Genomic DNA, 57671 nt, shown 5'->3' on the forward strand with positions numbered 1-57671 from the left:
AAAGTGGTAGTTGCCACTGCGGCGGCGTAACCGGCACGCCCAAATATTGAGTGAAGGCGAAAAAGCTATCTAACACATGGCAAGATTGGGTATCGGGGATCCGTTTATTGGTAAACAGCCACTGTCCCTCTTTCGCTCGGTGGCGATGAAACCCCACACGATGGCGCGCAGCGATCCCCATAGTCAATAAACTGGCACGCAAAGCAAGCTGCATATGTACTAACGCATCAAACCGGCGTCCTTTCAGCTGCCGCCAGACGTGACGCATGCCTGCCAAGCCTGCTTTTTTATCAAACACCACCAGCTCCACCCCTTCCAGCCCGGCCAAAAGCTGGGCTTCGACTTTACCAACCACCCAAGTGATCTGTGTCTGCGGCCAATGGCGCTGCACAGCTTGAATCGCCGCGACCGCATGACAAACATCGCCAATTGCAGATAGGCGTAAAAAACACAGGGAGCGTGGGGCGTGGGTAAACAGAGGCATAACAAATTCCAATTAAGTTATCGCGCCGATTATGCAGTTGGCTCGGTTAAATGTAAAATGCCACCCTATCGATCAAATTGTTACGAGAATGTATTTATGGGCGCTAATACATCCCCCTCAGAAAAGCCGCGAGGGCTGATACGTATCATTAAAGCCACTGGCTATTCTTGGGCTGGATTAAAAGCGGCATATCACCATGAAGCCGCGATCCGTCAAGAAGTTGTATTATTGGCAACGGCGCTAGCCGTATTACTCTGGCTACAATTGCCTGTGATGGAATCTTTGATGATGTTCGGCGTCATTGTGTTAGTCATCATCGTCGAGCTGCTTAACTCCGCCATTGAAGCCGTGGTCGACAGAGTGGGTGAAGAGCGCCATGAGCTCAGCGGCAGAGCAAAGGACATCGGCTCTGCGGCGGTGTTTGTCAGTTTGCTTTTAGCGGGTGTGGTCTGGATTACCATCTTATGGCATCACTTTGGTGTCCAATTGATTCAATGACACATGTCGTCATACAACCCGGCAACGCGTCCATTATGTTGCCGATTGATTAACTTAACTGTGATGAGAAATCATGTCTTTTAAATCGCGACTTCAAACACACAACTGGTTCATCGCCATTAACGCCCTGGTGTTGATGGCAATAGCCAGCCGCTACTTTGCGTTTCTACCTAGCTTTCCCACTGAGCCACTTGGCATCACCTTTATCGTGGTCAGTACCTTTAGCCAAATGGCCTTACTTGCCGCCATTGTTGGCTTAGTAACACTGCCACTGCTATTGCTGCCAACCAAGGTGCGCCAACCGTTGCTCGCCTTGATTGCCTCGGTGGGTGTGATCACGCTTTTCATCGATACCATCGTATTTGCCCAGTACCGATTCCATATTAATGCCATGGTGCTAGATTTGATCCTCGCCGGGCAGATTGTCAGCTTCCCGCTCATTACTTGGCTGATGGTCATCGGTGGCGTGATGGCCTGCCTCGCCGCGCAATGGGGGCTACTGGCTGCGTTGTCGCGGACACGGTTTTCTTCCCAGCACAAAGTCGGCAAAAAGTTTGCGCTGCTCACGTTTCTTACCTTGCTTGCCACCCACGGGATTCATATTTGGGCCGCTGCCTACGCATACCAGCCCGTGACAACGGTGAAACGTTATTTGCCACTTTTCTATCCAGCCACCGCCAACAGTATGATGCGCAAAAACGGCTGGATTGATGAACAAGCTCTAGCGCGCCAAAAGGCGATGGATGTAGATCGCGAAGCCGACCTTAACTACCCGCTTTCACCATTAGAAACCATCCAGGTTGAACAACCGGTAAATATCATGTTTCTGGTGGTTGATTCATGGCGTGCGGATACCTTCAACGCCGACAACACCCCTAACCTTTGGGCGTTGGCACAAAATGGCCGTACCTATTCACATCATCTTGCGACGGGGAACGCCACCCGTACCGGCATTTTTGGCCTGTTTTATGGCATGCCTGGCACCTATTGGCACAGCTTTCTTGCCAATCAGCAATCACCGGTACTGATAGACCGCCTGCAGGCGCTCGATTATCAATTGGGTATATTTACCGCCGCGCAATTGGAAAAGCCGGAATTCAACCAAACCGTGTTTGCCAAGGTGTCCGATTTACGTAACGGCTCTGAGGGGGACTCTCCCGCCGAGCTCGACGCAGATCTCACTCAAGATTGGATCCGCTGGCACCAAAAGCGTGACCCCAATCGTCCCACTTTCTCGTTTTTGTTTTACGATGCGCCCCATGGCTATGATTTTCCTGCGGACTTTACCCCCAAGTATCAGCCGATGCTGGACGAAATTAACTATCTCAAGCTAAATAACGAGACAGACCCGACACCGTTTTTCAATCGCTACAAGACCAGCGTGCGTTACGTTGATAGTTTGGTTGCCCAAGTGGTTGAAGAGCTGAAACAAAGCGGAGAGTTCGACAATACTCTGCTGGTTATCACTGGCGATCACGGCCAAGAAATGAATGACAACCAACTGAATTTTTGGGGGCATAACAGTAACTTTACTGACCCACAAATTCACGTACCTTTCGCAATGATAGGCCCCGGCATCGAGGCAAAACAGGTCGATACCGGCAAACAACTCACCAGCCACCAAGATGTTGCGCCTACGCTGATGAAGCATTATTTAGGTGTAACGTCCGATCCAGCCAGTTACGCGATTGGTCATGACTTGCTTGCACCAAATCCCGGTCAAGATTGGGTGTTATCGTCAAACTACAGCGGCTATGCGTTAGTGACCGACGACACTATTTTAGAAGTGGGTGCGGGGGGGCAATATCAATACATGGATAACACCAACCGACCCATAGAAAACGCGTCACCTGACTTTGCACAAATGGAAAAAGCCCTCGAGCAAATCAGCCGTTTCCGCTAGTCCGTCGCTTGCGCGTTAAAGCCTATCCGTTTATGAGCCTCTGTCTTCCAGAGGCTCATCTATCCATTTTCTACAGGCTAGATCCAGTCAAAAAACTGCACAAACTCCTGCCATTGCGCCGATGCATCCGCCAGCCGCGCTGGATAAATACGCACGGCCTGACCGGGTGGCGTTTGCGCCAACATGCTCAAGCTGGCACGGGTTAAACAGCCAAGCTTAGGATAACCACCGAGTGTTTGCCGATCGTTGAGCAACACAATTGGCTGACCATCCGGGGGCACTTGCACGGCCCCGAGCGCAATGCCTTCGGAAACAATGCCCGGTTGCTTGCTCACGACGCTCGGTCCATTGAGCCGCACGCCCATACGATCACTGTGCTGATCGACCGTGTATTCACCCTCAAAAAATGCCGTAAGCGCCTCGGAGCTGAAGCTATCAAACTGATACCCCGGCAAAAGGGCTAGCGGCGTCAGGGCATTGTAGTCAGGAATAAAACGGGTCGGCACACCGCGCACCCTCGGCAACAGCGCATGCGGTCGACAAGGCAACACCTCTCCTTTGGTGAGCGCCATGCCTCCCGCCTGTTCACCTAATCCGGAATGCAGGCCGCCGAGTTGATTGCGCATCACCGTCGCGGCACTGCCAAATGCGCCATCTACCGCCAACCCGCCACGCACCGCGAGATAGGCGCGCAAGCCACGGCGCGCGTAGCGTAAACTCAGTTCATCACCCGTATTTAGCGTTAACGTCTGCCACATACCCACACGTTGACCATTGATACAAGGTTGCATGTCTGCACCGGTGATAGCGATCGAAAGGGCGTGATCAGCACGAAAACGTGCCTGACCCATGGTTATCTCGACAAGCGGTGTATTGGCGGGGTTATCGAGTAAATAATTCGCCCAAGCAAAAGCGTGGCAATCGACCGGCCCGCCTTGACTTAAGCCAAGCTGGCCCACCCCGTAGCGACCTGTGTCTTGCACCAAGCTCAATACGCCGGGGTCAAGCACCGTTAATCCTGCCACCATTGACCTCCTGCCGCGCGGTAATCAGACTCTGACATTGGCTCAAAACGGACGGTATCACCTACATCAAACGGCATCATGGGCGATTGACGGGGATTGAATAGCACCTTGGGACAGTTACCAATAATTTGCCAGCCTGCGGGCGACGCCGCCGGATACACCGCGGTTTGCTGTTGTGCAATGCCCACACTGCCGGCGGGGATCTGATGGCGAGGCGTGGTATGCCGCGGCATGGCTATCGTCTCATCCACCGACGCAAGAAAGGCAAAGCCGGGCGCGAAACCAATCGCACAGACGGTGTAAGTTCGTTGGCTGTGTCGCGCAATCACCTCTTGCTCACTCACGCCTGCAAACTCGGCGACCGCAGCCAGATCGGGCCCAACCGAAGGGTGATAATACACCGGCAATATCACGTGTTTTCCGCCCACGGCGTCGTCGGTGACTCGCAGTGATTCGCCTTGGTTCATCACCCACGTTTTCAACCTGTCTGGTGACAGTAAGCGAACATTCACTTCTACCAGAACGCTGGTGTAGGCAGGAATTAATTCAACCACACCACGGCCAAAGTGTTGGCGGATTCGCTCACACAGCGCAGATAACTGTGGAACTAAGGCAAGATCGATCTTATTGCCCAACCGGATCATTACCGTGGTTTCACTGACCTGCTCAACCTTGAGTGTCATGGTGTTAAGGCCTTTCTGAGTTGTTTTATCGCCTCGACCGATTGTGGATTATCTCCATGCACACACACCGTATCCGGCGATAGGGTGAGCGTTTGCCCCTCAAGGGTTGTCACCGTGCCATGTTGAGATAGCTGCAACACCTGCGCAATCATCGCGTTAGTGTCATCTAACACCGCGCCCAGTTGACCGCGTGGCGCTAATTGCCCTGACGCCAGATAGGCTCTATCAGCAAAGGCCTCAAAAATCAGCGGCACACCGGCTTGTTGAGCAAGCTGGCGATGCTGACGGTTATCAGGCAGTGCCAGCACCATTAATGGTGTATTGGGCAGCGTATCAGCCACCGCAGCCAACACCGCTTCAAAGCAATCATTGTCCACCATCATGGTGTTATACAGCGCACCATGGGGCTTCACATAATCAAGGCTCGCATTAAATCGCGCACAGATCCCTTGTAGCGCACCGATTTGATAGCGAACGAGGTGACTAATTTGTGCTGGGGTATGATCAATATGACGACGGCCAAAGCCCTGCTTATCGGCGTAACCGGGATGAGCACCAATACTCACATTGTGCTTTACTGCGAGTGCCACCGTGGCCGCCATCACATCAGGGTCAGAGGCATGAAAACCACACGCGATATTAGCCATATCAATCCACGGCATTAGCGCGCTATCCACCCCCATCGTCCACGCACCAAAGCTTTCACCCATGTCTGCGTTTAGTTTCATCACTCCCTCGATTTCACTGACTTTGCTTTACCTTACGGCTTTTTAACCCGCGGATAAACCAACAAAATAGTTAGGATGTGAGTCTTGTGTCGTACTCATAAGACTGATAGTTTTAACCACTATGAAAACGGTATTTGATACACACACTCTATTGATTTTTCGCACCCAGTGGTGGCGCGCGCTTTAGCGTGCCATTGAGTCTGGGTATTTATTGGCCGCCGGTAGGCAGTCAATGAGTCGTTTTCAACTTCCCTGTCTCCGTCGGCTTTTATCCTCAAGGAGACACCAATGCACACCCCCTACTCTATCGACAAAAACGCTATCGACAAAAACGACGTTATTCTGACCGGCGATCGCGCCACTGGCCGCTTACATCTTGGTCATTACAGTGGCTCACTTAGCCAACGACTTGCTTTACAAGGACAATGTGCTCAAACCATTCTGGTCGCAGATATGCAGGGATTAACCGACAATGGTCATCAACCAGGTCACGTCGCCACGCATATTTTAGGCTTGGTCGCGGACTATCTCGCGGTTGGGCTTGACCCTGATAAGGTCACAATTTGTCAGCAATCCCAACTTCCCGCGCTCGCAGAACTCACCATGTTTTATAGTAATTTAGTGAGTTACGCACGACTGGTCCGCAACCCCACGGTAAAACACGAAATCAACGACAAACAGTTTGGACAGCAAGTCCCCGTCGGTTTTTTAACCTACCCAATCAGTCAAGCTGCCGACATCACCGCATTTGGCGCTAACCTCGTGCCAGTAGGCGATGATCAACTTCCTATGATCGAGCAAACCAACGACATTGTGCGCAAATTTAATCACGTTGTCGGCGAGCCTGTATTACGCGAATGTCGTGCACTCACCAGCAAAGCATCGCGCTTGCCGGGTGTTGATGGTAAAAGCAAGATGTCAAAATCTTTGGGTAACGCCATCTATCTTAGCGATGACAATGACACAATACGTGACGCGGTACGATCCATGTACACAGACCCTCAACACCTGCGCGTCTCAGATCCCGGCCGAGTTGAAGGCAATGTCGTTTTTACCTATTTGGACACTTTCCATCCTGACGCTCAACACATCGCCGAACTCAAAGCACATTATCAGCGTGGAGGTCTGGGGGATATGACAGTGAAAAACGTGCTGACCGATAGCTTAATCTCCCTGATATCGCCCATTCGAGAACGGCGAAAAGCACTAATGAACGCCCCTGATTACTTGTCTAATGTCCTAAAAGATGGGCAAAAAAAGGCGCGTATACAGACAGACCAAACATGCCAGAGCATTAAGCGTGCGTTGGGCCTGCTTGTGGGATAAAGAGGTAAGAGGAGTGAGTGATAAATGGCTTATACTTACTTACCAGTGATGAATCAGATAGTTATCGCAATCTCTTTTGCATAACGAGTTAGACAGATGTGAAAGATTGCAAGATGTTTCCCAATCCATATCAAATAAAAGGGCTTTTTGCGCGGCAAACGGAAAAAATGTCTTCCATACTTTAGCGAAATCGAAACCACAATTAACACAAGGTATCCGGTATGTTGAAGTTAATGCTACGCGGAAAGCTCTTAGTGCTTGCCATCGTACCCTTGGTATTATCCATTCTCGTTACGTTGTTTATCACTACCTATTACGAGCGCGAGCTGGTCGAGGAGAACATTGCCACTTTTCGAACCAAATTGATTGATGAGCGAAAAATGCAGCTTCGCGAAGCCACAGAAATTGCCGCGACCGTTGTAAAAAATGCACAGCAAGCGGGCGGCGATGCTACGCAAAATGTCAAAGACGCACTTCGCGAAGTGACCTTTGGTAAGGCTGGCTACTTTTATATCTACGATAAACAAGGCAACAACGTATTCCATGCCTTAAAGCCAGAGCTAGAAGGCCGGTCCTTGATCAATCTTACTGATCCCAAGGGCAACAAAATTATCGTGGGTCTGCTCGAAGCAGCGCAAAGCGGTGATGGCACCTTCACCTACCTCTATCAAAAGCCGGGTACCGATGAACTGATCGAAAAGATTGGCTATGCCGATATGGTCAATAACGGCCAATGGATGTTAGGGACAGGGGCGTACATTGACGATATTGAGGCGCGGGTTGCCGATTTCCGTGAAAATGCAGAGGAAGCATTGGCGGCACAAACTGCGCGCATGGTCATTGCGGGTATTCTTATTCTGATCATCACTTTCGTTGCTGTCGCGCTTGTTGCCCAACGAATGTCGACGCCGGTAAAAGATATGCTGGACAACCTCAATGATATTGCCGACGGGGATGGCGACCTTACCCAGCGCCTGAAAATTAAAGGCGGTGACGAAATTGCCCTGCTGGGGGATGCATTTAACCGCTTTATTGACAAGCTTCAAACCACCATCCGCAGCGTGGTCGAGGTCACTGAAAAAGTAAGCCAATCTGCCAATGATATAGATAGCCAAGCCGCACAGTTTGCTAGCCAATTACAAACGCATGATAACGAGACCGAGCAAGTAGTGACTGCGGTGACCGAAATGAGCTCTGCCGCACAAGAAGTCTCTCAAAGTGCCACACAAGTTGCAGATGCCACCAGTGCCGCCACCGGTGATGCTCGTCAGGCACAAGACAAAGTCGAGTTTTCAATCAACTCAATGAAAACACTTGTGGAGCAAATGAATACATCGAGTAATAACGTTGATTCGCTCAACGAGCAGTCTCATAAAATCACCGGTGTGCTCTCTGTGATTGGTGACATTGCCGAACAAACCAATCTATTGGCATTGAATGCGGCGATTGAGGCTGCACGGGCCGGAGAACAAGGCCGAGGCTTTGCGGTGGTCGCTGACGAGGTGAGAACACTCGCGAGCCGTACGCAAAAGAGCACTCACGAAATTCGAGAGATGTTGGATGAGCTGCAGTCTTATGTGAATCAGGCCGTAGAAGGTATGAAGCAAAGTAACGACACCTGTCAGCAAACCTCAGAGGCCTCAAACGAAATTGGTAGTGGGATCGATTCGGTGAGTAATGCGATCACCCAAATCAATGACATGACCACCCATATTGCTTCTGCTGCCGCAGAACAAACCACGGTTACCGAGGATATCCACCGTAATTTGATTTCTATCCGAGATATTGTTAGCCAATTACTTAGTGCCAGTAATGACTCCGCACACACTGCGTCAGACTTAAATAATTCAGGCGATGAGCTAAAACGCTTAGTCGGCCAGTTTAAGGTCTAGCAGTGCATGTTCACAATCAAGGCGCTGTGTTTACACACGCCTTGATTATTTAAAGGAGAAGCACTAAATAGTCATTTAGCGTTCGACTTCTGGGAGCATACGCGCCATATATGCCCCTAATAAGCCTAACACGGACAACACCGAAATCACGGCCATAACCCCCCATTGGCTCAACCACGCAGTCACCGCGCCCATTAAGAGCAAGACCAAACCAATTAACGTATTACTCACCGACACATAGTCGGTACGCTGATTGCCCTCTGCCATATTCACGATGTAAGTTTTGCGCCCCAACCTCACCCCTTCGTGGGCAATAGTGAGCACAAAATACACGCAAGGTAAGACAATAGCTGATGAGAACAAAGCGGGATACCATTGACTGATACTGACCACCACCAGCCCCAATAACGCCGTCACCACGGCAGCCATTATCATCACTTGGCGGCTGGAGCGATCGGCAAACAGTCCCCAAAAAGGTGCCGACAACAAACTTGCAATACCGCTAATCGCAACAAAGCTTGCGGTGGTGATCGCCAGCGCTTGACTATGCTGACTGGCTAACAGCACATAATAGGGCGCGGATAGGGCCGAACAGAGTAACAGTGAACGGGTGATCACAAAGTGGCGTAGCCGCCTATCATCCACCAATAAACGCAGTTTAGAAAGCGCATGCGTGAGCGCATTGGCTCCGCCTTCTGTGGCCCCTTCGTATTCATCAACTTGGCTGTAAAACGCTGCGGCAATCCACCAAAGCACCGCACCGAACGCCAACAGCGCGCAATAGACCCACACATGTTGCTGATCCGAGACACTGAATAATCCGATACCGGCTGCAATCGTCACAGCCCCCGCCAAGCTTGACGACCATCCATTCAAACGTCCTCGTTGCGGCTTAGGAATGGTTTTCCCTAACACATCTTTCGAAGCGACCGAGCACAAGCCTCGCGCCAGACTAAATACCACCAGCAAGCCAACAATGCTCCAGCCGGCTACTTGACCGGTTAACAGCAACGCTGCGATGGCCATTGCTAGGATACACGCCCCTTGAATGACAGAGCCCGCCACCCATGCCCACTTACGTACCGCAAATTGGCGGACATAACCGGCGATACCCAACTGAGGCACTAACGAGCCCGCCTCTCGTATTGGCACCAATAAACCAATTAACGCCAAGGGGGCGCCAACCGCGGTGAGCAGCGCTGGCAAGACAATTTTCGGGTTAGATACCGCGTCGCCAATTTTGGTGAGTCCTTGGCTAACGATGATGCGGAAAAAATTGCCCGGAACCTCACGACACGCACTGCCATCAATGTCTTTACAGGCACGCGCATCTTCTTCATTAAAAAGCTTTTGGTGTAAGTCATCCGCTAGTTTGTGCACACTTTCTCCCAGTCTTTTCTTTTTGTTTTTATTCTGCCCTTATTGGCAAGGCACGGCAAAATCAACGTGATAATGTTCATCATGGCGAACCCAAGACCGCCGCGTTAAAAACTGAATATGTTGCTTTAAATACTGCCCATACGGGGTATCGTACAGTGCCGGCTGAAGAGTTGGATCAAAGATAACACGCCAAAGATCATAGCCACGACGCGTCGCTTCTCGGTGTAACGCCACTATGTGTGCGGCCATGGCGGTGTAATCAATGTGCTTGTCTTGGTATTGACCATTCCCATCAAACTCAATGCTGTAGCCAAATTTATTGAGTAGATGAGTCGGCAGATGAACCGATCGCCCCTCGGCATCGACGACCGGTGTCATAAAATCAACCGATAAGCCATTTCTATGGGTTTTATGCGGTTTGAACTGACCACCTGACTCAAAGCCCGTTTCAGCATATTGATATACTTTGTCTGGCTGCTCCGCCTCCAAAGACTGATACGATGCCACGATGATGTCACGCACTGCGGAGTGAACATAGGTTCGCCCGGCCCAACGCGCAATCAAGCTGTAGCCTATGAAATTCGCCCCGTCACTGGGCAACTGTACCCCATTGGCTAAATGACCATTCGACGTAGTGCCATGACAGGTACTTTGCTGCGCAGTGCCCGCCAATGGAAACAACAAACAAAAAACGGAAAGAATGAACGATAGGTACCGGCGATTAATTAGCATGGTCTGCCTGCCAGCTGGGCTTCGATATCGCGTATAAGACATGCGTTGCGAGCGGATGATCTGCCGCCAAATGAGGATGCGAAAAGGTAAAGGGGGCCGTTGGTGCCATCCCGAGTTTTTTCATCACTGCTTGTGAGGGCAGGTTACTCTCGGTGGTAAACGCATAAATCGCCGGAAGCTCAACGTCCTCAAAGCCGATGGCGAGTGCTTTTTGTGCCGCTTCAGTGGCATAGCCTTTTCCCCAATGTGGCGACGCTAAACGCCAGCCAATTTCAACAAACGGCTGATGGCCGAGATCGAAGGTGGGACGGTTTAACCCCACAAAGCCAATGAATTCCCGTGTTTCCGTCAGTTCTACCGCCCAAAATCCGAACCCATTATCCGCCAGTTTGGATTGAATATGCGCCGCCATTGCATCGCTTTGGGCGGGTGAGAGCACACTGGGAAAATAGCGCATGACATCGGGGTCTTGATTGAGTGCCGCAAAAAGGGGCAAATCGGACGCTTGCCATGCGCGTAACGTCAGTCGCTTCGTTGAGTACATCACCAATACCATTCCTCATTAACGATCATACTGCACACCATCGGGCCTGTTATTGTAAGTCTTTATGGCGCAAGCGCGTGAGCCAATATTCACGATAGCGAAAATAGCAATAGGTCGAGGCAAACAGGAAAAACAGATAGGAAAGCGAAAATACCAAGGGAGAGGAGATCAACGCATGTTTTAACCCGAGCAGTACACCCGCCACCGTCACTGCAATCTTAGCGACCACCCCGAGCAACAACAAAAACAACGCAAACTGCGGGTAATGACTGCTACGAAACGTGATCCAATAACAAGCGCCGACTGCCGTGCTGGCAACACCCAGTCCAAGGAGATAAGAATGAAAGTGCTCACCCGCCAACACACCGCCGACGATGCTTAGCACGAGAAGAAGAATAAATGCCATATTTCCTGCCTTTTTCTCTATTATGCCACTGGTGGACTAAGGGTGAGAGTGAAGGCTTAAGAGAGTGCGATCTTGCTTGCAGGCTCTATGCATTCGGCTGAAACAGATGGTTGACGCTTTGCCATCGGGGCGCCATAACGTTGATTGAGGGCATCAACAGTGACAACTTGGCCTTGGCGTCGTATACGTGCTCTGGTGCCTAAGTCGACATCGATCAGGCTTATCTGGTTATCATTACCATCCATATAGTGAAAGCTTTCAATCGCCAAATCGACGATTCGAAACTCTCGGCGTCGTACACATAGGCAAGACACCCAAATCTTGGCAGCTAGTACCTGCATTGGTGACTCCGCACGCACAGCAAAACGCCATCCCTCCCCGTCACCATAAAAGTCCATGGGGAAGTACCGTTTAAATTTCTTTTTATCGTTATAAGATTTCATCACATTGTCGTCGTTAAGTTGGCCACTATGAATGACATCATGTCCACCATTGCAATGATGCCGCATCAGTCTTTCCTTGCCTAATAAAATTTACGTGACGCTAGGCCAACACTCAAACGGATAAGACAATATGATAAAGCCACCACAATCAAACGTATACAAATGCGCTATCCTAAATAGGTTCAATGAATAACATAGGCACAGTATCAAGAAATGCGAAGAAGATTGTTTATTTGGCTTATGGTGTCGATGTGCATGATGATTAATATGATAGCCAATGCGGATCAAAGCCCAACGCGAGTGCTGTTTATCAACCCTGGTTATGCCACTGAAAGCTTCTGGTACGACGTGGATGAATACACCAATGCTGCTGCCACCGCATTAGATATTGACTTGACGATCCGCCATGCAGACCGCAATCACTTCGTCGTGCGCCAAATCCTGGCTGCAACCTTGAGTAAGCCAAACCATCCTGATTACATCATCCTTGTCAATGAGAAGCTGGCTGCTAAAAAGCTGTTACCAATACTGAAAAGATACCCGATTTATATCCAGTTTATTCTGAATGATGTGGATGAGCAGACTAAAACAGCGCTTTACCAAGACCCACATTGGCAACAGTACTTATTGCCAAGCATTATTCCTAACAACCACGCGATAGGCTACGCAATCGCCCAAGCCATGGTGCAAGCAAGCGATAATGCGCCCGGCGAAGCTATCATGATTTCAGGTGATCTCACCACACCCGCATCGGTACAACGCGAAGCGGGTGGCAAGCGCTTTTTCATTGACCACTCAGACATTACCTTGCACCAAGTCGTTCATGGTCAGTGGGATGAATCCATCAGTTACGAGCAAATGGGTACATTGTTACAGCGCTACCCTGATGTTCGCTATGTATGGACCGCCAATGACCATATGGCATTTGGCGCAATAAAAGCAGCCAAAGAAGCGGGGAAAACACCCGGTGATGACATTTTTTTTGCGACGGTGAATACGTCCAAGAAAGTACTCTCTCTACGTGAGCAAGGCGATATTTCAGCGCTTGGTGGCGGGCATTTTACGGCTGCAGGCCTTGCATTAAGCCATATCTATGCGCACGATAATGGCTGGGATATTCCGAAAAGATGCAAAGAGCAGCTATTTCGTTTAATCAAACCCAACTCTCTCTTTTTTTCACAATTGCGCAAACAGGCATGGCATGAGATCCCATTTCTAAAAATGGCCCAACAGACCGAAAATTATTGTGCATTCACATCAACCCCAATGGATAACTAAGTGACAAAACGCGATATAAACTTACATGGTCTTCAAACTCGCGTTGCCTGTATCGTGCTCGCGATCAGTTTATTGTTTGCGGTCGGGACCACCCTGACACAAATGTATATTAACTATCAGCGCGCACTCACCACCACGACGCAATTGGTAGAAAACCGAAGCCAAAACGCCACTCGCGTCATTAGCCATGCCCTCTGGGTCGTTGATTTAGAACTCGTGCGCCAGAGTGTAAAAGGGTTATCGATGATCCCCACCGTTTGCCGCGTCGCGGTGAAAGGGTTTGATGGGACTCATATCACCGAGGTCAATCATAACGGTGAAGGCTGTGATGGCAACCAGCAGTCTTTATTGACGGTTCAAGACAATAATATCGGCACTCTGAATATTGTCATCGACCGCAGTGAAGTCAAGCGTGAAGCCTTGAGCAGTGCGTTACCGGTGGCTACTGTACATTTTGTCGAAACACTCACTATTACCTTGCTTATCCTCTGGATTCTAAATCGCCTGTGCTCTCGGCCTCTTAAACAGCTTTCAAGCGCACTGGACTACTATCAAGCAGACAAAGCCAACCAAACCAGTGTTCCCATTCAATTGATCCAACGGAATGATGAAATTGGTAACGTATCGCGCTCGATCAATGCGATGCAATCACGCATCAGGGATGATCTATTACAAAAACGCAGTACGGAACGTGAACTTCGCCAACATCAAACGTTACTCGAAGAGCAGGTTGAGCAACGGACGAAAGCGCTGAATTGGCAATCTAACGCCAGCTCATTACTGGCTGATATCTCAATTCAATTTTTGCGCGCAGACTCTCAACATATCACCGAGGACGTGGAGCTTATTTTCCCCAAAATGGCCTCCCTACTGGGTGTTGAGGCAATCGGCTGGTATGCCTTTGATGCCTATCGCGCCAAACGTCGTTGCTATTGGCCTACAGACGTCGAATTTGCACCAGAGACGGTCGATTTAAGCGACATGCATATGATTAAACGATGGCTCGCGGATATAGACACGCTAGTGGTTCCCCATGTGGGACAACTGGGTGATGATGCCATCAACGAGCGCTCATGGTTACGCCAACGACACATCCTTTCGTTTGCCGCATTCCCCCTGACAGATGGACGGAAAAGTTTTGGGATGATCACTGTTGCGAATCGTCAATTACCGTTTATTTGGGACAACAGCAAAACGCTGCTCCTCAAGCGTTTCGCGACCGCAATCAGTGAAGTCATGATCCGCGAGCGTAATCATTTTGCGATGGAAGAACTACAGGAAGAACTGATCATCGCCAACGAAAAACTAAAAGTACAAGCAGAAACCGATGATCTGACTCGCTTGAGCACCCGCCGACCCTTTAAACGCGAGCTGAAAAACCATATTTATGATGGCATTGAGAGTGGGTTACCCGTTGCAGTCATGATGATCGATATCGACCATTTTAAAGCGTACAACGATGAGTATGGACACCTGCAAGGCGATGAAGTACTTACGAAGATTGCGCGTGTCTTGCTCACACAAACCGAAGCCTATCAAGGCTCGGTAGCTCGATTTGGTGGTGAAGAGTTTGCTATCACGCTCCCGACACAGTATGCATCCCAGCTAAACACACTGGCCGACGGCATTCGCGATGACATCGCCGAACTTGCCCTGACTCATGTAAAAAATCCAGATGGTGATGTCATCACGGTCAGTATTGGCGGCATCGTGACATACCCCTCCAATGAGACCAGTGACTCTTATTTATTAGAAATGGCAGACCAACGGCTTTATCAAGCCAAAGAAGAAGGGCGTGACCGAATTAATATTCTTGATCAAAGAGAAGAAAAATAGCGAGCTTGCTCACGTCATACTCCCCGTGGCTCTGGAGAATCATGACAGCACGATGACGGTATGCTACAACCCCAATACTGTGGCATGCAGGTAAGCATTGCCCTTCGCACACCGATCTCGCTGAATGAACATAATAAAAATCGCCTCGAATCTAGAAAAGGAAGCCCGATGAAAGTCGTCTTTGTCCGCCATGGGAAAACCGATTACTCTTTGGCTGACGCCCGCCAAATGAGCCAGTTAGAAAAAGACTACGCACCGCTGCAACGCGCTTGTATTCCAGAGATCCAAGCGTTGGCAAACCACCCAAGTTTGCAACAAGCAGATATCATTCTTTCCTCTCCTTATACACGTGCCCTCCAGACGGCGGAAATCCTCAATCGACAACTGCAAAAAGATCTTTTTGTCGAACACGATTTGCGCGAATGGCAAGCAGACATAAAGGGTAGCTATATTCCTCTTTCGGAACGTGATCGACGCTGGGTCGAGTATAGAGAGTTGTTTGCCAACGGAAATGAAGTGACCAATGCAGGTTATGAGTCCGCCACCGCGTTGTATCGCCGAGTGACATCCGTGCTCGACACCTACCAAGACTACAATACAATTGCGGTTGTTGCCCATTTTAACGTCATTGAGAGCTTGGTCGGTTATCGTGAGCAGGGGATAGAGTATGGAGAAGTGATCGAAGTGGACTATCAGCCTAGCTTAGGCTAACAAAAATGGGACGGCAACACCGTCCCATAACATCAACCGCTAATCGGGCAGCAGCCCATTATTCTGAATCACGTGTTGATACCAGTAAAAGCTCTTTTTGCGATGGCGAGAAAAGTCGCCACTACCGTCATCATGGCGGTCAACATAGATGAAACCATAGCGTTTACGGTATTCACCCGTCGTGAACGAAACACAATCGATGCAGCCCCATGGGGTGTAGCCAATCACATCAACACCATCGTGCCAGATAGCTTCACCAAGAGCCTCGATATGCTGTGATAAATAGCTGATGCGGTAATCATCATTGATTTCCCCCGAGGTTTCACGCTTATCTGTCGCGCCAAGCCCATTTTCCACCACAAAAATCGGTTTTTCGTAACGCTCATACAGCTCAGAAAGCGCAAAGCGTAGACCTTTGGGATCAATTTGCCAGCCCCAGTCCGAAGCGGGTAGATGCGGATTCAATCGGCTTGCAGTGAATAAAGCATTTTCATCTTCTTCTGGCGGATTGGCATCTACGATATTCGTCATGTAGTAGCTGATCGCCAAAAAGTCCGCACAGCCGTTTTTAAGAATCGTTGCATCCTCTTGATGCATGTTGACCTCGATCCCTTTGCTGGCCCATTGCGGCCAAACATAGTGTGGGTAGTGGCCTCGCAACTGCACATCGCTGCATAAATATTTGTCACGCATCGCTTGCTGTGACGCCAACATATCATCAGGGTGACAACTCGCCGGATACAACGGCATCATGTGGATCATGCTACCTATTTTAAAATCCGGATTAATCACATGCCCTAGAGCCACCACTTTGGCACTGGCCACGAATTGATGATGAAGCACCTGGTAGAGCATCTGCTCGGGGTGATCGTGCTCGGTAAAAACCACACCTGAATTACAATAGCCAAATAGCGGATAGTCCCAGTTGAGCTGATTATTGATCTCGTTAAAGGTAATCCAATAGGTGACTTTATCGCGATACCGCGTCAGTACCGTTTCACAAAACCGCACGAAGAACTCAACCACATCTCGATGAGCCCAGCCCCCGTATTGGGTGACAAGGTGCTGAGGCATCTCAAAATGAGAAAGCGTAATGACAGGTTCAATCCCTTTCTCTAATAGGTAGTCAATAAGGTCATCATAAAAGGCAAGGCCTGCTTCATTCGGCGTGAGCTCATCACCAAGAGGAAATATTCTCGACCACGCGATAGACGTACGAAAACACTTAAAACCCATTTCTGCAAATAAATCAATATCTTCACGGTAGCGATGATAAAAATTCACGGCATCATGGTTTGGATAGGCTTCATGTTCTTCAACACGCTGGGTAATTTTGCGCGGGGTACCATGGGCACCTTTAGTCAACACATCCACAATGCTGACGCCTTTACCGCCGCAAACCCATCCCCCCTCAACTTGGTGAGCCGCCACCGCGCCACCCCATAAAAAATGTTCAGGAAATACCGTTTTCATTGTTCACCTCTTTGTATCGTCTCCCGCTAGGCTAACGATTTCCACTCAGCTGAAGTGTGAACTGACTCGAAAAAGCATAGGGGCTACACTATCAAACCAATACTGATTTGAATAAAAGAACATTAAAAACGAAAATTTATGCTGTTAACCTATCGAGTGGTTAGTGCTAAGCTGTCTGAATAGACAAGTCCATGCGATTATTCTTCACCTATCAGGAGCTTTCATGAGTCGGTTTAGTAACGTTGCCATTGTTGGTGGCACCCACGGTAACGAGTTTAGCGGTATTTACGCACTGAAACAGTGGCAATCCAATCCAACAATCACAGCCCGCGATAGTTTTTCCACCGAACATGTGTTTGCTAACCCCTCTGCTTATAGCGCCAACAAACGCTATGTAGACTGCGACCTTAACCGCCAATTCGACCCTCAACTGCTGGCTGATTACAGCTTGGCAAACTACGAGCAAAGTCGCGCTAAAGCCCTAAACCAACAATTAGGCCCTAAAGGGGATCCGCGCGTCGATTTTATTATCGACCTGCATAACACCACCAGCAACATGGGACCCACACTGATACTCTTGACACTTGATACGTTCAATAAGCAGCTCGCCGCTTACATTAGTGAGCGTATGCCCGATGCAGTTATTTTAGTCGAAGATCATATAGAGCCTATTCAGCATGCATTTTTATGCTCGATCGGTAAACAAGGGGTGATCGTTGAGGTGGGTCCACAGCCCCAATCGGTGCTGCGTCATGATGTAATGGAATCGATGCAAGAAATGACGACACACATTTTGGACTTCGTGCATCTATTTAATATTGATAAGGTGCCAGCACTGCCTAAAAATGTCACCGCGTACCGTTACAAAGAGACACTACATTTACCACAAAATGAGCATGGAGAGCGGATTGGTATGGTTCACCAACACGTTCAAGACAAAGACTTTCAGCCGATAAAGCCCGGTGACCCACTGTTTATGTGTTTTGATGGCAACGAATTAACATGGCAAGGCGACTACACGGCCTATCCGCACTTCATTAATGAAGCCGCCTATTACGACAATAATATTGCGATGTCGATGGCTGAAGTATTTACTTTCTCAGTATAATCCACGTCACAGCATGGCCGACTCAGCCACGGGGGGCACACTTGCTGGGATTTGTACTACGCTTACTCTAGCTAAGTAGACGTATAGAGCCCAGCAGTGAACGAGTCCACCGACCAATATCAGCATATTGCCACCATCCTGCCCTCACTTTTTCGCCATCTCGATACGGCGGTGGTTATCGCTGACACAGAGCGCCGTATCCAGTTTTTTAACCCACAAGCAGAAGCCCTGTTCGGTTGCGGCCTAGCGGATGTCAAAGGCGCTAGCACGCGTATTCTTTATGCTGAACAAGAGGACTTTATCGCAACAGGTAAAGACCGCTTTAACACAGAGGCCGTGCATACCTACTACGACACTTATGTGGTGAGGTATAAAACCGCTAATGGCCATGTATTTTTGGGTGAAACACATGGTGGCCCAGTATGCGATGAGCAGCAAGTCATCACCATGTATGTGGCTTTTATTCAAGACATTAGCACCCGCGTAGAAGTAGAGTCCACGCTCAACCAACTCCACTCAATCACTTCAGCACGCAATTTAGATTTTTGCCGGCGCGTCGAGCGCATTCTCTCTCTCGGTTGTAAACACTTTAACTTACCTATTGGCATACTCAGCCAAATTCATGGTCAGCGCTACACCGTGCAATATGCACAGCACCCTGATAATGCATTACATCCTGGCCAGGTGTTCGATTTAAAGAAAACATACTGTTGCCACGTTTACGAGGCCAATGAGGCGCAAGGGTTCCATCATGTTGCGCAGAGCAACATCAAAACGCACCCCTGCTACGAGCAGTTCGGCCTTGAGGCCTATATCGGCGCCCCAATCTTTATTGATGGCGAGCGCTATGGCACGTTAAATTTTTCAAGCCCTGAACCGAGTCGCCCCTTTGTCTCCCAAGACTATGAACTGGTGAGGCTCTTTGCCGAATGGGTCGGCCACGAGTTGGCTCGCTTAAGAGACTGGGAAGCGCTCGAACAAGCTCAGCAACTTTTGGAAATTCAGGCAAATACAGATTCGTTAACACAGCTCTACAACCGGCATTATCTTACCAACATACTGATTAAAGAGCTGGCACGTTGCGAACGTTATAAAAACGCACTGACTCTTGCTATTGTTGATTTTGACAATTTCAAGCATTTGAACGATAGCTATGGCCACCGAGCAGGCGATATCGCGCTGCAGCGATTTGGGAACATCGTCAGAGAGGAATCACGGACCAATGACATTTATGGTCGCTGGGGAGGGGAAGAGTTTTTGTGTTTACTTCCAGAAACTAACCTTGGCGGCGCTGAAGTAGTATTACAGCGTCTCGTGAGCCGAGTACATGCCGAAGTTATCCATGTAGAAGGTCAAACAATCCGTTTCACTATTAGTATCGGTTACACACGCTTTATATCCGGCGATACTCAAGATACGATTATTCATCGCGCCGATACGGCACTCTATCTGGCCAAAGAAAACGGCCGAAATCGGATCGAGAAACAATGAGTCGTCGATTTAGCCGTTTATTGATGAAATAAAAACGTTAATGATTAATTAACTGCCTTAGAGGCGGTATTACTCTTCACCGTCGTCTTTTGCCAATAGCGATCGTAGTAGAAAAACACATGCGCTTTGCGTAATGCAGCCGCTCTATGTTCGACCTCTTCAATAGTCTCGTTTGACACCCGAGAGGAAGCCAGCTCAAACTGTTCCATTGCCTGCTCCCTCAAGGTCACGAACCGTCCTTGACCGACCACATCTAAGTACGCAGAGAGATAAACGAGTCCATCAGTGTATTCAACGTCTTCAGGCGTGTAGTTTGTAGTATAAAGGCGCCCTAGTGCAGCAAGTGACATGAGGTCACCTTGCTCAATGGCTTTTTTTCTCCACTCAACGGCTTTAGGGCTTTCCCCTCGGCGGATGAAATCGCGATATAAGCTTTTCGTACCTGGAATCCCACCGGCGTTAGCAATCTGCTTTTTCACCTCAGCAGCCGCATCAAGGCGAGAGCTTGGGAAAATATAAAAGCCGCGCTCAGCCAGTTCTATTTGCGATGCTTTATGTAACAAGGCATCAACATCATTCGCCGCAATCGCTTCTTCTAAATACCGCTCGGCTTTCTCTTTGTCCGTTGAATAAGTGTACTGATACAGACTGAAGGCAGCATCTTCAGGCGCATCCTCATACCAAGCTGCTAGCGCCTCTTCATACTTATAACGCCAAATAGTACGATGATTGACTGACAACCACTCTCCTTTTTCGACTAAGAGTTTCATGGCCGGAATATAGTCCGCTTTGGCTGCCCGAGTGAGATATTGCTGCGCATCCGGCGAATAATCCAGCTTTTTACCATCATCACTGATAAGCACAGCGTATAAGTAGGCCGCTGGAACAATACCCTCATCGGCAGCGGCTCTTAAATATTTTTCAGCACGCTGGTAATGAAATTGCGCCCGAGATAAACGTCCGTGCTCAAACAAGGCTTGAGGGGCCATCGCCTGGATATCATAGTCATCAACGATTTTCTCAACCGGTTCTAGTGACACAAAGGGGTTGGCTTCTACCTCAACCTGTTCAGCGAAAGACTGCCCACTCGCAACAAGCAAAAAGATATATAAACTGACTTTTAATCGTGACGGCTTAACCAATGTTGACACTCGAACCTCCTGAAATTACGCCGCCACAGCTTATGGCATCACCAATTCGTGCGGCAGGCTTGCCATCAATATTGACACTGCCAGAACCTGCATTCACCGCTCGCCCATGCGGCGGGTGCTTAGGTTTACTATGCTGTGCAAGTGGATCTCCCTTGCGAACCGCTGGTATACCATCAACTTTTACCGTTGAAGATCCCGCGATAATGGGCGTAGGTGGAAAGCCATCATGCGCAGTTCCCACATGACCAACAAGTGCAGCTTTTGACATATATTCCTCAATTTCTAAATACTAACAATAAACGACTAAGGATTGTTCTCCGAGCACGGAGACTGAGTGTGTTTTCCTTGATAGCCCGAGCTACCACCGACAGTTACCGTAATCTCCGTCCCAGCATCAAGCACGACATTTGCTCCTGCTTTGAGATACACCTCACGCCCCACCATCGTGGTGAAGCAGCTATCGGTTGCTTGTTTACCCTGATACGTTCAGCCAGACCCTGCCGTCTGCTGGCTCAACGCACCACAGCCCGCCCGTAAAGGCAGGCTGTTTGTGTCTTCATGTCGCCATGAAAGATTAGGCTTCGATTGGCTTGCGCCAGTCGTCTGAGCCTGAGGTGCCTGCGTTGACGTGGTCCCACGTCACTTTGCGGTAAGACATCGACACGGTCAGGTTCTGGGTGAAGTCTGACTTCGCCGGGTCTTGGCAATGGGGCATCTCGCAGTGAATGTCCACAATCGAAGCGCTTTCCAGCTTGGTGGTAAAGAAGTTTTCTTGTTTACCTTCAATCGAGGTGCGGTACCACTTCAGCTCAACCGTTGACATCTTCTCGCCGGACGCCAGTGCGTTATAAAGCAACGGCACCGCTTTGTTGAGCGCAACGGTGAATTTAAATGGCTTGTGCACACGTTGGCCTGATGGCTGACCAGACTGAGGGTCAGTCGGCACGGTCACATTGTGGTTAAACTGTTGTACCAGCATCTCGTCTTCGTGGCCTTCTACAAAGGCATCACCGATAGAATCCGCGGTGCAGGCACCGGCAGTAATTAAACCCTGAGTTTCACCTTCAATCGAGATATAACATGGCGTTGGCATAATCGCTCCTGTCTATGTAATGGGATAGCAACACCACCGCGGTGGTATCGCGTGTTCGCCACCCTACATTGCGAAATGCATGCCAGTTTTTTTATTGTTGTAATTCAATATTTTAAACGATGACTGACCAATTTTTTGCACGTGCCAAGCAACTTCTTGCCAAGCCAAGCAAAAAGTTGCTCAGCCAGCAGGCTAACGAGCCTGTATTTATGTTGTCATTTCCATCGCCATTTTTTTGAACCCACTTTGCATTGTTGGAGGGTATATCCCACCAATAATCTACTACGAGCGCTGTTTGCGCGCCCAGTGGATGTAGTCTTGGATCACTGGTTCAGCAAGCAAAAGGTCGAGGCTGTGTAATGCGCGCCCCAGGTGTTTTTCACTGAATTGGCGATGGATAAAGGCGTGGCAACGTCGACACACCCAAATACCTTGCTCACGCATGTGAAGGCGGGAAAAGCGTTTGGTGAACCATTTGTTGTGATGGCAGTTTTTGGGGATTAAATGATGGAAAGTCAGCGGCCTTGGGTGCTGACACAGTACACAGGGCGTTGAAGGAGGCGGAGAGGCAGACATACAGGTACTAATACTTGAAAAAGAAGGTCGCATTGATAACTGCGACCCTCGTGACCAGCATCTGGTTTAATTATGCGAAATTGTCTCGCAAATATTCGATGATATCGTCCGATTCATACATCCACTGGGTTTCGCCGCCTTGATCAATGCGCAGACATGGCACCATGCCTTTACCGCCTTCCGATTGCAGACGTTGCCATTCTTCGGCGTTAGCGTTCATATCCACCAGCGGAATATCGAGCTTAAGCTCTGTCATCACGGCACGCACTTTATGGCAAAAGGGGCAGTGCTCTTTGTGATACAAGCTCAATGCGTTTAAATCAGCCATTGTTTTTCCTCTTTATCATGCAACGCCAACGCGGACGCTACGTGTCAATTTATGCATCAATGTTGGCACGGGTGGATGAGATATTCTAGACCCATCAACGAGTGTCACAATGGTTCTCTTACTCGCGTAGGCACGATATCGGTTTTATAGCACATGCAATCAATGATTTTACCCGCCACCGATGTCCACTGAGGAGCGATGCCACAGACTAAGAACCCATTTTTACTTAACACCTTCTGAGACGCAATATTTGTCGTCGACGCCATGGCGTTAAGTGAATGCAATCCATGTTCACGCGCCACCTCTAGTGCATATTTTACGGCACGTGAGGCGACACCTTTCCCGGTATGCTGCTGTGCAATTCGATAACCTAGCCCGCCTTCACGCACTTGGTTGTCGATTTGGCTAATATTCACACGCCCCAAGAGAACCCCCTGCGCATCCGTGATCAACATCGGAAGATGTTGCCCCAGCTGATTTAAGCCCACCAATTCTTGAATGTGGGTTAAAACCCCTATCTCGCTATAAAAAGCCTCACCCCGTGATTCAATATACTGTTCAAAGAAAGCGCGGTTTTTTAATTCAAACTGATATAGCAATTCAGTATCAGCCAACGTCAGGGGACGGATCAGTAACTGCATAATGTGACCTCACTAGTCCGGCCCATGTTCAAACTGCTTCAATGCTTCATTGGGTGTATGCCAAGGGGCTTTTGAGGCGGTATGAATATGGAAATCGGGGGTGTGTTGCGGGGTGGAGTCCAAAATACCAAGGCGAATATTGAATATCCCTCGGTTGACCTTGTGGGAAAAAAGACTCGACCCACAGTGCCCACAAAACGCGAGAACCGTTTCGGCACTCTTGTCATAATAGCGAAGATGATCTTGGCCCGCGGTAACGGTTACTTTTTCGGCCTCTATACCACCGACTGACGAATAATCGGCCCCAGTAAACTTGCGACATTCAGAGCAATGGCAGTTACCCATGTAGAGAAAAGCATCGGGAAAAGAGAGATGGACGCCACCGCACAGGCAGCTCGCTTGAAGCTCAGACATAAAGGCTCTCCTATCTAAAGTATTGGACTTCATTGTCTGCCCAGCCCAACTAAAAAACAATAAAAAATGTTTTCTTTCATATAGATAGTCGATGGTTCTTCAATAATTAGATAAATACTTCCGTCAATGTCTGCTATTTACAGTGTAAATTTACTGACACCGACACCTTTAAACTGGGCATTCGACCAGATAAAACCCACAATCCTGACACGACACTGAACATGTGGTGACATAGATCACATAAATTATTGCAGTCTGATAAACCGCACCGTAATATCATCCTGACTGACATTTTTGGGATACAAGTCACACATAAAGTGATGACGCTACCTACGGACGGGCTGATCGTTTTTATCTAGCTGAGGGTGATATGACACTACTACGATCTTCATGTTCTTCTCATACCGTGCTTAGAGGCGCCGGACAATTTTTTATCATCGCACTCTATCTGGCCGCTATTGCAGGCATCATCCATTATAGTGTGGCTGCACATAACGTAGCGTCTGAGGCCTCATTGATCGAGCTTTCTCAATTGATACTGCTGGCTGCCACAGTTTTTACGTTTCGCCGAGTCGCCAAACACAGCCAACCGCTCCACCATGCTGCGACACTCATGAGCGCATTTTTCTTGGTATTAATGATCCGTGAACTCGATGCCACCTTAGACGTGATCGTACATGGTTTTTGGAAAGTCCCTGCGTTACTGGTAACCGGCTTAGCGATATGGCCCGCCACAAAACACTGGCAAGAGGTTATCACGAGCCTCGCCAATGCCGTTAACGCCCGAAGCAGTACTGTTTTAATGATCGCTTTAGGCCTCCTACTCGTCTACTCACGCTTATTTGGAATGAGTGAGCTATGGGAACAAGCGATGGGCAACATGTATGTGCGAGACGTTAAAAGTATTGCGGAGGAAAGCACGGAACTCGTCGCTTATGCCCTCATCTGGTTGTCCGCACTCGGCTACTATTTAGAATCAAGGCAAATGAGCGACATACGGGAATCACTCCACGTTTCGAATCCTGCAGATAGTGACTTATCATTATAATTTGATCACACGAGTCTCTGTAATAGCACGGCGTCGTCAGTAGGCGACGCCACTGCTTAATGCTATTATTGAAACAAATAGCATAAGGAGTCAGGGTTATGACAAGAGCGTTTGTTGCCCTATTAGTCGTTTTTACTACATTCGCCTACGCCGATAACGAGAGTACATCAAAGTCCGAACGACTCATCACGCAGAAAAACGAAGTCATATGCAAATCCACATTTAGCCAAGAAATGATTAGCAAGCAAATGACATTCAGCAACCAAACGAACCAACAAACGATTCGACGCATTGCTGAACGTAAAATAGCGGCGGCGAGAAAAACGTTCGCCGACACAGGTAGCTACTGCGACGCGGCCCACGTACTCATGACCTTTGAGCCCGAGTCGCTATCAGGTAAAGATGGTGATGCCCAATTTCGTGAATAGCAGACATCCTCGACGCTTTTCCTCCTTTTATTTATCCTCTGTGGCCGTTTAATTGGCCGCAACAATCAACCGTGCTATGGGTACCTGACGTTGTTCTCTATCCACACAGCCTACATCGACTATGGTACACTTCTGCCACGCTTGAAAAGGATAAACACGATGAAAAAAACGCTATTAATGCTCGTCCTTGCGACGATCTTGGTTGGCTGTGATAACGATGAAGTTGGTGACGTGAGCTTGGGCATGTTTACCATGAAAGATATAAAACTCAATCACTTAGTCGATCCTGTCGTCAGTGGCGTCACCTGCCATGTCGCCTCCGTCGAAGCCGATCTGAGTTTTTCAGACCCAAGCGATAGCGCTATTTCGTGTCGCCAGACGGGTGAAATAACACCGAAAATGATTGCGGACATCGATAAGAGCGCATCCGGTGAAGTGGTGTTTCGAAAATCAAAAAGTATCTTTTTTAAGTCAATGAAAATTCGTCGGATCTTTGATGCAAAAAACCAAACCTTGATGTACCTGTCTTACTCGACCAAAGAAACCTCTGGAAGCTTTAAGCACAGCCTGTCGACGGTTCCATTATGGGGAACCAAAGCGTATCAAGCACAATCTAAAAAGCGCTAGCTTATCGTTTAATAGGTAGCCGTTATTCGGGTGCGCAATTTTCTCTCTTGGCGAGACTTTTATGAACACGGTAGAAACACAAATGAACACATGGCTAGACGATGTTGTAATCGGACTTAACCTTTGTCCTTTCGCCGCGAAGCCACGTCGAAACCAACAAATTCATCTCGATGTTTGCGATGCCGAAGATGACGCTGCCATTTTGGAAACCGTCTATCATGCATTGGTACATCTAGCACATGTTGACTCGGCGATCACAGACACCACAGTGGTTGTGGTACCCAACGCGCTCGCCGACTTTGAGCACTACCTCGATCTGATCGATGCAACAGAGGCGATGATTGACCACTACAACTGGCGGGGGATCTTCCAAGTGGCCAGCTTTCATCCCAATTACTGTTTTGAAGGTTGCGCCCCAGAAGACAGTGAAAACTTGACCAATCGTTCCCCATATCCGTGTTTCCATTTAATTCGCGAAGCAAGTATGTCTCGCGCGCTCGATCATTATGGTCAAGACCCCGATCTTATCCCAGCTCATAACATAGCCAGTGTCTCTGCGCTAACGCCCTCTCAACGTCAAATACTTTTTCCCTGGATAAACGACGCGCAAGACTGAAGCACAACATGGGTTTGACCGATAGGGTATCCATTCAATGTCATTGAAAGTTTATCGCCTTCAGCGAGCGCACCGACCCCTTCCGGGGTCCCTGTTAACACAATGTCACCTGGATTCAACCAAAACGTTTGGCTTATGTGCTGAATAAGCGCGATCACGGGCATCAGCATCTGTCCCGTCTGTCCTTGCTGACGCTGTTCACCATTCATTGATAGTGAAAATGTCACCGCTTCCCAACTCTCCGGAACCGGTAAAAAAGCCCCCACAATCGCACTGCCCGCAAATGCTTTGGCTCTCTCCCAAGGTAACCCTTTTTGTTTTAAACGACTTTGCTCTTCACGACGGGTTAAATCCAGCGCGAGCGTCATTCCTCCTAACGCGGCTCGCACCTGCGATTCACTGGCATCAAATAACGGCTGAGTGATTAACACAGCCAGCTCCGTTTCATAGTGAACAGGCATAAAGCGCTCGACCACAGACAGCCTTTCTCCTAAAGATTGAATCGCACTGGGAGGTTTCATAAACAACACAGGCTCAGAGGGAATAGGATTATTCAGCTCCACAGCATGGGCCGCGTAGTTACGGCCCACGCAAATCACTTGCCCCACAGGCAGATCAAGAGGGATGCCGGTTTGACATCGATGTTGATAATCCATCTTCATGATTCCTTGTCGTTAAAAGTCGATCCCTGACCAATTTTGATAACAAAATCGGCGAGAATGCAAGACACAGTTGGCATTTACCATGTCACTGACTTGTTGATTATCCAATCACAGCCAAGGATACAAGGAGAGACGTAAGGGAGTGGCTATGTCAAATACATTCGATGCCCCAATTAGCTGCGCAATATTCGATTGTGATGGCACACTGGTAGATTCTGAGAAACTGTCCCACCAAGCATTGGTAGAGACTTTCTCCACATTTGGGGTACGTATTGATCTACAAGAATCTTTGGATCATTTTGAGGGAGGGAAACTCACCGCGGTGCTTCAACAAACGTGTGAGCGAAATGGTGCTAACATTCCTATCGATCAACTCGAACCGCGATTTAGACAACTATGTCATCAGTATTTCGACGCTTGGTTACAGCCGATTGTTGGCATAGAAACGTTGCTACAAACACTCAACCAACAAGGGATTGATGTCTGTGTGGCCTCAAATGGGCCAGTTGAAAAAATGGAACACGCACTGAGGCTGACCAAGCTACTGCCTTACTTTGAACATCGCTTATTCAGTGCGTTTGATACCAACAGCTGGAAGCCTGCGCCAGATGTTCTCCACTACGCGGCGATGAATATGGCATGCCCTACAGAACAATGTGTTTTTATTGATGATACAAACAAAGGGATCCAAGCGGGCATTAATGCGCAAATGCGAACCGTACATTTTAACTCTAACCCCAATGTCCCCACTACCGAACACCCTCTGGTGACACGAGCATTCAGTATTGAAGACTTACTCGCCTTTTTTCAACGTTCACCGGCGAGTCTCATACGCTGACCCACCGCAAAGCGACACCGCATGTTGTCGCCACCATTCTTGATCGATACGAATAGTTCGCCAACCGCTGGCTTGATGAATTCGCCAATAGCGCCTTAACATCAAAGCTGGCGTGCCAGCCGCCACCTCTAGCGCCTTACTCCGCTTCTCTTCCAACGCTTCCCAAGCACTTGACCAGTGCGACTCACTCGCCACCATTGCGGGATCAGCCAGTGTTGCCTTGTCGCCAGCGTCCCAGATCGTAGGAAAAAACTCGGGATGAAGAAACGTACGCACAAAACCAACAGGCAACTGCTCCACGCTTACAATACCTTCACCTTCAAAAACTTGCCCAAACGGGGGAAGTTGCATTTGGTCACTGATCATGGCATCCGCCATCTGCGTCTTTTGTGTCATCCAATAAAACTGGCCGCCATAAGGCGAAAAATACTGTTGCCAATCCATCAACTGATTCGGATCATAAGCACAAGGTGTCGGTGCAACAAACCAACCACGGCGCTCTCGTCGATATAAACGCCCTTCCGCCTCTAGCACGGCAAGTGCTTCACGCAAGGTGACTCGCGTGGTAGAAAATGTTTCCGCGAGTTGTCGCTCCCCAGGTAATTTCTTGCCCGGCGCCAATAATCCGCGATCTATTTGCGCTAATAATTGCTGGCGAATCGCCATAAACTGCATCATGGGTTACTACGCCTGCTTGATGTTTATGCTTCTAGTGTGATCTTTCTCAATTTGCTGTTAAAACCTGGCCTCAATGTCCAAGAAATAAACAGTGATTAAGATAGAATCGCCAGTCTACTCGGAATCGGAGCGAAGAACAAAAGATGCACTTAAGGAACACACTGAGACATATCCCACCACAACTAAGCCGACGTCTCGTGTGTATCACGCTTTTGTGTTGGTTAGGTTTGGCTGGGCATCTGGTCACACCCAGTTATGCAGATGATAATCAACTGTCTGATTATTTTATTGAAACCTGGACCTCCGCCAACGGGTTACCACACAACAGCATCAATGCGATTGCCCAAACCTCAGACGGCTACTTGTGGTTTGCCACCTGGGAAGGCGTGGCACGTTATAATGGTTTAGAGTTTGTGCGCTTTGATCGCGGCCCGGATACACAAATGAAAGACTCGGGTACCCGCGCCCTCGCGACAGGGCCTGACAATCAGCTCTATGCCGGCGGTGCTCGCGGAAGCTTGGTGATGCGTCAGGGCTTTTCATGGCAAAGTCTTCCCACGGCACCGAGCCTAATCAATGATGCGCTTCATGACCAAACGGGCGGCTTGTGGTTAGCGGTGGAGGGAATGGGGATTGCTTACTACGCCCCCGAGCAACTCTCGCAAGCCGACCCGACTCCACAGACATTTATTCCAACCATCAGCAGCTATCACCTCACTCAAACGAGCAATGGCAATATCTATGCAGCGACCGAAAAAGGGGTCTATCAACTTTCTTTGCAAAACGGCGCGACGCCTCTTTCTTTTCATAATCTCTTTCGCAAAGCCTTTTACGTTTCCAGTGGCCAGGAGGGGAGCCTTTTAGTCGGCTCCGAAAATGGCGCTTGGCGCTATAAAAATAGTCGTTGGACCCCGCTGGCAAGCGAGCTGCTCCACCAAGCCATTACTATGATTGAACAAGACAGTCGGGGTGCGTATTGGTTCGGGACCCTTAGCCACGGTATTGCTCACATGAAAGGGCACCATATCGATTTTCTTGAAGAACACCGAGGACTGCCCAACAACCGAATATTGTCCTGGTTTGAAGACAATGAGGGCAGTATTTGGATTGGGACCAATGGCGGTGCGATGCGGCTTCGATACGCGCCTTTTGTGACGCTAACAAAAGACAATGGGCTAGCCGGTAACTATGTGCGCACTGTGCTTGCTGGCGATGAGCATACCGTGTGGGCAGGTACGAGCGAGGGGCTTAGCCGCATTGAGACATTGACAGGCACGGCGCATGTGCTCGCTGATAATATCTCTGTGCTGAGCCTCGCGCATCGAGAGCAAGGCGGTCTGTGGGTCGGTACCTACCAACAAGGCCTTTATTATTGGCACCAGGGATCGCTTACTCCCGCCAAAGCCATTAATGCGCAACTACCAGATAATGAAATCCGCGCCATTGTCGAACATGACGGGAGGTTGTGGATTGGCACGCCACGCGGTTTAGTTGAATTTCAGAAGGAACAAGGCGGTCCAACAAACGCACCACCACGGGTTTATCAACAACGCAATCTGTATCACTCGCAGAATAGTGCATTGCCAGGCAGCTACGTTATGTCACTGGCTGTGGATAATAGGGGCAAGCTCTGGATCGGTACGGGGAGCGGGGCAAGCTACCTTCAAAAAGAGACGCTCACAACCTTGGATCTCTCTAACCAAGAAGCCGCGCAGTATGTGTTTGGGTTTTTCTCCGAGCCAGGTTACGTTTGGATGGCCACCGATCGCGGCCTTGTGCGTTATCGCCAATCTGATGGTCACATCTCGTTAGTCGGACGCCCTCAAGGGCTACCCATTGATAAGTTTTTCCAAATCATAAAAGGCAACGATCAAAGCTTTTGGCTATCCAGCAATCGAGGGATCTGGCGCATTAATTATTATCAAGCACACCAGGTCGCCGATAAAACACGCTCACGCATCGACTTTGAACATTATGATCAAAGTGATGGCATGATGAATAGCCAAGCCAACGGCGGTTCTAACCCCGCAGCCACTAAAACGCCGAGCGGTGAGATCGTCTTTGCGACCGCCAAAGGTGTAACCAGTGTTAACCCGGCTCGGTTATCTCGACTACTGAGTCAACCTCTGCCGATTGTGATGCAGAAAGTACAGTTTGATAGCCAAGAGATTAATCCCGAGTCAGTAGGCAGAGCGTCATCGGAGACCAACCGTGTACTGTTTTCCTATGCAGCTCTCGGCTATACGATGCCCGAACAAATCCAGTATCGAACCAAGCTAGAGGGCTTTGAGTCAGGCTGGGCCTATCGTCATGAAAACCATGTTGCTGAATATACCAACTTACCTCCGGGTAACTATACGTTCAAAGTCAGTGCACGTTATCCCTACAGTGAATGGAGTGATGATATTCTCAGCTACCGTTTCAGCGTCATGCCTTCTTTTTGGCAACGCGCTGATGTGCGAGCGTTTAGTTTCTTACTCCTCGTGACCCTCGCCTACGGCGTATTTATGTGGCGAATTCGTCATATGAAGAAAAGGGAGCTTCACCTCAAAGCGCTTGTTGAGAAAAAAACACACGCTTTGCAGACACAAGCTGACGATTTTGAGCGGTTATCAAAAGAAGATGCTCTCACAGGGCTCGCCAATCGGCGTGCATTTGACGAGTACTGGCACTTGGCTTTTGATGAGGCCAATCAGTCAGGTGATCCGTTGCAGGTCGCTATCCTAGATATCGATCACTTTAAACGCATCAACGACCAACATTCCCACTTGGTGGGCGATCAGATTATTCAGTGTATCGGGCATTTTCTCGATAACGAACGGGCGCATCTGCGCCATATTGCCCGCTGGGGCGGCGAGGAGTTCACATTGCTATTTGCGGGCACGCCAGCCGATGGCTATCAGTATTTTGATGACCTGCGCCGACGTATCGCTGTGTTGAATCTTGACGATATCGCGCCTTCGTTGACAGTCACCGTCAGCATTGGCATGGCCGGCAATCACCAAGCCTCTAATTATGTTGAAGGGCTAAAACAAGCCGACCAAGCCTTGTACCGTGCCAAACGTGCTGGGCGTAACTGTGTGCGTCAAAGCGATTCCGCGTATTAATGACATAAAAAAAGGGAGCGGTAGCACGCTCCCTTTTTCGATTTGTACCTAAATAGTCAAGGCCGTGTAGCTTATGGCATGGTATCTAAGCTTTTTTCATAAGATTCGTATTGCTTCAATACAGACTCACTTGGACCACCGGTTGCTTTACTCACGATGATAGCGCTCAAGCCTGCGAACAAGAAACCAGGGACGATTTCATAAAGATCGAAGATCCCCCCTGAGATTTGCTTCCACACTACGACGGTGATGCCGCCGACAAGAATCGCTGCCAAGGCACCATTACGGTTCATGTCACGCCAGAAAAGGCTCAGCAACAGCGCAGGACCAAATGCCGCGCCAAAGCCTGCCCATGCATATGATACGAGGCCCAGAACTGAGCTATCAGGATCCATAGCCAGACCCAATGCAACCGCAGAGAGCAGTATCACCGCACCACGACCGACCATCACCACTTCTTGCGTGGAGGCATCAGGGCGGAATACTTGCTTATAGAAATCCTCAGCGAGGGCTGAAGACGAGACCAAGAGCTGAGAATCAGCCGTACTCATGATCGCGGCCAAAATCGCGGCAAGGAGAATACCGGCAATCACTGGGTGGAACGCGGCATTGACCAGTAGCATGAAGATTTTTTCACCATCAGCCAGACTACCCGACATATCGTTCTGTACGTACAAAATCCCCACCAGCCCGATGAGGACCGCACCAAACATAGAAAGCGCAGACCAGCCGACCGCAATACGGCGTGCCGTGGTAATGTCTTTGTTTGAACGGGTGGCTTGGAAACGTGCCAAAATGTGTGGCTGACCAAAGTAACCCAACCCCCAAGCCGCCAGCGATGCGATACTGATCCAGGTAAGTGGCTCACCCTCCACATCACGCCATAGCGTCATCAGCTCAGGATTAATAGCAGCAACATCGCTGCCCAATTTAAAGACGCTCCCGTCCATAATAACGAAGGGCACGATCAATAGGGCTGCAGCCATCAACAAACCTTGCACCAAGTCAGTCCAAGATACTGCCAAGAAGCCGCCGAATAAGGTGTAAGACACCACACAGATGGTGCCAATGACCACCGCGGTGGTGTAATCAAACCCAAATACCGTAGTAAAGAGTTTACCCCCTGCAACCAAGCCTGAGCTGGTGTAGAAAAGGAAGAAAAGCAAAATGAAAAAAGCAGAGATGGTTTGCAACAGTTTTGATTTATCTTCAAAACGACGCGCAAAAAACTCCGGCAACGTCAGTGCGTTGTCTGCTTCAATACTGTATGTACGCAGGCGTTTGGCACAAATCAACCAATTAAGGTAGGTACCTAACAACAAACCGCCCGCAAGCCAAAGTGATTCCATTCCCGCTGCGTAGGCATAGCCAGGCAGGCCAAGCAACAACCAACCACTCATATCTGATGCCCCTGCTGACAACGCAGCAGGCCATGGGCCTAACGAACGCCCCCCGAGGAAGTAATCTTCGGAGTTGGAGGTACGTTTATAGGCATATACACCAATGGCAAGCATCATGATGAGATAGGCCAAAAAGGTTGCACTAATGGCATAGCTATTGTCTATCATATCTGTCCCTCAATTACATGGCCCCAATCGAGGCCATCTCTGGAAAGTTAATGTTCACCACTGCCGAGTTCCAGAAGCGTGGCATTACCACCTACAGCAGTGATATTTATGGTTCGGGTGCATTCGGTCACAAAACGCAGCACATAATCAGGGCTACCAATCACTGGGTACTGCTCAGTGTTAGTTTCCGCAACCAGTGTCGCAATCACACCCTGTCGCTGAGCAAGCTGACGGTTGACATCTCGCACATGTTCTTTGGTCCCTGTTGTTGCCAATCCAACAACTTGCGGGTGCACTAACAAGTCACTGAGCGCGTCGATACCCACGCGCACAGCCACTCGATCTGGGCATCCGGCTTTAATGAGGTCGGCCAGTACCGCGTCGACCATATCAGCGTGAGTGCCCTCAACACTCACTACCACACAATTACCCGCAACCAACGCCACCGCTAACTGGCCACATAAAGCAACGGGCGTCAGCGATGCATCCCCCGTCACTACGACGGTGCCACGCCCGGCGGTATAGAGCTCGTTAGTCTCCCCCGTTGGTCCTGGTAATTCATGTACTTTGTTGAGCAATCCGTTTGCACTATCGCACTGAAAACGGATCATGCTCGCCGCTTGGGCAAAATCATCCCCCCGTGCGGCAACGGTTTCAGACCACCGCTGTAATAAAGTGATGCGGCCCGCAACGGTTTGATCGTTCCAGTCTTCCCATACCGCTTCACACTGCTCTAAAACGCTATTGAATTGATGCATGACGCTTCTCCTGATCCTGATATCAACCGACTGAATGCACGTTGACTGATGCTTGTGTAAAGCGGTAAAGATAATGGGGTCCGCCCGCTTTCGGGCCGGTGCCTGACAAACCTCGGCCACCAAAAGGCTGAACCCCAACCACCGCACCCACTTGATCGCGGTTCACATAGCAGTTACCCACGCGAGCACGCTGTTCAATGTGGGCACACGTGGTTTCATTGCGACTATGCACACCCATGGTCAAGCCGAAGCCAGTGCGGTTGATATCGTCAATCACTTTATCGAGTTCGTTCGCGCGATAACGAACAATGTGTAAAATCGGGCCAAAGTGCTCTTCGCTCAGTTGGTCGATACTGCGAATTTCAAACGCTGTTGGTGGCACAAAGGTGCCTTTATCACACTCCGAAGAGAGCGGCACTTGGGTGACCAATTTGCCACTACGCTTCATTTGTTCAATGTGAGCGAGCAGCTTATCTTTCGCGGTTTGATCAATCACAGGCCCCACATCGGTGGAGAGCCGTTCTGGGCGCCCGACTGACAGCTCTGCCATCGCCCCTTTAATCAGGCTAATCACGCGGTCTGCAATATCCTCTTGAATGTATAGAACACGCAGGGCTGAACAACGCTGACCCGCAGACGCAAACGCTGAGCGCAATACATCACGCACCACTTGCTCAGGTAATGCGGTACTGTCTACCAGCATGGCGTTTTGTCCGCCGGTTTCTGCCACCACAGGCACAGGATCAGCGTCACGCTCAGCCAATGTACGTGTGATACGCTGAGCAGTGGGCGTTGACCCTGTGAATGCCACACCGGCAATGCGGCTGTCTTCGGTCAATGGCGCACCCACCACAGATCCACTGCCCGGGAGCAGTTGGATAACGCCAGCTGGGATCCCGGTTTCAAGTAGCAACTCAATCGCGCGATAAGCGATAATGGAGGTTTGCTCTGCCGGTTTTGCCACCACGGTATTACCTGCCACCAGCGCCGCACTGACTTGCCCCAAGAAGATCGCTAACGGGAAGTTCCACGGGCTGATACAAGTAAACACACCGCGTCCTTGATAGCTGACCGTCTGCATCTGGCCATCAAAGCCTCGGTATGAGAGCGGCTCGCCCTGCAAGGCATTGGCCTGCTCTGGGTAATAGCGCAAAAAGTCGACCGCTTCGCGTACTTCATCAATGCTGTCGTGAATCGTTTTACCTGCTTCGCGGTGACAAATGGCTACCAGCTCGCCTAAATTGGCTTCAAGTTTATCAGCAAGGTCAAGTAAGTACTTACCACGCTCACTGACCTGTGTTTTAGACCATTCAGGATAAGCACTCGCGGCAATATCGAGTGCATTATTCACCTGATCAGCCGTTGCCCAGTCAACTTGGCCGACTGGCTCATCGCGATCATAAGGTGCAGCGATGGCATGCGTGTCACCGGCCAGGCGCTGGCCATTCACAATGGGGCCAGCCTGCCACTGGTGTGCGTCCATAAAGGGAGCAACGCTTGCGGTGAAAGGCTGCCATTCAGAGTCAATGTCAGTGGCGACGCCTTGAGAATTTTTGCGCGACGAGCCAAAGATATCTAAAGGCAGCGGAATACGGTCATTGTGCAGTGTTGAGTTCGCACGCAATGTATCGACAGGATCCGCGATAAGATCATCAATCGGGCAGCGTGCATCCACTAAACGGTGGACGAAAGAGCTGTTTGCCCCATTTTCAAGTAAGCGACGTACCAAGTAAGGCAGCAAGTCTTTGTGGCTTCCTACTGGTGCGTAAATACGCACCTCGGTATTAAACAAGGCTTTCGCGTGGTTATACAGCGCATCTCCCATACCGTGAAGGCGCTGGAATTCGAACTCTTGATGCGTGGCCATCGAAGCAATGGCGGCAATGGTATGGGCGTTATGGCTGGCAAATTGCGGATACACAAGGCCACGCACATGCTCGCTTAACAGGAAACGGGCACACGCGAGATAAGACACATCGGTGGCCTCTTTGCGTGTGAATACCGGATAGCCATGATGACCTGTTTGCTGACACAGCTTGATTTCACTATCCCAGTACGCTCCTTTCACCAAACGCATCGGGATCACATCGCCCTGCTCTTTGGCCAGCGCAGCTAGCCAAGTGATCACGGGGAGTGCGCGTTTAGAGTAGGCTTGTACCACCAGACCAAATTTACCCCAGCCCTGAACAGTGGGATCGCGATATAGCTTTTCAAATAATGCTAACGAGAGCTCAAGACGGTCCGCTTCTTCGGCATCAATGGTGATCGCCACATCTTTTTCACGTGCGCGCTTGAGTAACACCAACACAGTGTCGAACATTTCGTTCATCATGCGATCGTAGTTGGCTGCTTCGTAGCGAGGATGCAGGGCGGACAGTTTGATAGAGACTGATGGAGATGGACCTTGATAGCTGCCTTTGGCATTGCCTACCGACTCAATCGCTTGTAAGTAGTCCGCTAAGTAGGCTTTGGCATCATCTTGCGTTAGCGCAGCTTCTCCCAACATGTCGAACGAGTAGGTAAAGCCATTGTTACGGGGGCCTTCACCGTTTTTCTGCGCCTCATCAATGTCACGCCCTAGCACAAACTGGTGCCCCATGATTTTCATCGCTTGGTGCATCGCTTGACGTATCACAGGCTCTGACATCTTGTTCACAAGACGATTAATCACTGATGCTGGTTTGCCTTCGGTACTTTCATCTAACGTCACGACTTTGCCCGTTAACATCAACCCCCATGTGGAAGCGTTAACAAACAATGAATCCGAATGGCGTAAATGTGCCTTCCAGTCAGCGACACTCAGTTTGTCACGGATTAACGCATCGGCAGTGTGAGTATCAGGAACCCGCATGAGTGCTTCGGCAAGGCACATCAACAGGATCCCTTCACGGGTATCCAGGCTGTATTCTAACAAAAGCGCATCGATCATCTGGACCGCTTTTTTATCAGCTCTCACCTGCTCAATTAATTGGGTCGCTTGACGACGTGTTTGCTCTCGCTCGCTCTCAGAGGCTTGCGCTAGCGGGATGAGCTCTTTAAGCCATTCGCTTTCGTCAACACAATAAAGCGGAGAGATTTCCGACCAAATCTGCGCTAGTGGGCGCTCGACAAACGAGGGCTGCATAGCATCGATGGCTTTAAACATAGTGGTATCCTCACTCACGTCCTCCCAAATCCGGGCAGGAAAATGTTACGTCATTGTTACTTTGCGATCGATTCTATGCGTGCTCTATCAGTAAGGTCTTACAAAAAACACCGGCATTATTGCAAAATACTCCGATGATTAACAAATAAAGCTGTCGATCGCCATAGTGGCATAACAAATTGAATGCAGATGATTGATATAAGGAAAACCAAACCTAGCTATAAATACACGTCAAGGTGTGATTTTAAACTTAGCAGGTGATACGCCAAAATAGCGAGAAAACGCATTAGTGAAACCACTTTGGCTGGAGAAACCACAGCTATCGGCAATTTGTGCCATGGTCAATTCACTTTCTTTTATTAACTGTTTCGCTAGAGCAAACCGTTTTTCCAGCACATATTGGTGAGGTGTGGTGCCGACCTGTTCTTTAAACAGCTGATGAAATTGGCTCTCAGCCAAAAAAACACTGCCCGCCAACTGCGCGACGGTGATCTTGCGACTGATATGCTGGTGAATGTAACGGTCAATAATATCCATATTTAAGCGATGGCCATCACGGCGAGGGGAGACATGATCACGGAAATGACGATGTAAGACACACATCAAGGTATCAGCACAGGCTCTACTTAATAGGCGATCAGAAGGGTTGGCGATCATTTCAGACGACAAGGCTTTAATCAGTGTTTGCGCATGGGTATCAAGTTGGAAATACGGCTCACGAGAAAATAATTGTGAAATATTCTCGTGCATCAAAGCCTGTCCGGCCCACTCTTGAAAGGGCAGGTTGATCACCAAGATCTCATTCCGCCCAACCCCTGTAAAAGCGTGCTCCTGTGACTCCGCTACCAGACAACCTTGCCCAGGACCCACTAAGCTCCCACGTCCACCGACATCAAACTCGGTTTGCCCCTGGAGGCCAATCACGACTTGTTTGTAGTCATGACTGTGATGAAGCTGCTGCCTTGGTAAAGCGATGACTTCTGATACTTTTGGTGTCGCAGCCATTACTTGCCTCCATGATCAATGAACGTCCCTGCCCGTGAATGAATCATTCGACTCTAATTCTGGCATGGTTCCCCCATACACGCGACTGCTATATGACGATAGTTCTCTTTCTTAAAGACCATTCATCGGAACAATGATCAAGTACCGTAATTTTTACGGACGATGTCATTTCGAGAGTAAAAATGTGTAGGATCCCGCAATTATTTATCATTGATCCCTGACATATCGGCTTTTGGCACCTAGAAAAACACATAGAAAAAGAATAGATACCATTAATAATCAATGATTTAAATGTCATTCGATGGGTTATATGTCCGCTTGATCATCGTTGCGGGCAATTAAAAACGATCAGTGCCTTGATCATTCTTCCGTTTTTTTCTCGCTTCACACAATCTTATTTGAAGCATGGCACTGCTTAAGGTAATCTCGCATAAACATAAAAACCATGAGCACAGTTGCACCGATCACGTCGCAGAATGCTGACTGCCGTCAAATAATTAACACGGTTTACGTGGCAACACGGGTTTCCGTGATAGTCTACTTTTTGGACATAGGTATTATTATTGCGACATGCGTAAGCAAGGGAACTATGACAACGAAATATATAAAAGCGTTATGCTTAGCGCTCCCTCCCCTACTGCTAACCGAGTTGGCGTTCGCTGAAAACGCGTCTTCCGCTGATAATCTCGATCCGGTCAGTGAGTTGGTTGAGAAACTCCGTGATAAAGAAGAGTCGTTGGAGTCTCGAAACGATGAACTGGCTCTGCAGCAGGCGAAGTTGGATGACCTACTGGTTAAACGCGCGACGTTAGAAGATGAGCTGAGCAACCTGAAACGCAAACGCAGCAACGCTAAGGCAGAGCTCGATGCGAAATTTCAGGACTTGATTGCCGATCCGAGCACAGATATTGGCCCGTATCAGCAGACCTACCAACAAGCCTGGCAAATGGTGAATAATCACCAACAAGAGCAAGCTGCCAACGAATCCGCCATTATTGAACAGAAAAAGCAACTGGCGAAACTCGAAAGCAAGCAAGCACTCCTTGCCACCACGCTGGAGAACTTACATGAGGCAATGCGTGAAGCACGTGCTGAACGTCTTCGCAAAGAGCTGACACAAAAAGATACCATTGAAGTCGTTCATAGCCTGACTTGCTCCCCCAATATGACCTTGTCTGCCTGTGCAAACCAAGGTAAGACACTGACCATGCAAAAGGCAATTCGCGATTTTCGTGGCCAGGTGACTAATTTTGTCACTGAGTCTAACGCGGTGAAGCAAAACATAGATAAAGTTGCGTTTAATATTCATGTGACTAACAGCGAAATCGTAGACGCTGGCTTTACTGGTGGTATGGACTACACAACACGTATCAAAGCAGAGATGGTGAGTCGTCCAGATAAAACCGCCTCTTGTCGACTTCTCGATCTAGAAGACCGATATTGTGTTGAAACAACGCAGGCGCAGCAGCAAGCAAACCGCAAGCAGCAAGCGAAGCGTTGGGTAAATGTCACCATCCGCTCAAACCGTTATGACGATAACGTGAGTATCAATGATGTTTCATACGGCAGTACGCCTGTCGAACTGATGTTACCCGTCGGTAACCATGAGCTCACGGTATCTAAACCTGGTTTTGTCCCTTATGACCAAGAGGTTTATTTAGGTAAAGATCAAGTGGTATGGGCCAAACTGAAAGAGCAGCCTAATCAACCCCCGAGCCCAGGCAAAAAATTTACCGATCCCGTTGCTAAAAATCTGGAAGCACCACAAATGGTTGTTATCGGAGCGGGTGAGTATAAAGTCGGCCCTGATGCACGTGAAAATGTGGCTATCCAGCAATCATTTGCTATAGGCGCAGCTCCCGTCACCGTCGAGCAGTTTGATGCGTTTGTCGCAGCCTCTGGGTATGTCACGGCGGCAGAGCAAGGCAATGGTTGTAACATGTTGATAAACGGTGATATAAGCCAAAGCCTAGAATCAGACTGGCGTCAGCCTGGCTTCGATCAAGCCGCCGATTCCCCAGTTGTTTGTGTGAATAAAGACGATGCTCAAGCCTACACCAAATGGTTAAGTCAGCAGACGGGACAACGCTACGCACTCCCTAACAACATTGAGTGGGAAGTGGCTGCACGCGGTGGCGCTGAGAGTGATTATTGGTGGGGAAATGATATTGGTGTTGGTAATGCCAATACCGGCTGGAGCGGGACAGTTTGGTCCAATGACCGAACATCACCGGTAAAAAGCTTCCCACCTAACCCTTTTGGTGTTTACGATACCGCGGGGAATGTATGGGAATGGGTGAGCAATGATACGCCCCTAGCCCGTGGTGGTGCATGGAACTTCTCACCCCAGCGGGCGCGCGCCTCTGAGCGTCTAGAACTAGGGGAAAATACCAGTGCCAATTACCTGGGTTTCCGCGTCGTCAGAGACATCAAAACGCGTTAATCTAACCGCTCTAACGTCACCAAAAAACGCCGCCTCGTTGCGGCGTTTTTGATAATACCCACATGTTACCTATCATTTAAATATCTCTACAATCATAGTCTTCACGTAAAGTGGCTTTATTTAATGTCAATAGGTCAAAGCCCCCCTACCCAACGTCTAATCTTCTGGATATAGTGGAGCTTGTAAACGCGATTTGTCCCGATAGATACGTTTACATCGTTCCTAACACTGTTAGGTGCAGTTTAGATGCTCGATCCATATCAACTACCCTCATGGTATGGATTTGGTATCTCGACAACCTCTTCTACACGTCGTACAGGATACACCCCTTGGGGAAATCTTGTCTTTGCCGGCTTTATGCCGGCTTTTTTTTGTGCTCCAATAGCGTGTCGACTTTTCTATATCCCCTGGATAGTTAGGTCTAATAATAATAACAACGCGTCGGTAAGCAATATGAATCATCAAGAAGCCCTTGTGCCTCCAGCTTTATCTATGCTTGAGCAATTACCTGGTTGTTGGGGTTGTAAAGATACGCAATCAGTCTTTATATATGCCAACAGTGAATACTGTCGCCTAATAGGGCTAAATCAGCCGCAAGACTGTATTGGTAAGACTGACCATGATATGCCCAGCCCAACGACACGATGTGCTCACCAGTTTCAGGTGCAAGATAATTATGTAATGAAAACCGGTAAGCGACTTCGTGTACTCGATATCCACCCTTATGCGAATGGCCGATGGCATGCCCATTTATTCACTAAAACGCCTTGGTATAACGATGATGGAGAAATTTGTGGGGTTATGTTTTGTGGACAAGAACTGAGTGATACCGCCATTTTAGAAGTGGGACATTGGATATGTCGGGCTGTTACTCATCCAGACGAAGCGTTAACTGATCATCACCACCGCAAAACACGGGTGCACCTCACTGCGCGCGAACAGGAAGTCCTTTTTCTTCATTTACATGGTAAAAAGCCTCAAGTGATAGCCCAGACCTTATCCGTGTCAGTCAAAACGATCGAAAATCATTTCGCCCATTTGCGAGAAAAGTTTGAGGTTGAGTCAAAGGCAGCATTATTGGAGCGCGCGCTCGCCCAGGGATTCGGTTCGGCAATCCCAGAAAGCTTATTAACCCAGCAAGTCTCCGTGGTGCTACGAGACTAAGAAACGCCCTCTAGTTAGAAAACAGGCCAAAACGCTAGCGTATTGGCCTGACGCTTACTTAGGGTGCTAAACGCTCAACCATCCACTGATTATCAGTTTGTCGTTGATACAAAAAACGATCGTGCAAACGATGCTCGCCACCTTGCCAAAACTCAATACTTTTGGGTTGAACACGGTAGCCACCCCAAAATGTCGGGACGGGAATATCGCCTTTCTCAAATTGCTTTTTCAACTCTAAAAACTTGCCTTCTAATACAGCGCGTGCAGATAACCGCTCACTTTGTTTACTCGCCCATGCTGCGATCTGGCTTTCTTTTGGTCGAGAGGTGAAGTATTTAAAGACTTCTTTCTTACTCAACGGCACCGCTTCACCGGTGATATGAACTTGTCGTTCCATGAAGTGCCATGGAAAGTGCAAACTGATCTGACTGTTTTGCTTAAGATGTATTGCTTTACGGCTACCTAGGTTTGTATAAAAAACAAACCCGTTCTGATCAAAGTCTTTGAGCAAGACGATACGTTGAAAAGGCTGGCCCTGTTCGTCGACAGTTGCAATGGTCATTGCGGTTGGATCAGGCACTTGGGTATCGATCGCTTGCTGTAACCAATGTTCAAAAAAAACCATCGGCTCAGAGGGTAAATCATCTCGGTGTAACCCCCCTTTCGTATATTCTCTTCGAATATCTGACAAATCCATTTCTCTCTCCAATTCGTTTATTTTCAAGTTATTTTGCTCAGGTCAGGCGGGATAAACAAGCGCTATCTAAGTACGTCCTGCTTACTCCCTCGAACAATGCCACACCATCAGCGACAAACGACGCTTCAGTCGGCATGATATAACGCAATGATGCCGATAATCGCTGATATTTGTCAGTGACCACACATGCAAGAAATGAGCACCACAGACGAAGAGAGAATACAATCGTACTTAAAGCGGGCTCGTCACGGGGAACATTCGTGTTCTTTGCCTATGATTCCGCAAAAGTGGCGACTAACGGTATAACCGATGCCAAGGCTATGGCAGACTTTCTCACTAATGGCCCCAGAAGAACCCGCGTACGTTTTGCCGACCATGCCAACGCGGACACCAGAGTCGTCTTATAATAAAACGTGCCGAGTTCGCAAGATAAATAGCGTTTGGCAAAGCAGAAAATACCAAAAACTCGCACAGGAGAAAACGATGAACACAGCGAACGTCAACCAATCTAGAGACCTCGTCGTACCAAAGGTAATGGATTAAACATTAGCGGGGATGTTGATACAGCATGGGCTATTTTCACATGTCAGTCTCAGTCTTAAAGCGAAAGCATCGATGAAGCGATGGCATATTGCTGGGCTGTGCTTGTTACTGTCACTCAGTGCAACGAGCCTGACGACCACAGAATCACGCTGGGTGGGGCAAGTCTCTCAATTTTATGGTGAGCGCGCCGGTAAGCGTGTTACTGCGTGGCGTAACATGGTAGAAACAACACAAAGCTTATCAGAACAAGATAAGTTGCGAAAAGTTAATGATTTTTTCAACCAGTTGTATTTCGTTGATGATATCAATTTATGGGGAAAAAACGACTATTGGGCGACCCCTCTTGAGTTCCTTGGTGCCGCCGCGGGTGACTGTGAAGATTTTAGTATCGCTAAGTATTTTTCGCTCCGAGAATTGGGTATCGATGATAAAAAGCTACGACTTGTTTACGTTAAAGCGATTCGTCTTGACCAATTTCATATGGTCGTTGCTTATTATCCCACTCCCTCATCCGAGCCGGTACTTTTAGACAACTTAGATCCGGCCATTAAGCGTGCATCGCTACGTCGCGATCTATTGCCCATATATAGTTTTAATGGTAGCCGATTATGGTTAATGAAAGAGCGCGGACAAGGCGAGCTGGCAGGTAACTCGTCTCGACTTGGCCTCTGGAACGATCTGCGTAGTCGTATCGATACCTTAAAGATGCAAAAACCAATTAGACAATTTGATAGGTAAACACCGATGACGTTATTCAATCAAATATTCACGTGGATGCTGGTGATTTTTTTCTGCTTAGTGCTGGCCGTCTTCGGTATTGAACTTAATACCACGCGAAACTTTTTACTTAATCAGCAAACATCTGATGTCAACAATACCGTCAATTCGATGGGGTTAGCACTCGCGCCCTATTTAGAGTCAGACGATAAAGTGGCCGCAGAGTCTGTCATTAATGCTTTTTTTGATGGCGGGTTTTACCGAGAGGTCAATCTGACCTTGCTGGCGGATAACAGCGAGATTGTGCGCGAGTACCCGGTAAAAATTCAAGGTGTCCCGCAGTGGTTTATCGACCTTGATGTTTTCCCTGTCATCACGGAAAAACAGACCATTACAAGTGGCTGGATGCAACTGGCTGAAGTAGAGGTGGTTGCGCACCCTGGTTATGCCTACAAGCAATTGTGGAAATCATTTGTCCAACTGAGTGCCATTATGGCAGCGATTTTTGTTATCGCGTCTGTCATTATTGGTTGGCAATTACGACGCTCACTAAAGCCCCTCTCCCGCATTACCGCTAAAGCCGGTGAAATCGCTAAAAACAAATTTGGTGAACCGATCCCCCTTCCTCCCACCTCCGAGCTCAAAACCGTTGTCAAAGCGATCAACGTGATGACCGAACAGCTTAAACGCTATTTTGAGCAGCAAGCTGAAGAAGCGGACCGACTGCGTAAAGCGGCATATCGAGACGCCATTTCTGGTTTAGGTAACCGTCGCTTTTATATGGGTCAGCTTAAATCCTGGCTAACGGAGTCTGGGATCGGGGGGATGGTATTAGCCAAAGTGGACATGATCAAAGAGGTCTATGACAACCACGGTTTCGAAGCCGGTGACCAAATCGTCGAACGCTTTGCCACTCGATTAACGACAACCATTATCACTAACGATAACATGACGGTCGCGCGATTAAGTAAAGACGAGTTTGTCATTTTGGCGCCTAATGCCGATCCTGACGACTTACGCTTATTAGGAGAAACCATGCTTGCTATGGTGGCAGAGATGCAAGCCGACCCGTCAGAGCTCACCGCCCCGAAAGCAGCGGTTGGCTTAGCGATTAATGGTGGAGGCAACCGAGATGCTAGTGTATTGCTCTCTCAAGCCGATAACGCCCTTTCACAAGCACGCAATACACCAGAGCACCCAGTGGTATTAATCGACCAATCAGTGGGTGATGCGGCGATGGGTAAACAACAGTGGAAGGCTCTACTCCATGAGGCAATAGCCAACGAGCTATTTGTATTCAAATATCAACCAGCAACAGACAGCCAATCGAACCGATTACATCAAGAAGTGTTCTCAGCCATCGAAAAGACGGAAATTACTATGGTGCGGGTCATTTCCTAGGGGCGGTTGAACAACTCCAACTCGGCGAAGTGTTGGATAAATACGTTATCTCTCATGTGATCAACACACTCACCACTACGCCTAACATTGGCCCGCTGGCGATTAATCTCACCCTAAGTAGTGTGACGAATGCATCCTTTATCCGTTGGTTAGGCACCACTTTGTCTCAACATCGAAAACTTGCAGGGCAGTTATTATTCGAGATCCCTGAAATCGCGTTTGTTCGTCATGCCGATCATACAGGCCTGCTCACCGACCAAATCCGCCAATCGGGCTTCCAGTTTGGCGTTGATAACTATGGCCGCAATTTCCAATCTCTGGATTACTTGCAGCGATTTAAACCAGACTACGTCAAAATCGACTTTGCCTATACCAGCCACATAGAAGATGACGCGCAAGGTCACGTCCTTGCTTCGATTTGTCGTACTGCCCACAATTTGAATATCACCACCATCGCAACACGGGTGGAAACCGAAGCGCAGCTGACTCACCTTTCAGAACTGTTCGTCAGTGGCTTTCAAGGCTATGTGTTCAATAATACGGAACTCAGCGATAGGTAAACGCTGTCACTGCAGCGTTGTTATGTCTCGCGTTGCATGAGTAACGCGAGACCGGCCAATAAGCCCTCTCACTAGCGGGCATCTTACCAATCCTATTCATTGCATTAATGATACTGTGAAATCTTTGGAGAGAGCGAAAGCCAGTATGGCAAGCTGAGAGAGCTGACGCGCTGGTCAACAGTTTACAGTGTAAATTGAGTTTAACTATTAGGTTGGTAAGGTTTTAACTCTATCGCCGCATTGTCATAAAATAAAACAGAAGGGCCATGCTCAGAATTCACTGTATGTTTTTCATCACCAATGGTGCAATGCACTCGGCTCAATAATGATTTGGTTGCGATGATGGTCGCGGAGCGATAATTGGCGGTGATCATGGTGTCTGTTTCCTCTATCTCATATTCTATTTCTTCAAGCGAGGCAAAGAGGTGGTCTCGCGTTGACGTAATGCGTTCAACCATTGCCGCGTCGCGCTTTTCTACCGGTAAAGCCTCAAGTTTCGCGCCCGCTGCTTTAATTTTATCCAATTTCGCTGTCTTCTCTTCCCAGTCTTTATTAAGGTCTACGATTTTCCGTTTAAGTATGGGTAAACGAGGAAAACAATGGATGTAGGTATGGGCCCCTGCACTTGCGCCAATAATAACCGCTTGCACCTTTTCACCCACTTCGTGCTTCCCACCCGCTAAAGTACCTTTTCGTTTCGTCGCATCACTTATCACGATTGAATGTCCGACAGTCGTGTGACAATGCATTGCATGTAAGGTGAGTTCAACATTCTGGTTGGCACATAACGTGGCATACTGGGCAAATTTTGCCACTATATTTCCCTCAGCGATCAAGACACAGTTTATATCTGAATCCGCTGCAACTTGGCGTCCAATAATTCCATTTTGGACAATAATGTCAGCACCGGCAGTAATTGTGGCAGATTCAACAACACCGCCGACGGTCACGGTGCCCGTTGCCGTCACCTTCATCCCCACTTCGACATCGCCTTTTATAACGACACTACCTTCAAAGTTGACATGACCCGTGCCCACATCAACCACATCTAGGCTCAACGCATCATCGACGACAACACCGTCTTTTTGAAGTCGAGGAATACCTGCCATGGTTGCGATAATGATATTAGGATCTTTACTGCTCAATTCACTGCCTTCATGGACAGACAGTGTCATTGGCTTGCCAGACGATGTCGATAGCACAGAACCCGTCACAGTAAACCCTTCGTAACCAGGTGTTTCAGGGATCAATTTAGCCAGCGGTTGGCCATGCTTAACCATCACCATCTCACCGAGATCACGCATATCGACAGTGCCATCTTCTCGTTCTTTGGGGCGACGAACCCTGTCGGCTGGATCTTCGATTAGGTAAACAAGATGTGCGTCCTCTCCCGCAATCGGCTGTCGACCAAATGCGACGGGGACATCCAAGTATTCCCCCGGTTTTAATCGCCCGGAGGCTGAGAGGAGTTTTTGTAGGGTTGGTTTTTTTATTCCACGGACAATGTTGGCTTCACGGAGTGTGGAAAGAATATCATCGGCTTTAAGACCACGACCGCCACAGGCCCCGTTAACAATGAGGTAGGCTGTCATTTTATCGTCAGCAATACGCGCTTCTATTGTCGCATCTCGTCGTTCCGCGATAATGAAGTCTTCTGATTCTGCATCATCGATAGATGCATTCAATTTCGTTAATGCCGACTCTAACGTATCATCAAAACAAAAAAAGCCGGCCGCTTGATTGCTAACCAACCAGTCTTTAATTTGTTTTTTCTCTATAGGTTGACCGCTTGCATGTTCGACTTTCCCTGCCGATAAATACACGCGCTGGCCATCCTGAGAGACGCGGAGGATATCGTCTAGCATGTCGCTCCCTGCCAATCAATTCCTTACGGCGGTATTATTATTTAACACGGCCGCGCGGGCATTGCTTCTATTTCGTTAAATTGGACGAAACACCACTTGTCGTCACAACACCTAGTCTCCTTTAGATTAGCTTACGTCGTGTTCAAGTGCGCGCAATTGTCTCATTTATAATAAATTATACAGGCTTCCTGAGCTTGGGAGCAGGATCACTGTTAAAAACGTGAACACGATAGAATAAATGAAGTCATCTTTGACAGTAACGATATCGAGCCCACTCTCTCGCACTCATTTACAGTGTAAATGAACACTGTCTCTTAATTTACAATGTAAACTGACGCTGCTTGTCTGTGCTGGGTTTACAGTGTAAATCGACTTAGTCAACCCCATAGTGCGCGATGTATTCTCGGATCAATGCTTCTGCTTGCTTCTTGCCGGACAGTTGATAGCGCGAACAGACCATCCACCAAGGCTGACCCAGGAGGATACGGCTAATAAGTAAATGGCATGTTTTGTTATCTCGGTTATCGGGCGTTATGTGGATATGCTGATACAGCCATATTTGCAAACTGGCTAATGCCGCATCCACTCCCACTCCCCCAGCAACAAACCCTTTTAGCTGTTGCTGAGCACCGTTGGTCATCGGTTTCTCGGGGAGGCATGCAATCATAGAGGCTACCGTGTCGGCCTCCATAAGCTGATGGCTGGTCATTAATAGAATAGGGAGGCTTTGACTGAATAACTCAACCGCATCCGTCATCCAGCCTAACGGTTTAAGAGGTTTCACCATTTGTAAAGAGTGGCAACCACTGGCTTGGTCACGCTTTAAGCCCAATTTAAGCGGTTCGAAACCTTGCTTAAACCAGAACTGATTTAAGCTGACCGTCGCACCAAAACTGACGCCTAAACCAGCAACCTTCTTTGTTAAGGCATGATCCGTTATCTTCGCGAGAAGCTGTTGCCCAATACCACGATGACGAAGTGGCTCGGATACCGCGATTCGCTGCACTCTCCAGAGTATGTCGCTCAGAATCTCCGGCGTCCCCAAATTTGCCGCCAGAGACTGGCTCAAGAGATGACCTCTTATTCGACGCTGCCCCGCAACCACAAGATGGCTGAGCTTTACGTCAAGTCCCCCTTCTTGATTCACAACACATGCCGCGACAATCTCACCGTCGACACGAGCGACAAAGACAATAACCGCCTCATCATCGAGTAAGCGTGCTAAGTCATTGGGCGACGTTTGATAGTGCGCAGCAATCAATAACGCAAACAACGCACGGAGCTGACTTTCATTCTTCACCAATACATGACGTGATAAACATTCAACGACCAGCCGCCCATTATCATGTGTCGAATTGAAAAAAGGAGGTTCAACTGACTCACTCTGCTCAACATCAAGGAGGAAAAGCGAGTTTAATGCGCGCTCGACGGGATCGTTATCAGCCCAACGCATGGGTGCAGTCAGCGTTAATGCGCGCCATTGTGGCTGCTCAACATCGAGCAATTGCTTAACTCTTATCGTAAACGCTCGTCCCGTCCCTTCGTAACCATGCTCAGTTGTCGCAATGGCCACTCGGCTATAGGTCCGCAGCCACTGACTTAACATGGGTAACGGGATCGCGGCGGCTTCATCGATTAAGAGAAGATCGGCAGGAGGTACCTCTCTGAGCAGTTCATCCGGCGCAATAAAGCGAATCTGACTGCCTTGATAATGAATGGTCTGGCCTTGAACCTTAATACCCAAACGTGCTTTAAGATGAAAAAATAACGTGGAAGCATGAGCGGGGGTAGGAGATGTAACCAAAATCTGCCGTGGCTTATGCGCCATTAACTGTGCAGCAGCGATCCCCAATGCAGCCGATTTTCCTCGTCCACGATCTGCCGTCAGCAGTAAGGGGCGACGTCGGTGTCCCGTCACGACTTTTGTCACGGCTGATATTGCATCTTCCTGTGTCACTCGATGTTCATCACTTGGGAGCGTCCTGTCGAGTGGCCATCGGATCGTTTCCTGCGTGTGATACGCGACCGAAGAATCGACATCGAGTTGACGGAGTATGCGTTGCACGGATGGCGGTAAGTTTTCTTTTGGTTCAATCAGTCGGAGTAAAATTAACGATCCCGAACGACAGCACCCGGCAAGAGCGCAAAAGGCTTCTGCATTAAAGTCAGCGCTTATCTCGACCAACACATGTCCGCACTCTTGACCTAGTTTTTGATGTGCCTGGCGCCAACTCCATCCTTGTTTGGGATCCCCCACGACGACTGGCATAGTTTCATCGTCGAAAGCACTGAGGATAATGTCTAAAGGGTGATCGACGCAGACTAGCTGTCGATGGGACCGCAGCGTTGCACACCTAATCAAGTCATCCAAAAAACACTTCAGTGTTGGCAAAGTCATCGATGTCCCCATGGGGCGAGTTTCCATTTGATATATTCAGTAGATAAAGAGAATGATAACACGCAAAAAAAAACGACACGCTAGGCGTGTCGTCATTATTCTTTCATTACCCATACACGGGATCAGCCGTTAAGTTGCTCTTTAATCAATGCCAAGATCCGCTCCGCGTCCTGATCATCCACTTTCTTCAAGTTGATACTCAAATTATTGCCTTTCCGGCGGTAGGATGCTCGACCTTCTAACAGTGTCTGAGCTTGATCTTTTTCAGGTGATGAGGGGGCACTTAATTCATCTTTAAACTGCTCAATGCGCTGAGTCACTTCACGGGTAATGCGGGTAACCCCTTGCGCATCGACTTGTTGCCATAGTGGTGTTTCGCCTAATTTTTCTATCAATTGTTCTTGTGATTGTGCATCGAGGCTAAAGTACAATCGATGGAGTTTCACAATGGTAGGGCGGCCTAGTTCCGAGACGCTCGGGTATGCTTGCAACAGCGGTAAGGGAAGGGCAGCGGCTTTTAAAGCACCACTCACTAACGCCTCACTGCATTGGCATGCGCTTGCCAACGCCTTTTGGTCGCTTACTTCACCACTATCCAACATCGCCTGCATTTCTTTACCTCGTTCATACAGCGATAAAGGTTTATGCGCGTTTGCAACATCAGATAAGAACTTAGCATGCCGAGTGCTAATCCCCTTGGCCACGTAGACAAGAAAATCTTGCTCCGCGAGCATACAGGACATACGTCGGCGGCTACCGTCAAGTACCTCAATACGGCCATCATCAAGCCAGCGACCCACGGCTGGATACTGTTGCCCGTGCGCTTTTAAGGTGACGAGGATATCGGATAACGCCAATTCGTTGAGAAAAGACTGCTCGCGCGCATTTTTATCAAATACCGTGGTTTTATCTCGGATCTCACTGGCAGACACTTTCACCAGTTCAAACTCGACCGTGTGCTCACCGGCTACCGCCAGTTCTATCACTGCGGCTTTCTCACTGGCAGCACTCTGTGCTTCTTGCGTCGTTGTCGCTCGGCGTTTATCTGCTTTGGCAAACAAGCGTGCATTTAAATCAGAGGTTTTAATTGCCATTTTTCTTTTTTACTCCTGATTAAGCTGAGACCAGTGGCTATGTAGGACACGTTCGAGTTCTAATCCGACGCGATGTACCGCATCTTGCGCGGTCGACAACGTTTTCTTACCACCCTCAAAGTCTTGTGACGTAAGATCAAACACCGTGCTATACGTATCTGCACAGGTTTCAAAGGCTCGACTCCTCGGAATCGTGGCCATCATTACTTGCTCTCCCAAAAGATAATTCATTTCAGTTAGAACGGAAATCTGTTTTTTGTTGTCATCTTCAAACATTGTTGGCATTAATCGTACAAACTCTAAACCATGCCAGTCCTGTGGAAACATCTCATAGACCTGAGGAAGATGCTGGAAGAAGTTAACTGTTGATGCCCAATCAAGCCGTTTTGCCGCACAGGGGATCACTAATGAATTAGAAGCATACATGGCGTTCCATACAAGGGGATCAATGTGTGGGCCTGTATCAATCATAATGATGTCAAATTCATCACTGATAGGATCGACCACTTTATCCTGTAAAAGCTCAACCACATTGAGTGACTGACTCGTCGCTAACGCTTGCCACGCCTCAGCGTTAAACATGGCATCTTCAGGAAAAGCAGCCATAGTTTTCAAGTTTGGATATTGCGTGGGTAGCAAGACATTCCGCATCATGAAGTCTTTATCTGCAGCTTGGGGTGTATTATCCAGCATTACATCAACGGCGGAGTAGATCCCTTCTTGCTCTGTCAAACTTATTTGAGGGTTGAGGAATAATCTCAACGAGCCCTGAGGATCCAAGTCAATCAAACAAATACGGTATCGTTTCTCGAGGTTTAGCGCCATGCATGCAGCCAAATGTACAGCACTCATGGACTTCCCTGTTCCACCTTTCTGATTTTGAATATTGACGACCCAAGGTTTATGCGTTTTCCCTTTACGCTCATGGAAAGTAGGTACTTTCGCGGCATCCATAATTTGGTGCGCTTCGTCTAAGGTAATAGAGTAATGATTGGCATTATTCTTGGTAAATTGGTGTCCATCTTGCTCCATGCGCGAAATCGCTTCATCAAGCTTACGCCGAGTTAATCCCGAACGTGTTTCCATTAATGCTTTAGACATTGGCGGAAAGAGTTGGTCATGCCGCTCCTCCATCACAATCTCAACGCGATCAGACTGCACTTGCTTCGTCTGCGCAGCGATATTGCGGAGGTTTTCAATCGTCTTTTCCCTATCCATATCCTTTTTCGCCTTCACGATAAATAATTGCCGATTGTACAGCACATTCCATCAATGACAATAAAAAGGTGAACAAAAGGCAATCAAACAAAGATCCTGCTCACAATTGTAATAGTAGGGTCTCGCTGATAATCGCAAAAATTATTGTAATATTTCACGTGTGAAAGAATGCCTTTAAATAGAAAGATTAAAAATGTCACAGCGTCACTTATTTACATTGTAAACAGTGTATAAATTCGGAAGCTTATCTTTGAATGGCTAATTTACGGAATACACCATTTCAACCTCGATAGGAGATAAATAGGTTATTACGCAATCACTTTTAACGAACCAAAGACCGGATTTCTCGATTCAAACGCTCGGTTTGGCCCTTTTGATCATTTTTCCCGTAAACATGATCAAGGAAAATTGAGGTTGAAGCGATGGATACTTGATCATGCTTTCGATGGGTTTCGTCGCCAATAGGAAGCATGATCAAGCTGATTTAGCGCTGAAATCATCAGCAAATTCAACAATACTATCCCAATGCAAGACGGAACAATGATCAAGTTCCTCTACGGAAAGTGGTCGATATAGAGGTAAGCCGGAACGATGAAACCAAACCGCCAGATTACGGATAATGTCAGGCCCACCAAGGGATCCAGCACGATCACTATCATTTCCCATATCTTAACAGGCTGTACGAGGGCAGAATGACTAAGATCGAATGACAGGATCCTACTACATGATCATCGTTCCGTTAACCGGACACATACTTAGCTATGGCGATTATACTGTTAATGTTATTTCAATACTCCCCTTCAATCCGTCAACTTATCGATTGAGGAATGATTTAACACTCAATTTCCCCATTATCGGGTAAAACGGCACAACTTGATCATTGTTCCAAGGTGTAAAAAACGTTTTTTCTCGCTCACCAAGCCTCTAGGTGCACGAATAATTCCCTCAAGCTGTGGATAAGATGTGTATTTCACTTGATCATTGTTGCCATTATATTCTGATCATTGATGCGATAAAATGGTGATCATTGATGCAGACCTTACTTGATCATCGTTGGTCATACATGATGATCATGGCTCCGAACCCATGATGATCATGCTTTCGGAAGGGGGCTAAATATACTGTTTATTAATCAATTACTTACGAGATAAACATTCGCTGGATCATAAGATCAGATCATCAACTTAGATCAGAATAATCATAAAGATCAGTTAAAAGATGCAATAAAAAAGATCTTTCTTTTTGGGTCTTTTTTTATTAGTCTTTCCCTGGAAGAGTGATTGATTTACGGCTTTCGTCACTTCAATGTGAAAGAACAACGCGCTTTGAGTACGTCTGAGATAGAGGATCTTAACTGACATGAATGCCAGTAAACCCGAAAAAATATTAATAAAAGCCCCTCGCTCTCACAAAGACGGGCATCTCTTTGAAGTTCACGGTCAATTAGTTGACTGGTTAGCTCAATACGAGCATTTCAAAGGTGTGACGAAAAGCATTTTAGAGCTCCTTAATCTTATCTCAGTGCGTGGTTTCGCTTCTCAAGATGGCTACGTTTCAACGACTGAGCTTGTCGATGCCACCGATGGTCAGCTTACCAGAGCAGCAATCCAACAAAGGCTCCGAGCAGCAGTCCAATTAGGCTTATTTCTTCAACAACCGGTTCGATTTGAAGAAGGGTTAGCAGGTAAAACAATGCTTCATCGTTTTGTTAATCCAAGTCGTTTGATCTCATCACTTGGCAGTGCAGGTCTCATGACAGAGAAAAGCCGTGACGAAGTGAAACAAAAGCGTTCAAAAGCATTGGCACAAACACAGGTTAACCGACAACTACTCAGCGAACACGGGCTCGGCACGCCACCGATGATGCCAGGGGAAAAAGATCAAATCTTAGTTTCCCCAACGAGCTGGGCTGGGATCATTGATCAAGCGTTAGCGCCACCGCGGACAAAAAAAGGTTATCAGAAATCGATGGTCGCCATCAGTGGAACGAAGGCAATCATTGAAACACGGTCAGCTAAATCAATCATGACCGTTGACGATTTAATGACGCTCTTCGCGTTATTTACATTGACTGTTCAATATCATGATCACCACTTACCGAATTACGAATTACAAACCCAATCTATTGGTAATAAAACGCCGATCTATATCACCGATATCCTTCAATTACGTGGTAAAAAAGACAGTGGTCCGGCACGAGATGCGATTAGAGAAAGTATCGATAGAATTGAGTTTACTGACTTCCAGCTTCATGAGCTAACAGGACGCTGGCTCAGTGAAAATATGCCAGAGGGATTTAAAAGTGATCGTTTTCGTTTTTTAGCTCGGACGATCACCGCATCGGAGGAAGCACCCAAAGAAGGGGATGATGGCGAAGTAAGGATCAAACCTAACCTATACATTTTGGTGTGGGAGCCGTCTTTTTTTGAAGAGTTAATGACGCGTGATTACTTTTTCTTATTCCCGCCTGAGATTTTGCGTCAACATACTTTGGTATTCCAGCTCTATTCGCTCTTCAGAAGCCGTATGTCGCGTCGATTAGAAGATTCCATGCTGCTTAGCGAGCTTAACCAGAAAATGGCCCGCAACATCGAATGGCGCCGTTTTTCGAGTGATTTAATCCGAGAGCTGCGCAAATTAGCAGAGGGGAAGGTCACGGAGTCCATCTTTGCGGTAAATTTGTGGGGGTATCACCTGACCTTGACACGGGAAGAGGATGAGAAGAAATACCCAGATTACCGGATGGATATAAAATGTAATGTCGATGAAGTGATCCGATACTCTCGGGCTAAGATGTATAACGAGGGTAAACGCTCGTTGGCTCCAACCATGCCAAACCCGTTACGCAACGAGATCTTGCCTAGCCAAGACCTTGATCAACTTTCCGGGATCATTGATGGTGAATTCGAGCCCATTCAACGTAAAGAAAAAACCAGCGATCGATTGGGACGCCGCGTTAAGCAGCGTAAGCATCTCGTTGAGATTAATGCGGATGAGTTAACCATTGTGTTATCCAAGTATACGTCAGAAGAAGCATTACAACGCAGTATTACCGCGTTATCGGCAATGACGGGACATCCCTCTTCGGTGATCACTGAAGAATGCCAAGGGTATTTAGAGAAGCTTGATTGGCTCCGTGTCGGTGATCAAGTTGTGCCTTATGAAACACTCAGTCGTACCATTGAGTTTTTTAACCAACAACAACAAGCTCGTCATCTATCTATCGAAAAACTGATCTCAGGATTGGCGGTGAGACGAAAAGTTTGCCAGCGTGTCTTTGATGGCCACCTTGATGGGCAAGTGCTTAAAGCGTTAGATGATATCGCGATGGGCGGTTAATACCTCTTGATTTTGCATTGCTTTGACGCTCTACTGACACGCAGTCAAGGCTATCGTTTAAGATAGGTCTTGATAGATACCTTTGTCCTATTTGATGTCTTTATTGACATTGTTTGGCTACATGCTTGCCAGCGGGCGTTTGCCCGCTTTTTTCCTACTACGTTATTTTCCCCTATTTACAGTGTAAACTGCCTACTTTCATATATTCTTGCGTTTCAACGAGGCTGTTATGCCGATTTTATTACCGTTCGTCGCGGTTTTTATCTGGTCCGTTAATACGATCGTGAACAAAATGTCGGTTTCGGTCATTGCGCCTGGGGCGATGGCCTTCTATCGTTGGTTTTTTGCTATTCTCGTTTTAACCCCTTTTTGTTTACCTACGCTGTGGCGTCAAAGGCGTGCTGTTGCAACTTATGCACCAAAGCTTGCGCTCTTAGCCTTGCTAGGAATGGTAACTAATCAATCCGTTGCTTATTTTGCCGCACAAACTACTACCGCAACGAATATGGCATTAATCATGTCTCTTGTTCCCATGCTTAGCTTGTTTATGAGCATTCAATTATTGTCTCAGCCGCTAACGGCTCGAGCCATCGTAGGCGCAGGGTTATCCATCTCCGGGTTGATATACATGCTGACCTTAGGGCAGCCACTGACTTTATTAAGCAGTGGGGCGAGGATAGGCGATGGGTTAATGTTAGTGTGTGCCTCATCGTATGCACTTTATTGCGTTTTATTGAAGCGCTGGCCTATGGCGATTTCCAATTGGGTCTCTGTTTATGTGCAGGCGCTCTTTGCGGTCATTATGCTTGTGCCCGTTCTTCTCACCGCGCCAAGTCAATATATTGCACCTGATGCATATCCTCTCGTTGGCTTTGCTGCCTTGGGAGCGTCAGTGCTTGCGCCGGCCATTTGGTTACAAGCGATTGCGCTAAATGGGGCAAGCCGAACAGCAATGTATATGAATCTATTACCTGTCATCACCGCAGCGATTGCGGTACTTGGGCTTGGAGAAGTATTGACTCACTACCATCTTTTCGGAGGAGGGTTTGTCCTACTTGGCGTTGCTATATCGCAGCAATCAAAGCGTCTGAACGCTCCGTAACCGTCTACACTGACATAAGCGTTGTATTCTCAGTGAATAAAGTGTGCGGCGGAGGTGAGCAATGTGGTGGCTAATTGAGTTAAACTGGATCCCTCTGTGGGTGGCACCCACAATGCGTCGCTCTGAAGTAGCAGGGCCGTCGCCAATTGTATGGTAATGAGGAGCAGGAGAGCGATAATCGTACATGGACGTTGAGGTATTTAACAACGCGGTCGTTGCCATTCGTGCCGCAAAGCGTAGTGAAGCGCGTTATTTTTGGCGAAACATCTACTACTCCCGTGCTTGGAAGCAGTATGATGCGCCATACACACCCATTGAGCCCCTTTCATTTTGGTCGTTTCGCTTTGGCCTATTTCGTCGTTTTATCGCTGGCGACACGGCACAGGTCATTTGTGTAGACAACGATCCTGTGGGTTATGTCACCCTGTATTGGGAAGACAAGCGCACGCGTTGGCTGGAAGTGGGCATTACTATTTTTGATCCTGCTTATTGGGGCAAAGGGGTGG

General features: G+C 48.3%; 51 protein-coding genes (2 of these 51 only partly in view). 24 read left to right on the top strand and 27 right to left on the bottom strand.

Translation table 11 applies throughout. From position 1 onward, the window contains the following. Positions 1-484: the 5' portion of a glycosyltransferase family 9 protein gene (locus tag BUQ98_RS13980; protein ID WP_074214414.1), read on the bottom strand. Its footprint begins 566 nt before the window's first position; 484 of the gene's 1050 nt are visible here — the first part of the coding sequence; its start codon is at positions 482-484; the stop codon falls past the left edge of the window. A gap of 96 nt (positions 485-580) precedes the next feature. Between BUQ98_RS13980 and BUQ98_RS13985 the strand changes: the two genes are divergently transcribed. Together BUQ98_RS13985 and BUQ98_RS13990 are read left to right on the top strand one after the other, a co-directional pair. After that, on the top strand, positions 581-982 hold the full coding sequence (locus BUQ98_RS13985) for a diacylglycerol kinase (RefSeq protein ID WP_074214415.1): 402 nt from the start codon (positions 581-583) through the stop codon (positions 980-982). A gap of 73 nt (positions 983-1055) precedes the next feature. Next, on the top strand, positions 1056-2885 hold the full coding sequence (locus BUQ98_RS13990) for a DUF3413 domain-containing protein (protein WP_074214416.1): 1830 nt from the start codon (positions 1056-1058) through the stop codon (positions 2883-2885). Between the two features lie 77 nt (positions 2886-2962). On the opposite strand, the gene BUQ98_RS13995 is transcribed toward BUQ98_RS13990, so the two are convergent. From BUQ98_RS13995 to BUQ98_RS14005, 3 genes are read right to left on the bottom strand one after another with little or no spacing between them, the layout of a single operon-like run. Further along, positions 2963-3913 (bottom strand): 5-oxoprolinase subunit C family protein, encoded by a 951-nt coding sequence (locus BUQ98_RS13995; protein WP_083605305.1) that lies wholly within the window; start codon positions 3911-3913, stop codon positions 2963-2965. After that, positions 3898-4593 carry a 5-oxoprolinase subunit PxpB gene (gene pxpB / locus BUQ98_RS14000; RefSeq protein ID WP_074214417.1) on the bottom strand — a complete coding sequence of 232 codons (696 nt, stop codon included), beginning with the start codon at positions 4591-4593 and terminating at the stop codon, positions 3898-3900. The genes BUQ98_RS13995 and pxpB overlap by 16 nt, the downstream gene beginning before the upstream one ends. Further along, the gene (locus tag BUQ98_RS14005; RefSeq protein WP_074214418.1) at positions 4590-5321 is read right to left on the bottom strand and encodes a 5-oxoprolinase subunit PxpA; all 732 of its coding nucleotides are present in this window, start codon (positions 5319-5321) and stop codon (positions 4590-4592) included. The genes pxpB and BUQ98_RS14005 overlap by 4 nt, the downstream gene beginning before the upstream one ends. Positions 5322-5609: 288 nt before the next feature. On the opposite strand from BUQ98_RS14005, the gene trpS reads away from it, so the two are divergent. Together trpS and BUQ98_RS14015 are read left to right on the top strand one after the other, a co-directional pair. Continuing rightward, positions 5610-6647, top strand: coding sequence for a tryptophan--tRNA ligase (gene trpS / locus BUQ98_RS14010; protein ID WP_074214419.1), 1038 nt, complete (start codon positions 5610-5612; stop codon positions 6645-6647). 221 nt (positions 6648-6868) lie between these two features. Next, on the top strand, positions 6869-8539 hold the full coding sequence (locus tag BUQ98_RS14015; protein ID WP_074214420.1) for a methyl-accepting chemotaxis protein: 1671 nt from the start codon (positions 6869-6871) through the stop codon (positions 8537-8539). Between the two features lie 75 nt (positions 8540-8614). Here BUQ98_RS14015 and BUQ98_RS14020 read toward each other — a convergent pair whose 3' ends face one another. From BUQ98_RS14020 to BUQ98_RS14040, 5 genes are read right to left on the bottom strand one after another with little or no spacing between them, the layout of a single operon-like run. Further along, entirely contained in the window at positions 8615-9919 is a 1305-nt protein-coding gene (locus tag BUQ98_RS14020) for an MFS transporter (protein ID WP_074214421.1), read from the bottom strand. 39 nt (positions 9920-9958) lie between these two features. After that, positions 9959-10651, bottom strand: coding sequence for a penicillin-insensitive murein endopeptidase (locus tag BUQ98_RS14025; protein WP_074214422.1), 693 nt, complete (start codon positions 10649-10651; stop codon positions 9959-9961). Further along, entirely contained in the window at positions 10641-11195 is a 555-nt protein-coding gene (locus BUQ98_RS14030) for a GNAT family N-acetyltransferase (RefSeq protein WP_175566337.1), read from the bottom strand. The genes BUQ98_RS14025 and BUQ98_RS14030 overlap by 11 nt, the downstream gene beginning before the upstream one ends. A gap of 49 nt (positions 11196-11244) precedes the next feature. Further along, positions 11245-11601, bottom strand: coding sequence for an NADH:ubiquinone oxidoreductase (locus BUQ98_RS14035; protein WP_074214423.1), 357 nt, complete (start codon positions 11599-11601; stop codon positions 11245-11247). Positions 11602-11657: 56 nt separating this feature from the next. Then, entirely contained in the window at positions 11658-12110 is a 453-nt protein-coding gene (locus BUQ98_RS14040) for a hypothetical protein (protein ID WP_074214424.1), read from the bottom strand. 189 nt (positions 12111-12299) lie between these two features. Between BUQ98_RS14040 and BUQ98_RS14045 the strand changes: the two genes are divergently transcribed. The 3 genes from BUQ98_RS14045 to BUQ98_RS14055 all read left to right on the top strand — a co-directional run bounded on the left by BUQ98_RS14045 (position 12300) and on the right by BUQ98_RS14055 (position 15869). Further along, positions 12300-13322, top strand: a complete 1023-nt coding sequence (locus tag BUQ98_RS14045; RefSeq protein ID WP_074214425.1) for an ABC transporter substrate-binding protein — start codon at positions 12300-12302, stop codon at positions 13320-13322. After that, positions 13323-15158 (top strand): GGDEF domain-containing protein, encoded by a 1836-nt coding sequence (locus BUQ98_RS14050; RefSeq protein ID WP_074214426.1) that lies wholly within the window; start codon positions 13323-13325, stop codon positions 15156-15158. 168 nt (positions 15159-15326) lie between these two features. Then, positions 15327-15869, top strand: a complete 543-nt coding sequence (locus tag BUQ98_RS14055) for a histidine phosphatase family protein (RefSeq protein WP_074214427.1) — start codon at positions 15327-15329, stop codon at positions 15867-15869. A 39-nt stretch (positions 15870-15908) separates the two neighbouring features. Here the strand turns inward: BUQ98_RS14055 and BUQ98_RS14060 are convergent, their stop codons facing one another. Continuing rightward, positions 15909-17342, bottom strand: a complete 1434-nt coding sequence (locus BUQ98_RS14060; RefSeq protein ID WP_074214428.1) for a 6-phospho-beta-glucosidase — start codon at positions 17340-17342, stop codon at positions 15909-15911. A gap of 223 nt (positions 17343-17565) precedes the next feature. On the opposite strand from BUQ98_RS14060, the gene BUQ98_RS14065 reads away from it, so the two are divergent. Both BUQ98_RS14065 and BUQ98_RS14070 read left to right on the top strand, forming a co-directional pair. Beyond that, the gene (locus BUQ98_RS14065) at positions 17566-18450 is read left to right on the top strand and encodes an aspartoacylase (protein ID WP_074214429.1); all 885 of its coding nucleotides are present in this window, start codon (positions 17566-17568) and stop codon (positions 18448-18450) included. A 96-nt stretch (positions 18451-18546) separates the two neighbouring features. Then, on the top strand, positions 18547-19941 hold the full coding sequence (locus BUQ98_RS14070) for a sensor domain-containing diguanylate cyclase (RefSeq protein ID WP_074214430.1): 1395 nt from the start codon (positions 18547-18549) through the stop codon (positions 19939-19941). A gap of 44 nt (positions 19942-19985) precedes the next feature. On the opposite strand, the gene BUQ98_RS14075 is transcribed toward BUQ98_RS14070, so the two are convergent. The 3 genes from BUQ98_RS14075 to BUQ98_RS14085 form a co-directional block, all read right to left on the bottom strand. Continuing rightward, positions 19986-21092: an SEL1-like repeat protein gene (locus BUQ98_RS14075; protein WP_074214431.1), complete on the bottom strand. Its 1107-nt coding sequence runs from the start codon at positions 21090-21092 to the stop codon at positions 19986-19988. Next, the gene (locus tag BUQ98_RS14080) at positions 21076-21360 is read right to left on the bottom strand and encodes a type VI secretion system PAAR protein (protein WP_074214432.1); all 285 of its coding nucleotides are present in this window, start codon (positions 21358-21360) and stop codon (positions 21076-21078) included. The genes BUQ98_RS14075 and BUQ98_RS14080 overlap by 17 nt, the downstream gene beginning before the upstream one ends. Positions 21361-21666: 306 nt before the next feature. Further along, the gene (locus BUQ98_RS14085; RefSeq protein ID WP_074214433.1) at positions 21667-22185 is read right to left on the bottom strand and encodes an Hcp family type VI secretion system effector; all 519 of its coding nucleotides are present in this window, start codon (positions 22183-22185) and stop codon (positions 21667-21669) included. Positions 22186-22557: 372 nt separating this feature from the next. On the opposite strand from BUQ98_RS14085, the gene BUQ98_RS17215 reads away from it, so the two are divergent. Beyond that, positions 22558-22689, top strand: coding sequence for a hypothetical protein (locus tag BUQ98_RS17215; RefSeq protein ID WP_256359498.1), 132 nt, complete (start codon positions 22558-22560; stop codon positions 22687-22689). A 142-nt stretch (positions 22690-22831) separates the two neighbouring features. On the opposite strand, the gene BUQ98_RS14095 is transcribed toward BUQ98_RS17215, so the two are convergent. From BUQ98_RS14095 to BUQ98_RS14105, 3 genes are all read right to left on the bottom strand, one after another. After that, positions 22832-23089 (bottom strand): glutathione S-transferase N-terminal domain-containing protein, encoded by a 258-nt coding sequence (locus tag BUQ98_RS14095; protein ID WP_074214435.1) that lies wholly within the window; start codon positions 23087-23089, stop codon positions 22832-22834. 104 nt (positions 23090-23193) lie between these two features. After that, a complete protein-coding gene (locus BUQ98_RS14100; RefSeq protein ID WP_074214436.1) occupies positions 23194-23730 on the bottom strand; it encodes a GNAT family N-acetyltransferase in 537 nt (178 codons plus the stop codon). A gap of 12 nt (positions 23731-23742) precedes the next feature. After that, positions 23743-24144 carry a GFA family protein gene (locus BUQ98_RS14105; RefSeq protein WP_074214437.1) on the bottom strand — a complete coding sequence of 134 codons (402 nt, stop codon included), beginning with the start codon at positions 24142-24144 and terminating at the stop codon, positions 23743-23745. Positions 24145-24514: 370 nt separating this feature from the next. Here BUQ98_RS14105 and BUQ98_RS14110 point away from each other — a divergent pair, with 370 nt between their 5' ends. The 4 genes from BUQ98_RS14110 to BUQ98_RS14125 all read left to right on the top strand — a co-directional run bounded on the left by BUQ98_RS14110 (position 24515) and on the right by BUQ98_RS14125 (position 26863). Then, the gene (locus tag BUQ98_RS14110; protein ID WP_139294768.1) at positions 24515-25192 is read left to right on the top strand and encodes a hypothetical protein; all 678 of its coding nucleotides are present in this window, start codon (positions 24515-24517) and stop codon (positions 25190-25192) included. A gap of 98 nt (positions 25193-25290) precedes the next feature. Beyond that, positions 25291-25620 carry a hypothetical protein gene (locus BUQ98_RS14115; protein WP_074214439.1) on the top strand — a complete coding sequence of 110 codons (330 nt, stop codon included), beginning with the start codon at positions 25291-25293 and terminating at the stop codon, positions 25618-25620. A 159-nt stretch (positions 25621-25779) separates the two neighbouring features. Next, entirely contained in the window at positions 25780-26247 is a 468-nt protein-coding gene (locus tag BUQ98_RS14120; protein ID WP_074214440.1) for a CreA family protein, read from the top strand. Positions 26248-26308: 61 nt separating this feature from the next. Further along, positions 26309-26863, top strand: a complete 555-nt coding sequence (locus BUQ98_RS14125; RefSeq protein WP_074214441.1) for a DUF1415 domain-containing protein — start codon at positions 26309-26311, stop codon at positions 26861-26863. Here BUQ98_RS14125 and BUQ98_RS14130 read toward each other — a convergent pair. Next, positions 26824-27519: a fumarylacetoacetate hydrolase family protein gene (locus BUQ98_RS14130; protein ID WP_074214442.1), complete on the bottom strand. Its 696-nt coding sequence runs from the start codon at positions 27517-27519 to the stop codon at positions 26824-26826. The two genes, BUQ98_RS14125 and BUQ98_RS14130, sit on opposite strands and share 40 nt — an antisense overlap. A 154-nt stretch (positions 27520-27673) precedes the next feature. Between BUQ98_RS14130 and BUQ98_RS14135 the strand changes: the two genes are divergently transcribed. Next, positions 27674-28363 (top strand): HAD-IA family hydrolase, encoded by a 690-nt coding sequence (locus BUQ98_RS14135; RefSeq protein ID WP_074214443.1) that lies wholly within the window; start codon positions 27674-27676, stop codon positions 28361-28363. Here BUQ98_RS14135 and BUQ98_RS14140 read toward each other — a convergent pair. After that, positions 28340-29041: a GntR family transcriptional regulator gene (locus BUQ98_RS14140; protein ID WP_074214444.1), complete on the bottom strand. Its 702-nt coding sequence runs from the start codon at positions 29039-29041 to the stop codon at positions 28340-28342. The genes BUQ98_RS14135 and BUQ98_RS14140 overlap by 24 nt on opposite strands. 143 nt (positions 29042-29184) lie before the next feature. Here BUQ98_RS14140 and BUQ98_RS14145 point away from each other — a divergent pair, with 143 nt between their 5' ends. Then, positions 29185-32148, top strand: a complete 2964-nt coding sequence (locus BUQ98_RS14145; RefSeq protein WP_074214445.1) for a ligand-binding sensor domain-containing diguanylate cyclase — start codon at positions 29185-29187, stop codon at positions 32146-32148. Positions 32149-32219: 71 nt separating this feature from the next. On the opposite strand, the gene putP is transcribed toward BUQ98_RS14145, so the two are convergent. The 4 genes from putP to BUQ98_RS14165 form a co-directional block, all read right to left on the bottom strand. Beyond that, positions 32220-33716, bottom strand: a complete 1497-nt coding sequence (gene putP / locus BUQ98_RS14150; protein WP_074214446.1) for a sodium/proline symporter PutP — start codon at positions 33714-33716, stop codon at positions 32220-32222. A gap of 47 nt (positions 33717-33763) precedes the next feature. After that, on the bottom strand, positions 33764-34474 hold the full coding sequence (locus BUQ98_RS14155; protein ID WP_074214447.1) for an aldehyde dehydrogenase family protein: 711 nt from the start codon (positions 34472-34474) through the stop codon (positions 33764-33766). Positions 34475-34496: 22 nt separating this feature from the next. Further along, positions 34497-37619 carry a bifunctional proline dehydrogenase/L-glutamate gamma-semialdehyde dehydrogenase PutA gene (gene putA / locus BUQ98_RS14160; protein WP_074214448.1) on the bottom strand — a complete coding sequence of 1041 codons (3123 nt, stop codon included), beginning with the start codon at positions 37617-37619 and terminating at the stop codon, positions 34497-34499. Positions 37620-37850: 231 nt separating this feature from the next. Beyond that, entirely contained in the window at positions 37851-38624 is a 774-nt protein-coding gene (locus BUQ98_RS14165; protein ID WP_074214449.1) for an AraC family transcriptional regulator, read from the bottom strand. Between the two features lie 589 nt (positions 38625-39213). On the opposite strand from BUQ98_RS14165, the gene BUQ98_RS14170 reads away from it, so the two are divergent. Together BUQ98_RS14170 and BUQ98_RS14175 are read left to right on the top strand one after the other, a co-directional pair. Beyond that, entirely contained in the window at positions 39214-41067 is a 1854-nt protein-coding gene (locus BUQ98_RS14170; protein ID WP_074214450.1) for an SUMF1/EgtB/PvdO family nonheme iron enzyme, read from the top strand. Positions 41068-41520: 453 nt separating this feature from the next. Continuing rightward, positions 41521-42231 carry a helix-turn-helix transcriptional regulator gene (locus BUQ98_RS14175; RefSeq protein ID WP_074214451.1) on the top strand — a complete coding sequence of 237 codons (711 nt, stop codon included), beginning with the start codon at positions 41521-41523 and terminating at the stop codon, positions 42229-42231. Between the two features lie 58 nt (positions 42232-42289). Here BUQ98_RS14175 and pdxH read toward each other — a convergent pair whose 3' ends face one another. Further along, the gene (pdxH, locus tag BUQ98_RS14180; RefSeq protein WP_074214452.1) at positions 42290-42928 is read right to left on the bottom strand and encodes a pyridoxamine 5'-phosphate oxidase; all 639 of its coding nucleotides are present in this window, start codon (positions 42926-42928) and stop codon (positions 42290-42292) included. 615 nt (positions 42929-43543) lie between these two features. Here pdxH and BUQ98_RS14185 point away from each other — a divergent pair. From BUQ98_RS14185 to BUQ98_RS17165, 3 genes are read left to right on the top strand one after another with little or no spacing between them, the layout of a single operon-like run. Then, a complete protein-coding gene (locus BUQ98_RS14185) occupies positions 43544-44209 on the top strand; it encodes a transglutaminase-like cysteine peptidase (RefSeq protein WP_074214766.1) in 666 nt (221 codons plus the stop codon). 6 nt (positions 44210-44215) lie between these two features. After that, the gene (locus BUQ98_RS14190) at positions 44216-45589 is read left to right on the top strand and encodes a LapD/MoxY N-terminal periplasmic domain-containing protein (protein ID WP_254813940.1); all 1374 of its coding nucleotides are present in this window, start codon (positions 44216-44218) and stop codon (positions 45587-45589) included. Further along, a complete protein-coding gene (locus tag BUQ98_RS17165; RefSeq protein ID WP_254813951.1) occupies positions 45523-46149 on the top strand; it encodes an EAL domain-containing protein in 627 nt (208 codons plus the stop codon). The genes BUQ98_RS14190 and BUQ98_RS17165 overlap by 67 nt, the downstream gene beginning before the upstream one ends. Positions 46150-46349: 200 nt before the next feature. Here BUQ98_RS17165 and BUQ98_RS14195 read toward each other — a convergent pair whose 3' ends face one another. From BUQ98_RS14195 to BUQ98_RS14210, 4 genes are all read right to left on the bottom strand, one after another. Further along, positions 46350-48014: a DUF342 domain-containing protein gene (locus tag BUQ98_RS14195; protein ID WP_074214453.1), complete on the bottom strand. Its 1665-nt coding sequence runs from the start codon at positions 48012-48014 to the stop codon at positions 46350-46352. Positions 48015-48387: 373 nt separating this feature from the next. After that, on the bottom strand, positions 48388-50283 hold the full coding sequence (locus BUQ98_RS14200; RefSeq protein WP_175566329.1) for a GNAT family N-acetyltransferase: 1896 nt from the start codon (positions 50281-50283) through the stop codon (positions 48388-48390). Positions 50284-50534: 251 nt separating this feature from the next. Then, the gene (locus BUQ98_RS14205) at positions 50535-51506 is read right to left on the bottom strand and encodes a ParB/RepB/Spo0J family partition protein (RefSeq protein WP_074214455.1); all 972 of its coding nucleotides are present in this window, start codon (positions 51504-51506) and stop codon (positions 50535-50537) included. Positions 51507-51515: 9 nt separating this feature from the next. Beyond that, positions 51516-52724 carry a ParA family protein gene (locus BUQ98_RS14210; RefSeq protein WP_074214456.1) on the bottom strand — a complete coding sequence of 403 codons (1209 nt, stop codon included), beginning with the start codon at positions 52722-52724 and terminating at the stop codon, positions 51516-51518. 1359 nt (positions 52725-54083) lie between these two features. Between BUQ98_RS14210 and BUQ98_RS14215 the strand changes: the two genes are divergently transcribed. The 3 genes from BUQ98_RS14215 to BUQ98_RS14225 all read left to right on the top strand — a co-directional run. Beyond that, positions 54084-56063 carry a replication initiator protein RctB domain-containing protein gene (locus BUQ98_RS14215; RefSeq protein WP_074214457.1) on the top strand — a complete coding sequence of 660 codons (1980 nt, stop codon included), beginning with the start codon at positions 54084-54086 and terminating at the stop codon, positions 56061-56063. A 229-nt stretch (positions 56064-56292) separates the two neighbouring features. After that, positions 56293-57165 (top strand): DMT family transporter, encoded by an 873-nt coding sequence (locus BUQ98_RS14220; RefSeq protein WP_074214458.1) that lies wholly within the window; start codon positions 56293-56295, stop codon positions 57163-57165. A 184-nt stretch (positions 57166-57349) separates the two neighbouring features. Continuing rightward, a protein-coding gene (locus tag BUQ98_RS14225; protein WP_074214459.1) for a GNAT family N-acetyltransferase crosses the window boundary here: on the top strand, positions 57350-57671 show its 5' portion. It continues 308 nt past the right edge of the window; the window shows 322 of its 630 coding nt (coding positions 1-322); the start codon lies at positions 57350-57352; its stop codon lies beyond the right edge, outside the window.

The sequence above is a fragment of the Salinivibrio sp. ES.052 genome (assembly GCF_900141775.1).
Lineage (GTDB): Bacteria > Pseudomonadota > Gammaproteobacteria > Enterobacterales > Vibrionaceae > Salinivibrio.

Coding starts and splice junctions, on each gene's coding strand:
- BUQ98_RS14220 (WP_074214458.1), top strand. CDS start 56,293: ATGCCGATTTTATTACCGTTCGTCGCGGTTTTTATCTGGTCCGTTAAT.
- BUQ98_RS13995 (WP_083605305.1), bottom strand. CDS start 3,913: ATGGTGGCAGGATTAACGGTGCTTGACCCCGGCGTATTGAGCTTGGTG.
- BUQ98_RS14085 (WP_074214433.1), bottom strand. CDS start 22,185: ATGCCAACGCCATGTTATATCTCGATTGAAGGTGAAACTCAGGGTTTA.
- putP (WP_074214446.1), bottom strand. CDS start 33,716: ATGATAGACAATAGCTATGCCATTAGTGCAACCTTTTTGGCCTATCTC.
- BUQ98_RS14140 (WP_074214444.1), bottom strand. CDS start 29,041: ATGATGCAGTTTATGGCGATTCGCCAGCAATTATTAGCGCAAATAGAT.
- BUQ98_RS14170 (WP_074214450.1), top strand. CDS start 39,214: ATGACAACGAAATATATAAAAGCGTTATGCTTAGCGCTCCCTCCCCTA.
- pdxH (WP_074214452.1), bottom strand. CDS start 42,928: ATGGATTTGTCAGATATTCGAAGAGAATATACGAAAGGGGGGTTACAC.
- BUQ98_RS14210 (WP_074214456.1), bottom strand. CDS start 52,724: ATGGATAGGGAAAAGACGATTGAAAACCTCCGCAATATCGCTGCGCAG.
- BUQ98_RS14040 (WP_074214424.1), bottom strand. CDS start 12,110: ATGCGGCATCATTGCAATGGTGGACATGATGTCATTCATAGTGGCCAA.
- BUQ98_RS14190 (WP_254813940.1), top strand. CDS start 44,216: ATGACGTTATTCAATCAAATATTCACGTGGATGCTGGTGATTTTTTTC.
- BUQ98_RS14165 (WP_074214449.1), bottom strand. CDS start 38,624: ATGGCTGCGACACCAAAAGTATCAGAAGTCATCGCTTTACCAAGGCAG.
- BUQ98_RS14060 (WP_074214428.1), bottom strand. CDS start 17,342: ATGAAAACGGTATTTCCTGAACATTTTTTATGGGGTGGCGCGGTGGCG.
- BUQ98_RS14205 (WP_074214455.1), bottom strand. CDS start 51,506: ATGGCAATTAAAACCTCTGATTTAAATGCACGCTTGTTTGCCAAAGCA.
- BUQ98_RS14175 (WP_074214451.1), top strand. CDS start 41,521: ATGAATCATCAAGAAGCCCTTGTGCCTCCAGCTTTATCTATGCTTGAG.
- BUQ98_RS14035 (WP_074214423.1), bottom strand. CDS start 11,601: ATGGCATTTATTCTTCTTCTCGTGCTAAGCATCGTCGGCGGTGTGTTG.
- BUQ98_RS14015 (WP_074214420.1), top strand. CDS start 6,869: ATGTTGAAGTTAATGCTACGCGGAAAGCTCTTAGTGCTTGCCATCGTA.
- BUQ98_RS14030 (WP_175566337.1), bottom strand. CDS start 11,195: ATGTACTCAACGAAGCGACTGACGTTACGCGCATGGCAAGCGTCCGAT.
- pxpB (WP_074214417.1), bottom strand. CDS start 4,593: ATGACACTCAAGGTTGAGCAGGTCAGTGAAACCACGGTAATGATCCGG.
- BUQ98_RS14200 (WP_175566329.1), bottom strand. CDS start 50,283: ATGCCAGTCGTCGTGGGGGATCCCAAACAAGGATGGAGTTGGCGCCAG.
- BUQ98_RS13985 (WP_074214415.1), top strand. CDS start 581: ATGGGCGCTAATACATCCCCCTCAGAAAAGCCGCGAGGGCTGATACGT.
- BUQ98_RS14195 (WP_074214453.1), bottom strand. CDS start 48,014: ATGCTAGACGATATCCTCCGCGTCTCTCAGGATGGCCAGCGCGTGTAT.
- putA (WP_074214448.1), bottom strand. CDS start 37,619: ATGTTTAAAGCCATCGATGCTATGCAGCCCTCGTTTGTCGAGCGCCCA.
- BUQ98_RS14025 (WP_074214422.1), bottom strand. CDS start 10,651: ATGCTAATTAATCGCCGGTACCTATCGTTCATTCTTTCCGTTTTTTGT.
- BUQ98_RS14120 (WP_074214440.1), top strand. CDS start 25,780: ATGAAAAAAACGCTATTAATGCTCGTCCTTGCGACGATCTTGGTTGGC.
- BUQ98_RS14185 (WP_074214766.1), top strand. CDS start 43,544: ATGAAGCGATGGCATATTGCTGGGCTGTGCTTGTTACTGTCACTCAGT.
- BUQ98_RS14125 (WP_074214441.1), top strand. CDS start 26,309: ATGAACACGGTAGAAACACAAATGAACACATGGCTAGACGATGTTGTA.
- BUQ98_RS14045 (WP_074214425.1), top strand. CDS start 12,300: ATGATGATTAATATGATAGCCAATGCGGATCAAAGCCCAACGCGAGTG.
- BUQ98_RS14095 (WP_074214435.1), bottom strand. CDS start 23,089: ATGGCTGATTTAAACGCATTGAGCTTGTATCACAAAGAGCACTGCCCC.
- BUQ98_RS14130 (WP_074214442.1), bottom strand. CDS start 27,519: ATGGATTATCAACATCGATGTCAAACCGGCATCCCTCTTGATCTGCCT.
- BUQ98_RS14105 (WP_074214437.1), bottom strand. CDS start 24,144: ATGTCTGAGCTTCAAGCGAGCTGCCTGTGCGGTGGCGTCCATCTCTCT.
- BUQ98_RS14065 (WP_074214429.1), top strand. CDS start 17,566: ATGAGTCGGTTTAGTAACGTTGCCATTGTTGGTGGCACCCACGGTAAC.
- BUQ98_RS14110 (WP_139294768.1), top strand. CDS start 24,515: ATGACACTACTACGATCTTCATGTTCTTCTCATACCGTGCTTAGAGGC.
- BUQ98_RS14005 (WP_074214418.1), bottom strand. CDS start 5,321: ATGAAACTAAACGCAGACATGGGTGAAAGCTTTGGTGCGTGGACGATG.
- BUQ98_RS14145 (WP_074214445.1), top strand. CDS start 29,185: ATGCACTTAAGGAACACACTGAGACATATCCCACCACAACTAAGCCGA.
- BUQ98_RS14155 (WP_074214447.1), bottom strand. CDS start 34,474: ATGCATCAATTCAATAGCGTTTTAGAGCAGTGTGAAGCGGTATGGGAA.
- BUQ98_RS14080 (WP_074214432.1), bottom strand. CDS start 21,360: ATGTCAAAAGCTGCACTTGTTGGTCATGTGGGAACTGCGCATGATGGC.
- BUQ98_RS14100 (WP_074214436.1), bottom strand. CDS start 23,730: ATGCAGTTACTGATCCGTCCCCTGACGTTGGCTGATACTGAATTGCTA.
- BUQ98_RS14215 (WP_074214457.1), top strand. CDS start 54,084: ATGAATGCCAGTAAACCCGAAAAAATATTAATAAAAGCCCCTCGCTCT.
- BUQ98_RS13990 (WP_074214416.1), top strand. CDS start 1,056: ATGTCTTTTAAATCGCGACTTCAAACACACAACTGGTTCATCGCCATT.
- BUQ98_RS14055 (WP_074214427.1), top strand. CDS start 15,327: ATGAAAGTCGTCTTTGTCCGCCATGGGAAAACCGATTACTCTTTGGCT.
- BUQ98_RS14115 (WP_074214439.1), top strand. CDS start 25,291: ATGACAAGAGCGTTTGTTGCCCTATTAGTCGTTTTTACTACATTCGCC.
- BUQ98_RS14135 (WP_074214443.1), top strand. CDS start 27,674: ATGTCAAATACATTCGATGCCCCAATTAGCTGCGCAATATTCGATTGT.
- trpS (WP_074214419.1), top strand. CDS start 5,610: ATGCACACCCCCTACTCTATCGACAAAAACGCTATCGACAAAAACGAC.